We start from the raw sequence: 56,489 nt of genomic DNA on the forward strand, positions 1-56,489 counted from the left end.
GAACTCGGGTACGGCACCGCCCTTCCCGTCCTCGACCACTCCACCGCCGAACTGCGCGACGCCCTCTCGCAGTGGTCGGCCGGCGCCACCGACGAAGACGGGGCCCTCGTCCTGTACTTCAGCGGCCACGGCGACACGGGCACGGACAACCGCCACTACCTCCTGTGCCGCGACAGTCAGTCCGGCCGGCTGCGGGGCACCGCCCTGTCCACCGACGACCTGGTGGGGATCCTCACCGAGTCCGGGCTGCGGCGACTGCTGCTCATCATCGACACCTGTTACGCGGGCCAGGGCGGCGTCGACGCCGTGCGGGCCCTCGCGGCCGACCTGCTCTCCTCCCGCCAGGCGGACGAACGCCGGCTCGCCGCCTTCTCCGTGATCGCCGCCGCCCGCCCGCAGGAGATGGCCCTCGACGGCGCGTTCGCCCGCGCGCTGGCCGACGCGGTCCGCGACCCGACCCTCGGCGGCCAACGCCAGCCGAAGCTCTACATCGAGCAGGTCGTCGACCGTGTCAACGAGGCGCTGGCGGCGATCGGCCCCTTCCAGCACGCCACTTGGGGCACCCTGCCCGGCGGCGAGAGCTACCCCTTCATCCCCAACCCCCGCTATGTCGCGGACGTGCCGGGCGAAGGCGTCCTCGACCTGGCGGAGCAGCGGACGGCGCTCACCCCCGAAGGGCGGCTGCGCCGCGAGGAGTTGCTGAACCACTTCGTGCCGCGCGGACGGGGTGTGGAACGCGCGAGCGACCCCGGCTCCTACTTCACCGGCCGCAGCGCCGCACTCGCGGCACTCGCCGGCTGGGCGTCCGGCGACACCCGGCACTTCGGGCGAGCCGTCGTCGTCACCGGCGGGCCGGGCACGGGCAAGTCCTCCCTCCTGGGGCGCCTCCTCCTGACGGCCGGCGCGGCGGACGGCGTACCCCTGGACCAGGCCCCGCAGGTCACCCCCCGACCCGTGCACGCGGCGATCCACGCCAGGCACAAGTCGCTGGCCGAGGTCGCCTCCGGCATCGCCGCGGCCGCCGAACTGCGCGGCGCCGAACCCGACGAGCTCATCGAGAACTTGGCGCGCCGCACCGAACCGCTGGTGCTCGTCATCGACGCCCTCGACGAGGCCGGTACCTCCGGGTCCGTCGACGAGCCCCGGCGCATCGCGGGCCTGCTCCTCGCGCCCCTCTCCAAACTGCCGTGCGTCCGGCTGGCGGTCGGCACACGACGGCAGGTCGTCGACGACCTGGGGGACGGCTTCGTACCCCTCGACCTCGACGAGTCGCGGTGGACCAATCACGAGGACGTCATCGCGTACGCCACCCAGCTCCTCCAGGCACCGGACGGCCCCGGCAGCGTCGGCCCGTACACCGCCGCCCAGGCCGAACCGGTCGCGCGCGCCATCGCCCTGCAAGCCGGCTACAACTACCTCGTCACCCGGCTCACCGCCCGCACGCTCGCCCGGCGGGAAGAATCACTCGACACCGAACGGCCTGGCTGGGACGTCCAGTTGCCCGACCCCCACTCCTCCCCCTTCCTCTGGGCGCTCGCCGAGGCCACCGGCCGGGACTACGAGCGGGCCCGCGCGCTCCTGCTCCCGCTCGCCCTGGCCGAGGGCGCCGGCATGCCCGCCGGCTCGGTCTGGCCCGCCGTCGCCACCGCACTGTCCGGCACCCAGGTCACCGCCGACGACGTCGCCTGGATCCTCGACGCGGCCGACAACCACGTCGTGGAAGTCCTCGACCGCGACCAGCGATCCGTCTACCGCCTCTACCACGAGTCCTTCGCCGAGGAGCTGCGCGAACGCCCCGACCCGGCCCGGGACCAGCACGCACTGGTCACCGCCCTGACCGGCCTCGTCCCCACAGACCCGGCCACCGGCGTCCGCGACTGGCGCGCCGCCGACCCCTACATCCGCGCCCACCTGGCCACCCACGCCGCGGCCTGCGGCATGCTCGACGACCTCGTCCTCGACCCCGAGTACCTGATGGCCGCCGAACCCACCGTGCTCCTGCCCGCCCTGGCAGCCGTCACCACCCCCGCCGCCCTCGCCGCCGCCGCAACCTTCCAGCGCTGCGCCCCCCTCCTCGCGGACGAGACCGACCCCGCCCGCCAGGCCGCGCAGCTCCGCATGGTCGCCCTCCAGGAAGGCGCCGTCGACCTGGCCGCCGCGGTCCCCCACGACGTACCCGGCCTGCCCTGGGAGACACTCTGGGCGGACACGGCCCCGGGGCAGTACAGCTCCCTCGGCCCGTTCACCCCCGCCCCGCACAGCCTCGCCCTCCTCCACCACGGCGGCCGGCCCGTCGTCGTCACGGCCCAGCGGGGCATCGGGGTCCAGTGGTGGGACGGCAACACGGGAGAACGCCTGGGGAGGCTGTCCGGCCCGCCCGGCGACGTCGTGGCAGTGGCGGCCTGCGAGGGGAGCGGCTCTCCCTGGATCGTCGTCGAGCACGAGGAGGACGGCGAGGCCTTCGTGGCCTTGTGGGACCTGGAAACGGGCTCCGCGCTCGGCCCGCGCGTGTCCGCCGCGATCCCGGCGCACTCGCTGCCGGACGCCTGCGCCAGGGTCGGGGACACCTGTGTCGCCGCCGTACCGGAGGGCGACGAGGTCCGCCTCGTCGACCTGCGCACCGGTCGCGAGCTCGAAAGACTCCAAGGCGCTCCGCCCCCGCGCGTCGGCGGGACGACCTGGACGGCCGTCGGCTTCCGGGGCGACCGTCTCATGGTGGCCGCCGCGAGCGGCGGAAGCCGCTTCGACACCTCGACGCTGCGGCCGCGGATGGCCAGGATGGCCGTGTGGTCCGTCGACCCGACCGGCCGGCGACCCGCGCGGCGCACGCGGTCGAGACGTCTGCGCGGAAACCAGGTGCTTGGCTTGCTGGTCGCGGACGGACGCGCCGAGGTGGCCCTCACCAGCGGGTTCCGCTTCACCAAACTGATCTACGTCGACCGCGTCCGTGACCGTGCCGCCGCGCGCCAGTGGACCTTCGACGAGACCTACCCGCACGTCCGCCTGCTGCACATCGGGCCCGAGGTGGTGGCACTCCGGCTCCATGAGGGGCGCTACGACGTCCTTGGCGCTGACCTCGAACCGCGCTCCATGCGGCTCGCGATGGGGGACCCCCACACGTGGACGGCGGCGTGCGGACCCGACGGGAACGCGGTGCTGGCCTCCGCCGACACCAGTACCTCGGTGAAGCTCTGGCGGATGGGCACCCGTGTCGACGCAGCCGGGTCGGGCGGCGACGTGTTTCCGGGCTCCGGCTGCGCGGTGGCCACCTTCGAGGACCGCACCGTCCTGATCATCGGGAAACGGCGCTCCAAGTACGCGTCCAAGGAATTCCACGCCATCGACCCCGTGCGGGGCGGCCGCAAGCCCGTGCCCCTGCCGACCGACCTGCCCTTCCGCGGCGCGCTGCCGGCGCCCGGTGCCCCGGGGCTCCCCACCGTCCTCTACCAGCACTACCCGGCGAAAGGGACACCCAAGGCCTGGGTCCACCAGCCGTCCGGGTTCCGTTCGCTGCCGCTGGGCGAGGCCGGCACCGGCGGCAGCATCCAGGTCGCACGGCTCCAGGGACGCCCCGTCCTGATCAACTCGGCCGCATCGCCTGTGCACGTGTGGGACCTCGACGGCGTTCTCCTGCACACCCTGCCGAATCTGCACTACGAGGACGTACGGCACGCGGAAACGGAAGACGGGAAGCTCTACGTCCTCGTCCGGGACTTCACGGAACTGCGCGTCACACTCCTCCCCGACGACGTGTCCCGGAAGTGGAGTCCGAACGGCCTGCAGGTCTACAAAGATCCCGCCGACGTGGGCAGTTGGCAGGGCCGCCCGGTCATCGCCTACGTCACCACGCGGCGACAGGCGTACGACCACGCCCCCTTCACGCCCAGCGTCGTGGTCCGCGACCTCGCCGATCCACAGAGCGAGCCCCTCTTCCGCTGGACCATCCCCTACGGCCAGTCCGTCTCGGACCTCCGCCTGCTCCCCGGCACCACCCGCGACGCCCTCCTCCTCGCGGTCTCCGGCCACCGCCTCCTCGTCGTCGAACCGGGCAGCCCCACCCCCACCACCGACATCCCCGTGGGCAGCGCCATCCTCTCCGTCGTCCCCGTCGACGACCGCGTCCTCGCCGTCGTCACCCCCAACGGCGTCATCGCCCTGCGCCTGCCGCCTGCGAGATGAACCTCGGCCGGACGTACAGTGGCGTGTCGGTGACACGCATCTCCGTGCCGCCTCGAAGACCCCCCCCGCATGACGAGGAACCCCGCATGACCCCTGCTCCCGCCGTCGCTCCGACGGTCCGCCGCATCCTCGGCGACCGCCCGTTCGCCGAGATCGGTGAACCCGCCCTCGCCGTTTTCGACGAGCGCTCGCGGACCGTCGCCGTGGGCGGCGACCTGGGGCATGTCCAGTGGCAGGGGAACGGCACCGCGGATGACCGCTGGACGGGGTACCGGATCGGGCTCTACGACCAGGACGGGCTGCGCTGCCGGCGCGTCCTGCGGTCCCGTCACCCCGTCCGGTCCCTCGCCTTTCACCCCGTGCTTCCGTTGCTGGCCGTCGGCACGGGACGGTACGACGGCGGCTACTTCTTCGAAGGCGAGCTGCTGCTCGTACCGCTGGACGCGGCCGACGGCGACGCCGTGTCCGTCCTGCCGTCCACGCGCGAGGTCCTCGATGTCGCATGGCTCAGCGACACGGCACTGCGCCTGGTCCTCGCACCGCACGACGACTGGGAAGAGCCGCGGGCAGGCGAGCAGGGGCACGTGGTTGTCGTGGAGCGCCCGGACTGGACGGCTGTCGGGACGCGTTCGATCCTCGAGAAAGAGCTCGCCGCCCCCGCGACGCCGTACGCACGGCCGGAACACGCTGCGGAGGCCCGCCGGATTCTGACCGAGCTCGCGGCTTCGGCCGGTCGGCAGTGGACGCCACGACGGCGCGTGTGGGCCGTCCACGGCCTGCCGGACGGCCGCGTGCTCGCCGCCGCGGACGGGACGCTGGCCGAGGCGTGGCTGCCGTCGGGGGAACGGCAGTGGGCGATCGAGGACAAGGACGGCGGCCGTGAGCTCCTCCCGGCTTCCGACGGCACATCGGTCTGGGCGAACGCCGGACGCCGTGCTCGCGACGAGGGAAGGCGCTGGGAGACGGCCGCCCCCCTGGTGGCCCGGATCGCCGTCGACACCGGGGAGGTGGTCGAGAACCTGAGTCCCGACTTTCCGGTGGTGCTCGTCGCGGGCGGCCGGCAGCTGATCCTCAGGCCGTCGGAGCGGCGGCGCGCGCGTCCCGAACGCCTGCTGACGCGCGAGCCCGACGGCCTGGCGGAGGGCCCGGACGTCGGCGGCTTCGACCTGTTCAACCACCCCTTCCCCGTCCGGCACGCGACTCGGCCGTACGTCCTCGTCGGTGCCGACCCCCAGGAGCCGTACAAGGACAAGTGGGTCACCACCATCGACGCGGACGGCACCGCGCGGCGGCTCTTCCCGCACTCCTGGGTGCCGCAGGAGCACCACTTCGGCGGCCCCGCCGCCGAGATCGACCACTCCCTCGTCCACGCGGGCGCCGTCCACCACGGACACGGCCTCCAGCCTGGCGGGGCCTACGTCGTACGCCGCTCCCTCGACGGCACCGTCCAGTGGCAACACCGCGCCGACCACCCCGCCACCGCCCTCGACACGGACGGCGACACCGTCTACGTCGCCTTCAACTCCGGCGCCCTGACCGCACTGGACGCCCGCGACGGCTCGGTCCGCTGGCACACCGAAGTCGAGGTCGACGGAGTACCGGCCACGGCACTGTCCCTCTCCGTCGCACCACAGGGACACCTGATCGTGGGGACCGTCGACGGCCGCATCCTCGTGTACGCCGCCTAAGGCCGCTTCGACGGAACGGGCCGGAGCGCGGGCCAGCGCGCGAGCATGCGTGCGCGCAGGGCGACGGTGAGGCCGCTCAGGCCGCCAAGCGCCGCCTCGTCGGCCGTCATCCCGGCGACGACACCGAGCCGGTGCACGAGCCGCTGCCGGGCGGTCGCCGTGCCCCACTTCCAGTCGCGGTGCGGAATCCGGGCCAGGTGCTCGGCGCCCTCGCGGTGCGCCCGCTCGACCAGGGCGTCACCGCGGATCAGCCAGCCGGCGCAGGCGTCGGCCAGCCCGCCGTGGGCTTCGGTGCCGGTCCGGAGCCGCCACTCGTCGCGATACGCGGCCTCCGCCCGTCCGAGCAGCCGCTCCGACGCCGACGTGACACACCAGCAGGTCGGAAAACCGATACGGAGATACGCGAGCTCCATCAGACCGCTGCCCAGCGACGCCTGCTCGAAGTCGACGAACCTGATGCCCGCGGGCGTGTGGAGATCGTTCCCCGGACAGGGGTCCCCGTGCAGCAGCGCATGCCCTGGCGCCTCGGCGAGGCGCCGCACCAACTTTTCCAGTTCCTCGGGCACGCCGACCGCGACGGGAACCTCCAGCGCCTCGGCCAGTCGCAGGAAGGCCTCGACGTCGGCCCGGCTCGGTCCCTGCCACCGGGGGAGCGCCCCCGCGTCCTCCGGGCCCGCGGCCGCGTGCAGGCGAGCCAGCGCGACCGCGTAGTCGACGATCCAGTCGTTTCCCGGGCGCCGGTGCTCCAGATGCTCCAGGACCAGGACACGTCTCGTCGGATCGGTGGCCAGCAGCGCCGGCACCACGGGCGACCCGGCCCGGGCGGCGAGGCGCAGCGCGGTCACCTCGCGGTCGTACCGCGCGTCGGCGTCAGGTCCGTCGACGATCTCCTTGACCACTGCCACGGCCCCGGGCAGCTCGACCCGCCACACGCGCGACCGCGGGCTGCTGCCCAGGGTGCGCCACCGCTTGGGCGATCCCAGCTCGACCCGCAGTTCGTCCCCGAAGGGCGGTCGTGACCACATGGGCTCATCGTGGCAGAGGGCCGAAAGGGGCATCCGGCCAGGGCCGCTGCGCACCTGACGGCGCATCCGCGGGCCCTGCGCCTCGCCGGTCGCACCGGTGCCGGCGGCGGTGAACTCGCCGTGTCGGGCAAGGGGGAGCAGGAGCTCGCCCTCGGCTGGTCTCACCAGCGACACCAGCGACACCAGCGACACCAGCGACACCAGCGACACAGCGACGACGCCGCCCTCCAGCTGCCCGACGGCACCCTGGACGACGGCGCCTACCGCTGGCGCGTCCGCGTGAAGGACGGGCGGTACGGCCTTCGCCTGGACGGCCTGGTGCTCCTTCACGGTCAAGCGCGCCTGACCGGAGCACCACCCTCCCGGTGCCCTGGGGCGTCCACGCGCTCCGGGGCACCGTCGCCTGCCGTCCCCAGGCGCCGCAGCCACCACACCGCGCCCACCACGACCGCCGCCACCCCGTACGGGACGGTCACCCCCGGTGTACCGGTCACCGGAGCGGCGAGATACGCCACCGCACCCGCCAGGGCGACGCCGAGCCACTCGGAGCGGCCGTCCAGAGCGACGAGCGCGACGAGGAGCAGGGCGTACCAGGAGTAGCCGGGCGTGAGGAGCAGGAAGGCCGTGCCGAGGACCGACAGGGCGCCGCGCCAGGGGCGTTCGGGGTCGCCGCGCCACCACACCACCACCGATACCGCGGCGACGCCGAGGACCGCGACGGGCGGTGCCCACGCGTCGGGCAGGACGAGGCGGAGCAGGGCGTAGCGGCCGCCGGTGCCCGCGTCGTCGTATCCCTCCTCCTGGGCGTAGCCGCCGAGGTAGCCGAGGACGGAACCGTCGGAGAGGAGCACGTACGGCAGGTAGGCAAGGGCCACGGTCGCCGCGACCGGCAGGATCACGGCCACGAGCGCGCGGGGCCGCCGGAGGCCGGACAGGGCGCCGGGCAGGAGCACGGCGGGCAGCAGTTTGGCGGCGACCGCGAGGCCAAGCAGCACGCCGCCGGTGACGAGGTGGCGGCGGGCGAGGAGCGCGAGCGCGCCGACGGACAGGAGCACCGCGAGGACGTCGACGTGCGCGTTGTCGACGGCCTCGACGGGGACGGCCGGGCACCACGCCCACAGGGCGGCCTGGCGCGGGTCGCCGCGCCGGCGCAGGACGGCGAGCAGGAGGGCGGTGACGGCCAGGGCGAGCACCGCCGAACCGACCTGGAGCCCCTTGTGCCGTGCCTCGTGCGGAGAGAGGGCGTGGACCAGGAGGAACCAGCCCTCGGCCACCGGTGGGTAGATCGTGTGGACGGTGGGCCGGTTGATCCGCGTGCACCGGCCGTCACCCAGCGGCGAGAGGTCACCGCCGCCCGGCCCGCACGCCTCGGCGGGCGGAAAGAGCCAGGCGTCGCGGAGACCGGCCAGCGCCGGATCCGCCGGCGCGTGATCGTACGGCGACATGCCCGCCGCCTGTACGCGGCCGTCCCAGGCGTACCGGTAGGAGTCGGTGCTCGTCCGCGGGGCCGCCACCAGGCCGGTCGCCGTCACCGCGAGCGCCCCGGCGACGACGAGCGGAACGACGTACAGCCCGGGGACGCGGCGCAGGGCGACCGCGGCCGCCGCGAACAGCACCCACGCGCCCGCGTACCCGCCGAGGAAGCCCGTCCCCCGCGCGCCCGAGCGCAGCAGAACGCTCAGCGAGGCGACCAGGAGGGCGAGGAGGAGCACGGTGACGACGAGGGGCGGCGGGAGACGGCGGGCGCGGGTCATGGGCGCAGACTGGCAGCGCGCACGGCCGGCGAGGAGGAGACCCGGCGGGGCGTTCGGGTTTCGTAAGGTGTCGGACGCCGCGCGCGGGCCGTGACGGCGGTGTCATGGAGGGCATGACGTTCCGCATGCCCCGGCGGCCGCTTTCCTCCTTCCGGCCCGACGCCGTCCGGCCGCCCACCTTCACCGGCCGCCTGCACGATGCCCGGACGGCGACCGCCGTCGGCCGCTGGCTCGGCGCGGCCTTCGCCGTCTGCCTCCTCACGGGCCTGGTCAGCCACTACCTCCAGCAGCCGCCCGACTGGCTGGCCGACCGGCTCCCCACCCGGCCGGTGGCGGGATACGCCTTCACCCAGGGCCTCCACATCGCGACCGGGCTCGCGGCGATCGTGCTGCTCCTGGTCAAACTCTGGGCGGTGTACCCGAGGTTGTTCGTGTGGCCGCCGGTGCGGTCCGTGCGGCACGCCCTGGAGCGGCTGTCCGTCGCCGTACTCGTGGCCTCCGCCCTCTTCGAGGTGCTGACGGGCCTGCTCAACATCGCCGAGTGGTACCCGTGGCCCTTCTCCTTCGTCCCCGTCCACTTCGCCGTCGCCTGGGTGGCGACCGGCTCGATCCTGCTGCACATCGCCGTCAAGGCCCCCGAGATCAGGGACCACTGGAGCCGGCGCTCCACGGGCACCCGCACCCTGCCGGCGGAGGACGCCGTCGACCGCCGGTCCCTGCTGCTCGCCACCGGCGGAGCCGTCGGCGTGGTGACCCTGACGACCGTCGGCCAGTCCTTCACGCCCCTCAAGGCGCTGGACCTGCTCGCGCCACGACACCCCGACCACGGCCCCCAGGGCCTGCCGGTGAACCGGACCGCCGCCGCGGCGGGCGTGACCGCGAGAGAACTGACGGGGTGGCGGCTCGAGGTCGCCGGCCCGAGGCCGTACGCCCTCGGCCTCGACGCCCTGCGCGCCATGCCGCAGACCGGGGCCCGGCTGCCGATCGCCTGCGTCGAAGGCTGGAGCGTGGACGCCGACTGGCGCGGGGTACGGGTCCGTGACCTGGTCGAACGGGCCGGCGGCCGGCAGGGCCGGGACGCGGTGCGGGTGACCTCGCTCGAAGCGAGCGGCGCCTACCGGGTGATGGAGATGGGCGCGGAGTACGCCGACGACCCCCTCACCCTCCTCGCCCTGACCCTCAACGGACAACCGCTCCTGCTCGACCACGGCTTCCCGGCGCGGATCATCGCCCCCAACCGGCCGGGCGTCCTGCAGACCAAATGGGTGCACAAGCTGGAGGTGCTGTGAGGACGGCGAGCGTGCTGCGGTACGGAACCGGGGCCCTGGGAGTCGCCCTCGTGGGACTCGGAGCGTGGCTCGTGGCGGACGAGGCGGATCCGCCCGCCGTCCTCGTGTGGCTGGCGGGCGCGCTCGTCCTGCACGACGCGATCCTCGCCCCGCTGGTCCTCGCGATCGGCCTGCTGCTCGTGGGCCGGCGCCAACGGGGCCTGATCCGTGGGGCGTTGCTCGTCGCGGGGAGCGTCGTGCTGATCACGCTCCCGCTCCTTGTACGGCCGGGCGAGCCGCCCAACCCCTCGGCGCTGCCCCTCCCGTACGGGCGGAACCTCGCCCTCGTCCTGGCGGCGGTGGCCCTCGTGACGGGCGCGCTCGGTGTCGTACGACTCCGGCGACGCCGCCGTCAGGCTCCCGCGGCCCCGGGCGACTGAGGGACGAGCGACAGGAACGTCCGCCCGTCCAGGGTCCACTCCCGCGCCACGCCCCAACCCGCACCGCGTGCGTGCGCGGCCAGGGCGCGGGCGCCGACCCGGGCCCACGGGAAGGGCGCCCCGCGACCGCCCCGGCCGTCGTCGACCCGCACCTCGCAGCGTTCGTCCACGTCCACGGGCACGCACTCCGCGATCAGCCGCCCGGACGGCGACACGACCTGAAGGAGCCGGCGCAGCAAGGCGGCCGGATCGCCGCCGATCCCCGTGTTGCCGTCGATCAGGAGCGCCGTGTCCCAGCGTCCCTCGGCGGGCAGCGGCTCGAACACCGAGCGGCACAGGGCCGGTGCTCCGAGCCGCAGGGTGCGCGCGACGGCCTCGGGACTGATGTCGATGCCGAGCGCGGGCCGGCCCTCGGCGGCCAGAGCGGCGACGAGCCGCCCCGGCCCGCAGCCGACGTCGAGCACCGTGCCACGGCAGCGGTCGAGGACGGAACGGTCGGCCCGGTCCGGGGCCTCGCACCACCGCTCGACCTCCAGCGGCAACAGCCAGCCGTCGTGCCGGCGCAGGAAGAGCGGGCCCCTGCCGCTGCGCAGGGCGAAGTCGTACGGGCCGGCCCGCCACGCCGTGGTCGTCGTCAACGGCCCGCTCCCGTGGTCGTCCCGGTCAGCTCCGTGTACAGGGCGGCGAAACGCGTCCCGGGCGCGGCGGCCGCCACCCGACGCGCGTCCTCGGCCGTGTCCACGTCCCGCAGCGCGGGCAAGGCGCCGACGCGCAGCCCCGCCGCCCGCAGCCGCGCCCGCTGGACGGCGCCGGTGTCCGGACGCGACATGGGCACCCCCAGCAGCAGGGAAGGGTCGGGGCGGGCAAGACCCAGGGCCCAGAAACCCCCGTCGGTGGCCGGCCCGAACCAGGCGTCGCACGCCCCCCAGCACAGGGCGGGCGCCAGGAGGAGCGGTGTGACCTGCGGGGTGTCCATGCCGATCAGCAGCGCCGGACCCCGGCAGGCGTCGAACGCGGCGGCCAGGCGGACGTCGAGCCCCCCGCTCACCTGCGGGACGACCCCGTACCCCGGCGGCAGCCACGGGCCCGGCCGCCCGTCGAGCACGAGGACGTGCCGGTCTGCGGGCACCCGGGCCGCGGCGGCGAGCGTGTCGGCGAGCGCGGCCTCGGCGAGAACCGCCGCCTCCTCGGGCGTGAACGGAGGAGTGAGCCGCGTCTTCACCCGCCCGGGCCGCGGTTCCTTGGCGATGACGAGAAGCGTGGTCACGACCGTCCACCGCCCACCGGCGCCGGCTCGTCGAGCACCTTGCGCATGTCGTGGACCGCCTGCCACGTGCCCCGCCAGGTGCCCGTCACCTTGGACCGGCCCGACCGGGGCAGATACGGGACGTCGACCTCGCCCACCCGCCAGCCCGCGTCGGCCGCCCGCACGACCATCTGCAGCGGATAACCGCTGCGCCGGTCGTCCAGACCGAGACCGAGCAGCGCCTCGCGCCGGGCCGCCCGCATCGGCCCCAGATCGCGCAGCCGCAGCCCGGTGCGCCGGCGAAGCAGCCACGACAGGGCGAGGTTCCCCGCCCGGGCGTGCGCGGGCCACGCACCGCGCACGGTCGGCCGCCGCCGGCCGAGCAGCAGGTCGGCGGAGCCCTCGGCCACCGCGCCGACCAGGCCGGGCAGCAACCCCGGGTCCAGCGAGGCGTCGCAGTCGCAGAAACACACGAACTCCGCGTCGGAGGCGAGCAGCCCGGCATGGCAGGCGGCGCCGAAGCCGCGCCGGGGCTCGTGCACGACGGTCGCGCCGAGGCCGGCGGCGATGGCCGCCGACCCGTCGGTGGAGCCGTTGTCGACGACGATCGCCCGCCATCCGGCCGGCACGCGCGCCAGGACCCAGGGCAGGGCTTCCGCCTCGTCGAGGCAGGGAAGGACGACATCTACGGTCATGAGTGTCACAGCCCTCACCGTAGGAAGCGCCCGGCGGTTCGGGGCCGTTCCGCTCCTTACGAAACGCGGACGTCCCGCTCCGTACGCCCGAGCGGCCGTGACCGCCGGGCCCGGCGGATGCCAGGCTGTGCGGCATGAGCGAGCACAGCGCCCCGCGGCCACCGGCCCGCGTCCTCGTCGTGGACGACGACCCCACCGTGGCCGAAGTGGTGAGCGGATACCTCGAACGCTCCGGATTCACCGTGGAACACTCGGCCGACGGAACCGACGCCCTGCTGCGCGCCGCGCGGTGCCGGCCGGACCTCGTCGTGCTCGACCTCATGCTGCCCGGAACCGACGGCCTGGAAGTCTGCCGCCGCCTGCGCGAGTCCGGACCCGTCGCGGTCATCATGCTCACCGCGCGCGGCGACGAGGAGGACCGGATCACCGGCCTGGAAGTCGGCGCCGACGACTACGTGACCAAGCCCTTCAGCCCCCGCGAACTCGTCCTCCGCGTCGAGTCCGTCCTGCGCCGCGGCCGTGCCGCCACCGCGCCGACCGCGCCCCGGACGGTCCTGGCCCACGCGGGCCTCACCGCGGACCCGGTCACCCGCAAAGCCACCCGCGACGGAAGAGAACTCCCCCTGACCCTACGGGAGTTCGACCTTCTCGTGTACTTCCTGGAACACCCCGGCGCCGCCCACACCCGAGAGGACCTGATGCGACGCGTCTGGGGCTGGGACTTCGGCGACCTCTCCACGGTCACGGTCCACGTCCGGCGCCTGCGCGCCAAGATCGAGAGCGACCCGGCCCACCCCCGGCTCATCCAGACCGTCTGGGGCGTCGGCTACCGCTTCGAGACCGGGCACGGAACGGACGGGGGAGCCGCCGCATGAAGGACGTCCTGCTGATCGCCGCCTTCGCCCTGGCGGGAGCCGTCTGCGCCGGACTCGCCGGAGCCGTCGTCCTGCGCCTCGTACGCCACCGGTCGGTCGCCGTGTCCCTCACCGTCGTCGCCGCCGTTACGGTGACCGCGATGCTCGCCGGCACCCTCGCCGTCGCCCAGGCCATGTTCCTCTCCGCACACGACCTGTGGGTCGTGACCGTCGTCGTCGCCATGGCCTCCCTCGTCTCCCTCGGCACCGCCCTCCTCCTCGGTCGCCGGGTCGTCGCCCACAGCCGCGCCCTCACCCGCGCCACCCGTGACTTCGGAGACGACGGCCGCTTCTCCGCCCCCGACGGCGCCGCCACCGCCGAACTCGCCGCACTCGCCCGCGAACTCGCCGCGACCAGCGCCAAACTCGACGCCTCCCGCAAACGCGAACGATCCCTGGAAGCCTCACGCCGCGAACTCGTCGCCTGGATCTCCCACGACCTGCGCACCCCCCTCGCCGGCCTGCGCGCCATGGCGGAAGCCCTCGAAGACGGCATGGCCGCCGACCCCGCCCGCTACCACCGCCAGATCCGCACCGAGGTCGAACGCCTCACCACCATGGTCACCGACCTCTTCGAGCTCTCCCGCATCCACGCCGGCACCCTGACCCTCAGCCCGAGCCGCATGTCCGTGTACGACCTGGTCGGCGACGCCCTGAGCGGCGCCGACCCGCTCGCCCGCGAGCACGGTGTCCGGCTGGTGGGGGAGGAGGTCGCCGCCATCCCCGTCGAGGTCGACGGCAAGGAGATGACCCGCGTCCTCGCGAACCTCCTCGTCAACGCCATCCGCCACACCCCGGCCGACGGCACGGTCGCGGTGGCCGCCGAACACCGCGACGACGCTGTCGTCCTGTCCGTCACCGACGCCTGCGGCGGCATCCCCGACGACGACCTCCCCCGAGTCTTCGACACCGGCTGGCGCGGCACCCAGGCCCGCACCCCACCCGCCGGCGCCGGCCTTGGCCTCGCCATCGTCCGGGGCATCGTCGAGGCCCACGCGGGCCGCACCGAGGTCCGCAACGTCCCCGGCGGCTGCCGCTTCGAAGTCACCTTGCCGGCGGCGGCGAACTGAACCACGGCCCCCGCGGCCCCACCCCCCCCGCTGCCGACGGGCCGTCCGCGCTCAGCCCAGGCCCGCCGAAGCCCGCTGCTCCGCCCCGGCGAACTCCGCCATGCCCTCCGCGAACCCCACCTTCGGCCGCCAGCCGAGCTCCGCCCGCAGCCGCGAGGAATCGGCGGTCACGTGCCGGACGTCACCGAGCCGGAACTCGCCCGTGACCACCGGCTCGGGACCACCGCAGGCCCGCGCCAGCGCCGTGGCCATCTCGCCGACCGTGCGCACCTCGCCGCTGCCGGCGTTGTACGAGGTGAACGCGCCCGCCGCCATGCCCTCGGCCGACTCCAGAGCCAGGACGTTCGCTGCCGCCACATCCCGTACGTGCACGAAGTCCCGCCGCTGCCCGCCGTCCTCGAACACCCGGGGCGCCTCGCCGGCCGCGAGCGCCGAGCGGAACAGCGAGGCCACGCCCGCGTACGGCGTATCGCGGGGCATCCGGGGCCCGTAGACGTTGTGGTACCGCAGCGAGACCGCCGTACCGCCCACCGCCCGGGCCCACGCCGCCGCCAGATGCTCCTGGGCGAGCTTCGTCGTCGCGTACACATTGCGCGGGTCCACCGGCGCGTCCTCGCCGACGAGACCCGCTACCAACTCCGCGTCGCACGCGGGGCAGCGCGGCTCGAAACGCCCCGCGACCAGGTCCTCCAGCCGCCGCGCGCCGGGCCGTACGACACCGTGCGCGGGGCACTCGTACCGCCCCTCCCCGTACACGACCATCGACCCCGCGAGCACCAGCCGCCCCACCCCCGCCTCCGCCATCGCCGCCAGGAGCACGGCCGTGCCCAGGTCGTTGCAGCTCACGTACTCCGCCGCGTCCCCGAAGTCCTTCCCGAGCCCCACCATCGCGGCCTGATGACACACCGCCCCGACCCCGCGCAGCGCGGCCCTCACCGCCGACGCGTCCCGGACGTCCGCACGCAATACGTCGACGCCCCCCGACTCCGGCGCCACGCGGTGGGCGCTCGGCAGCAGCGCGTCGAGGACCACGGCCTCGTGCCCGGCCTCCGTCAGCGCGGTGACGATGTGCGAGCCGATGAACCCGGCTCCTCCTGTGACAAGTACACGCATGCCCGCGACGCTACAAACCCTCCCCGCCCCCAGCAGCCGCCCGCGCCGTGCCGTAAGACTTCCGTCACCAGGTCGGGGCTGTCCCGCGCCACCCCGATCGCCTTGGATGGCGGGAGAAGCCGAAGAGAAAGAGATGAGAGGGGAACGCGTCGTGGAGCGCACCACGAGGAAGCGGCGCCGCCTGGTCACGGCCGCCGTCACCGGTACGGCGGTGGCACTGGCCGGACTGCTGTGGTTCGAACCCTGGGCCCTCTGGGTCGACCAGACGGTCGACGAGGCACTGCCCACCGCCGGCGCGACCACCACCGCCCCGCCGACGGGCCCGTCCTCCACCGCCCCTGCCGCTCCCGCGCCTCCCGGTCCGGTCACCGTCGCGCGGGGCACCTTCGTCAGCCATGAGCACACCACGACCGGCACGGCGAAGATCCTGCGCCTTCCCGACGGGACGCACACCCTCCGCCTTGAGGGCCTCCGCACGAGCAACGGCCCGGATCTGCGCGTGTGGCTCAGCGACGCCCCCGTGAAGCCGGACAAGACGGGCTGGGACGTCTTCGACCAGGGGAAGTACCTCGACCTCGCGCGCCTCAAGGGCAACAACGGCGACCAGAACTACCCGCTCCCCGCCGACGTGGACTGGGCGGCATACCCGAGCATCAGCATCTGGTGCGACCGCTTCGACGTCTCCTTCGGCGCCGCGGCACTGACGCGGACCACCTGACGGAACACGGCCGCCGAAGCCGACGCCCCGGCGGCGCGCAGCCGTCGGGGCGTCGGGATGCCCGGCCGTCGCCACGCGCCCGGCGCGGCCTCCTCAAGGCCGCGCACGGTCCCCCGACGGCTCCCGCTCCCGCGCCGTGGATTCGACCGGTACGGTTCCGCTCCCGCCGCGACTCCCGACGGCGAGGGCCGTGAGGCCGGCCGCCAGCGATACGACGCCGCCGGCGACGAAACCCCAGCGCACCCCCCAGTGCTCGGAGAGCGGACCCACGAGCAGGGCGCCCAGCGGCGTCGAACCTTGGAGGATCAGCGTGTACAGGGCCAGGACGCGCCCGCGGAGCTCGGGCGGAACGCCCAGTTGGACCCGGTGGTTGGCGGCCTGGGCGAAGAAGATGGCCGCGCCGCCGGTGAGGAAGAGCAGCGTCATGGAGGGCCCGTACGACGAGACCATCCCCACCGCCGCCTCCAGGGCACCGAAGCCGACGGCCGCGCCCGCGACCAGGCCGGCCGACGGACGGCCACGGCGCAGGGTCGTCATCATGGCCGCCGCCAGGGATCCCGCGGCGAAGACGGCGGTCACCACGCCGAACGTGGAGGCGCCGGCGTGATGCACCTGCGCCGCGAGCAGCGGCAGCGTGAGCTGGAAGTTGAGGCCGAAGAGGCCCACCACGGCCACGAGCAGCAGCGGCACCACCAGATCGAAGCGGCCGGCCGCCTTGAGCCCGTCCACCACCCGCACCCGGTCACCCTGCCGCCGGGGGCGTTCGGCGCCGCCCCGCATCAGACGCAGGGCGAGGACGGTGGCCGCGTAGCTCGCCGCGTTCACCACCATCACCCAGCCGACACCGGCCGCCGAGATGAACAGGCCCGCCAGCGCCGGGCCCACGACCCGGGCGACGTTGAAGTAGGCGGCGCTGAGCGCCGAGGCGTTGGGCAGCAGGTCCGATCCCACGAGCTCCCCGACGAAGGCCATCCGCGCCGGAACCTCGACGGAGTTCACCACGCCCAGAACGCACGCGAAGACGTACACATGCCAGAGCCGGACCTCGCCCGCGAGCACGAGCAGCGCGAGGACCAGCGCGAACGCGCTCGACACCCCGTTCGCGACGGTCAGCAGGGCCCGCTTGTCATAGCGGTCCGCGAGCCTTCCCCCGTACAGGGTGAACAGCATCAGGGGCGCGAACTGTAATGCCGTCACCAGGCCCAGGGCGGTCGCCGACCCGTCGGTGAGGCCGAGTACGAGCCAGTCCTGCGCGACGACCATCATCCACGTACCGGCGACCGACACGATCTGCCCGAGGACGAACAGCCGGAAGTCCCTCACCCGCAAGGAACGGAAGACCCCGCCCGAGCCCGCGCTCACGATTCCGGCCCCGTCCGACCGGACCAGTCACCCACCGGCTCCCACTCCCTCTTCGGCATCCCCGCCGCCACGGATCGGCGTACGCGGAACGTGCCGGGAGGCTACCGAGCACGGGTCGGGAGCCGGTCGAGCCGCCGGCCGGACGACGACGTCCCGGCGTCTCAGCCCACCGCCTCCGCGAGCCGGGTCACGGCCGCCCGAGCCCTGACCTTCGGAACGAGCAGCCACTGGCCGAACGCGGCGCCGAGGCACAGCAGGACACAGACCACCCAGAGTCCGGTCGGCCGCCACTGCAGGAGCGACGTGCCCAGGAGGGGAGCGGCGAGCGCGGCCGTGGACCACGTCATGCCGTAGAGACCGTAGTAGCGCCCGCGCAGGGCGGCGGGGGCGAGGGAGGCGATGACGGCCTGGTTCACCGAGCTGACGGCGACTTCGCCCAGCGTCCACACGGCCACGGTGGCCGCGTATCCGACGGGGGTCGAGACGAGTGCCGTGGCACCGTACCCGAGGCCGAGGACGATGATGCCGCCGATGAGCACATGGCTGTGGTCGAGCCGGGAGACCAGCGGGCTCGCCAAGGGCTGGACCGCGATGATGACGACGGCGTTGGTGGCCATCACGTACCCGAAGGTCGAAGCCGGGATGCCGTCCGCCTTCATCGCCAGCGGAAGCGTCGAAAGTCCCTGGCAGAAGACGATTCCGTAGGCGAACCAGGAACCGAGGTACGCCAGCATCAACCGGTCCTTCGCCACGTCCAGGTAGCTGCCGGACGAGGCGGCCGAGTCGGCCGGCCGCTCGGCACCCGCAGCGGACCTGCCCATGAACCACACCAGCAGACCGGCGGCCACGCAGGCGACGGAGTTGACCCAGAACAGCAGGGTGAAGCCGTGGCGGACGAGCGAACCGCCGAAGACCATGGAGAACGCGTAGCCGAGGTTCACCGCCCAGTAGAGCAGGCCGAAGGCCTTCGGCCGGTCGGCCGGGGGATAGTGGGAGGCGATCATCGACGCCGAGGCCGGGCGGTGCATCTCCGCCGCCAGGCCGACGAGGAAGGCGAACAGGGCGATCAACGCCACCTGGTCCACCGCTCCCAGGAGGAAGAGGAAGACGCCCGTGCCGCCCATGCCCAGGGTCATCGTGGCCCGGTACCCGATGCGGTCCACAAGGAGTCCGCCGCACAGCTGAGAGATGATCCCGCCGAAACCGGACGTCGCGAGCACCACACCGACGACGGTGAGCGACACGTTCCGGTCCTGCGTCAGGTAGTAGCTCAGATAGGGGATCACCATCGACCCCAGCTGATTGGTCAGGGTGGCACCCCACACCACCCAGAACTGGCCCGTCAGGCCACCGGACCACTTCCGCCGTACGCCGCCGCCCTTGACGGGGCGAGCGGGGGTCTCCTGGCTGTCAGGCGCGAGCTCGTCTCGCGGATTCGTCATGTGTCACGCTTCCCGCCGGACAACGACTTCCGGCCTGTGCCTTCCGAGAACCGCCTCGCCGGTGACACGGCGGAGAGCCGGGTCACCGGCGTATGAATCACGGGAATCAGTCGGGGACGTAGGTGAAGGCCTTGTCCGAGGCCAGGTACTCCGCCAGGTCGAGGAGCGGCTCCGGGTCCGAGGCGGTCGCGATGAGCCGGGCCAGCTTGCCGCCCGAGGTCCCCCGCGCCCAGTCGGGGCGATCTCCCACCCCGTAGAACAGCTCGGCCTCGACGACCCCGTCGATGGCCGTCAGCTCCTCGACGGTCGGCACCCGGGCGAGCCGGACGTCCCGCGCGGGCGCCTGGGGCACGTACTGACCCGTGCTGCGCAGCCGCGGCCCCAGCGGTGCGATGGGCCGACCGGTGGCGATGTCGGCCATGGCGGTGACGACGTCGTAGTCGAAGCTGAGCTGGAGCATCTCGATGGCGGCCCCGCCGAGCCGGCTGTTGACCTCGATGATCCGCGGTCCGGCCGCCGTGAGCATGACCTCCGTGTGGACCATCGAGTTGGTGATCCCCACGGCCCGGATGGCCTGTGTGGCGGATTCGAGGATCGAGTCGATCCGGTGCTGGGGGAGGCTGGAGGGAAAGATGTTGCCGTTCTCGCGGAAGGGTTCCGAGAGGGGGAACTTGTCGGTGACGGCGCAGTGCGTCACTTCCCCGTTCCGCACCAGCGACTCGACGCTGACGTAGGGCGCGTACCGCGGATCGCCGTGCCACCCCTCGCCGATCAGCATCTCCTCGAGGACGAAGTGCACCGAGCCGTCCCCGCGGGGATCCGCCGTGTAGCGGGCCGTCGCCATGTCCCACAGGCCGGGCAGGTCGACGCCCTCCGTCACGTGGTACGTGGCCATGCTGCCGACACCGGCCGACGGCTTGAGCACCGCGGGCAGTCCCACCTCGTCCACCGCCCGCACCAGATCGGACAGCGAGAGCACGGACGTGAACCGCGGCACCGGCACTCCGCCCTTCGCCAGCGCGGTCCGCTGCTCCTCCTTGCTCCTCAACGCGGGCAGGGATTCGGGCGTGTTCGCCGGCAGCCCCAGCTCCAGCGCCGCCGCGTGGGTCTCCGTCACGACCAGCTCGCTGAACCCGAGGATTCCCTCCGCACGCCACTTCCGGGCGAACTCGACCACGGCGCCCACGGCGTCGTCGCCGCCGAGGAGAGGCGAGTGGGCGCAGAACCTGTCGAGCGTCCGGGCGTGTGACGCGTCCTTCTCGGCGTCCCCCGTCGGGGCCCACAGGACGTGGACCTCGAAGTTCGCCGTGAGCTTCGGCAGGTACCACTCCGGCGGAGGCGGGCCCGGGCCGTCCAGGAAGACGAGCCTGGGCAGATTCTTCTCACTGGGCACGCGTAACTCCTCCGGCGCAAACGGGCGTTGTGGGTACCGCCCAGCAACCTACGAGCGTTCCGCACGCACAGTCAACATCGGAGTCACATCCTCGGCCTCGGTTGTCAACTATGAGTCAAATGAGGGGCACATTCATTGACTCGCTCCGTCGCGGCTACCTAGCTTGAGGGCCGCAGCTCCTGAAGGACTCTCTTCCCCCCTTCGATACCGAGGTGTTTCGTGTCCTTGAACATCACACTCCTTGTCGGCGGTCGGAGCACCGAACATGATGCGTCCCTCCACGGCTACCACCATGTACTGCGCGAGTTACTCAAAGAGCCCCACCGCGTCGAGGTCGGCGCCGTCTGCTACGTGGACCGCAACGGCGCCATCCGCTTCTTCGACCGCGGACCGTGGCCGGAACACGAGAAGGAGCTCCTGGCCGGCGAGGCCCTGACCCTGGGCGCGGCCATCGAACGCCTCAGGTCGGACGACTCGTTCGTCTTCTCCCTGCTCCACGGCAACGAAGGCGAGGACGGCGGCTGGCAGGGCCTCGCCGAAGTCGCGGGAATCCGCGGCAACTTCGGCCCCGTACTCGCCTCCGCCCTCGGCATGGACAAATACCTCCAGGCCGCCGTCGCGGCGGCCCTGGCGCCCGGACTGCGCGTACCCCGCTCCGTCCTGGTCCGCGCGGACTCCTTCGACCCGCAGCGCGTCCTGCGGGAGATCGGGCCCGGCTCCGTCGTGGTCAAGCCCAACCGCATGGGCGCCTCCCTGCTCACCACGTGCCTGCACGATCCGGACGAGGAGGAACTCGCGAAGGCGGTCGCGGCGGCAGCGCCGTACGACAACCAGGTCCTGGTGCAGGAGTTCGTCAGCGGCCGCGAGTACTCCTGCAGCGTCTACCGGGAGAACGGCATCTATGTCGACCTTCCCGTGGCGGAAGTCGTGGCCCAGGGCTTCTTCGGGCACGAGGAGAAGCACGTCAAGGGGAGGGCACGGATCGAACTGTGCGCCGAGGACCCCACCACCAAGGCCCTCCGCGACTATGCGCAATCCGTCTTCGAGGCCACCGAGGTGGCGACCTTCGCGCGCTGCGACTTCCTGGTCCGCGACGGCGAAACGTACTTCCTCGAAATCAACACCCTGCCCGGTCTGATGTCCGGCAGCATCTTCCCGAGGGCGCTGGCGGCAAGCGGCCGCACCATCACCGACCTCGTCATCGCGGCCTCGGGCGAGTACGACTCCCGCCCCGCACGCGACAAGGTCAAGGAATACGACATCAGTCACTGACCGGACCGTCGGGCACACGAACATTCGGTCACGACTCTGATGGGATAGCCATGTCCGTACCCATGTCCGTACAAGAGAAGGAACGACTCCACCCGATCCGCACCCGCCTCGTCCGGCTCCAGCCGCACGGCTGGCGGGGAATCCTCGTCAAAGACGAGACCCGCCAGATATCCGGGGCATTCAAGTACCGCGGCAACGCCCACAAAGTGGCCGGACTGCCGGCCGGAAGCACCCTCGTCACGGCCTCCACCGGAAACCACGCCTCCGGCCTGGCGCAAGCGGCCTCGTCCCGCGGCCTGCCCCTCCGGGTGTTCGTCCCGCGAACCACCCCGCTGGCCAAACGCCAGAGGATCACCGGAGCCGGCGCCGACGTCGTCCTCGTCGACGGCGGCTACGACGACTGCGAGGTCCTGGCACGCGCCCACGCGGCCGAGAGCACCGCCGTCTTCGTGCACAGCTTCGACGACCCCGACATCATCGAGGGCCACCGGAGCCTCTACCGCGAGGTGCGCGAGGAAGCCGGCCTGCCCGACACCGCCTTCGTGCCGGTGGGCGGGGGAGGCCTGGTGGCGGCGGGCATCGCCGAATGGGGCGACACCCCCACCACGATCGTCGGCGTCGAATACCAGGACGCCCCGGCGATGCGGTTGTCCCTGCGGGCCGGACGCCGGATCACGCTCGACTCCGCCCGAGGCCTGCCGGAAGGCCTGCTGGTACGGCGGATCGGCGCCCGCTCCTTCCAGGCCTGCCGGGACTACGGTCTCGACGTGCGCACCGTCGACGACGACGAACTCCACCGCGCGATGCGCATCCTGTGGGCCGAGGCCGGCATCAGGGCCGAAGGCGCGGGGGCGGCGGCGTTCGCGGCCGCCCTGCGCGACCCGGACCCCCGGAAGGTGGCGCTCTGCGTGGTCTCCGGCGGCAACATCGACGACCAGACGTGGAGCGACTGCATCCTCGGCTGAGACGGACGCCCCGCCTCGTGGCCTGGCACCGGCTCGGCCGCCGCCCCCCCCCGGCAATGGCCTTCGCGCGCGGCTCGGCGTCCCGGTCCTGGCCTTCGCGCGCGGTCCGGCGTCCCGGTCTTGGCCTCCGCGCGCGGCACGGCGTCCCGGTCCTGGCCTTCGCACGCGGTCCGGCCGCCTACAGACCGTCGATCCCCAAGGTGACGCCCCGCTGGGCGAAGAACCGAGGCAAGGCCTCCCACGGCACCTCGGCGAAGCGCTGTGAGACGCCGGGCATGCCGGACGGGTTGTGGATCTGCAGGTGGCCGGGCGTGCAGCCGACGGCCAGGACCAGGTGGCCACCGCGGCTGGACGGAGTGCTGTCCGGCTCGCGGATCGAGGGGTGGACGGAGAGCATGACCAGCTTGCCGGAGTCCAGGTGGCCCGGAATGTCCTCGACCGCCAGCGATCCGTGGACCTCGGCCTCGATGTTCCACCGCTGGGCGGCGTGCTTCGCGAAGGGGGCGTAGATGAGTCCGTCCACGCCGTCCTCGCGGCGTACGTACGCTCCGGCCTCCAGGAACTCGTGAGCCAGCGTCACGAGCTTCGGCGACTCCAGGTCCCAGTATTCGAGGGCCATGCGCAGGCAGGCCATCCCGCAGATGCGCCAGGACCAGAAGGCGTATTCCTCCGCGGTCTCGGCGCCCGAGAGGCGCCACAAAGGATCGTCTTCGGCCTTGAGCCGGCCGGAAAGCAGCTCGGGGACGAGTTCCGCGGATTCCCATTGCGAGTAATACGGCACATCATGCCGGACCGAAATGTTCCTCATATTCCTTCCATCTGCCGGTCGCGCGCTTGGAATTCGCAGGGCGAGCGGAGTGGTTCTGGACGATAGCATGGCGTCCGGCGGCCGCTGTCGACCCGGTCCGATGACGGCACTCCAGTCCGTCGACGATTTTCGGCCACTTTCCTGTCTTTCTGCTGCCCGCCCGCGCACCAACGCAAAGGAACAACCATGAGGGTTTACATCAGCGCGGACATGGAGGGCATTACCGGCCTCGTGGACGCGGAGGACGTGCAGCCGAAGGGCAGGGATTACGAGCGCGGTCGCCTGATGATGACCGAGGACGTCAACGCCGCCATTTCCGGCGCCCTCTCCGCGGGCGCGACGGACGTCCTCGTGAACGACGCGCACGGCCCGATGCGCAACCTGCTCCTGGAGGAGCTGCACCCGCGTGCCCGTCTGATCAAGGGACGCCCGAAACCGATGAGCATGCTGGAAGGCCTGGAGCCCGCCTTCGACGCCGTGCTCTGCGTCGGCTTCCACGCACGGGCCGGATCGCCGGGCGTCATGAGCCACAGCTTCATGGGCCACGAGATCGAGGACATGTGGCTGGACGGCAGCCCGGTGGGCGAGATCGGCCTTCTCCACGCCACGGCTGTGTCCATCGGCGTGCCCGTCGTCCTCCTGACCGGCGACGACGCCGCCTGCGCCGAGATGAAGGAGTGGGACAGCGGCGTCACGACGGTCGCGGTCAAGACGGCCCGGGACCGGTTCGCCGCCGAACTGCGGCCCCCGGCCGAGTCCCGGGCCGCCATCCAGGCCGGCGCCCACAGCGCCGTCACCGGCCTGCCGGCCACCTCGCCGGATCCCGCCCTCGCGCAGCGGTCGAGGACACTCGCGGTTCGCTGGCAGTCCGCGGCGGTGGCGAGTCACCTGCTCGGCATCCCCGGAGTGACACGGAGCGACGACAGGACGGTCGAGGTGACGGCGCGGATGCCCGACCTCTACCGGCTGGCGGGCATCTTCCTGCGCGTCGCCACGACCCTGACCAACCAGGCCCCCTACTGCTGAGAGCACGCCGCGGACACCCCGTACGAAATGAGAAAGGGAGCGGCATTTCGCCCGATCCTCCACTCGGAGCGGACGGGGCAAGTCCGTACGAGTCATGGACGAGGCATGATCTTTCCTCGTAATATGTCTGACCTTGACGCATTCGGAGAGTCAAGACCCGTCGCACCACGTTCACCGGCACATCGACCGCCCCGGTTCCGCCCACAAGGCGACCACCGGGGTGAGATCAGGAGTCATCGAGCACACGCATTCCGCTAAGGCCACTCGATCTCGGCAGGCACCCGGGACATCCTTTCGGTATCGCCGGCAGCGCCGCTGCCACTGGTCGTCGCGAGAGCGGCGAGCCGCCTGCGTGTGGACGGTCGAACACTGCGGGGCATGTGACTCTCCTACCGGATCAGAGGACGTTGCATGGACATCAAGCAGCCAGCCTTCGGGCGGCGGCTGAGAAGACTTCGTCTCGAAAGCGGACTGACGCAAGGGGACCTGGCCGGTGGCCCGGTCTCCACGAGTTACATCTCGCGCATCGAGAGCGGCAGTCGCCTGCCGTCCGAGGAGACCCTGCGCCACCTGGCCGGAAAACTCGGACTCGACGTGACCGAACTCGTGTCGAGCGAAGGCTTCCAGGACCCCTGGGGCACGACCATGGCCGAGGTCTCCACGGCCCTGGCGGACAACGACCTCTCCCAGGTCATCGACCTCCTCGAGTCGCACTCCGAACTTTCGGCACGACTTCCGGAGGACTGGGCCTGGCAGGCACTTTGGGCCCGCTCACGTGCCCGCCGCGAACTCAAGGACCCCGTCGGCCAGCGCGAAGATCTGCGTCAGTTGGTGGTTCTTACCAGGAAATGGGACTCTCCCCGTCTACTCGCCAGACTTCTCGTCGAGCTCTCCAGGACGGAACGCAAGCTAGGCGGCATCACCGAAGCCCTGACCGCCGCCCAGGAGGCACTCTGCCTCGTCGACGGATCCAGCTCCTGCAATCACGCCCTCAAGGCGAGCGCCCACCTCGCGCTCATCGTCGCGGAAACCGAGGCCGGCCTGCTGGCGCAGGCCGCCGCCCGCATCCCCGACGCCCTGCACATGGCCGCGGACGCACCCGCGGAACTCACCGTCCAGGCGTACTGGACGTGTTCCGGCGTGAGAATCCGCCAGGGACTCTTCGCCGACGGCCGGCAGCTGATCGACCAGGCCCTGTCCGCGATGGACAGCCGCCGCGACCTGCTCGGCTGGGCCCGCCTGAGACTGGCCGCCGTCTCCCTCGAACTCCGATGTCCCGACCCTTCCTCCGCACGGATCCAGACCTGGCTCGAGGAAGCGGCCGACGCCCTTCGCTATGTGGGAGACCCCGTCCATCATGCCGAACTCACGGCGGTCACAGCCCGCGTGCACCTGACGGAAGGCCGGCTCGACGACGCCCGCACCGCGGCGGCGGCCGCCGAGGACACGGGTCTCCTCGCCTTCCACGACCGGCTGCGCACAAGACTCCTGCGCGCCGAGGCCACCATGCGACTCGGCCTGACCGCGCAGGGAGTCCCGCTCGCACAGAGCGTCGCCGAGGAAGCCGAAGCCGCCGGGTACCTCGATCTGGCGGCGGAAGCGTGGAAGGCGGTGGCGGTGTCCAGGGAACTCCCACCGGCTGTGTGAAGCACCCGACCCCCCTTCGTATGCAACCGGTCTCTCGGACACAGCACTGACAACATCGGGTCACACAAGCTTCAACATATTGACTGCCATGTGAACTGAAAACAGTGAATCCAGTCAGTGAATCATGGCGAGAACCGTCCGCGGCCACCCCCGCGAACGCCACCCCATCCGGGCCGTACCCGCCACAACCTGGGCCCCTGGGGGCGTTTGCGCCCCATGCCTCATGTCTCAAACCCGCCACCCCGAGGCCCTTGCCTCTGCCTAAAACCGTACGCAATCGGCACCCCGCACCCCATGAGGCAGCCCACAGGGAGACCCCGAACCGAACGCGCCCGAACAACCCGACGCCATGGCCGATTTGGGGGGTGATTCGGTGAATACGCGATGGACGCCTGCCGCCCGGCGCCACGATGGGTCCATGAGCGAAGAGAGCGCGGGACCGGAGAACCGACCGGTCGTGGTGAGGGTTCCGGTGGAGCCCGTGGAGGCCGCGATGGAGGCCGACGCCCGTGACGCGGCGGCGCGCAGCACAGCTCTGGCCGTACGAGGCCCGCTGTTCGGAGTGGCCGCGCAGACCCACGAGGACGGACCGCGCTGGCGCGTCGTCATCGAGGTCACTCACGGCTGCCCGCAGCAGGCCCGCGACAGCCTCAACTCACACTTCTGGTTCCGGGCGAAGGACGAGGCGAAGACCCCCGCCGAACGCCGGGCCCTCCTCGCGGCCGTCCGCCGCCTGGAGACCGAGACCGTCGACGAACTCACCGTCCTCGGCACCCGCTACCGCGTCGTGCGCGCCGAGGAGTACACGGCCCTCGACGAACACGGCGACATCGAATCACCACGACCCACCGATCCCGAGCCCCTCACCCCCGACTGGCACCCCGGCTCCGGCGGCCACGGCCCCAAGGTCGACGACGACCTCGTCCTCGACCCGGACGCCCCCCTCACCCCGCTCCAAGCGGCCGAGCGACTGTCCCTCCGCTCCCTCGTCTACAGCGGCGGCCGCTTCCCCGCCTCCGTACGCCAGGACTCCACCCACGCCCTGGACACCCACCCCGACGTCCTCCTCATGCCGGCGGCCTTCCTGATCGTCGAACGGCAGGGCCACGGCCCCTGGTCCCCGGGCAGCGGCCTCCACGCCACCCCCCACGACGCCCGCCGTACCCTCGCCTTCGCCCTCACCTGGCTCCAACCCCGCATGCGCGGCCTGATCCCCTACGAAGCCGAGCGCGAGGTCGACGCCCACACCCTCACCACCGAGAACCCCGGCTCCGCCGCCCCGGAACTGGCCGCCTACGCCGCGGCCGCCACCCGCCTCCGCACCGGCCGCTGCAACCAGGTCGAAGCCCTCGGCACCACCTCCCGCATCGGCCGCGCCCGCCGCCTCCTCCGCTGGGGCCCCGACGGCCCGGAAGGCCCCCGCCCCTCCGACATCAACACCCACGCCCCCGAAGCCCTCCACCCCCACCTCGACGAAAACGGCACCGTCCACTTCGAACCCCACACCGAAGACGACGCCACCGAAGACGACGCCACCGAGGAGGACGCCACCGAAGGGGACCGTGCCGAAGGCGACGCCACCGAGTGACCCGCGAGTGGGCCGCGCCGCTTCAGACGGCCACCGACAGCAGGTCCACCACGAACACCAACGTCGACCCCGCCGGAATCAACGGCGACGGCGACTGCTTCCCGTACCCGAGCCGCGGCGGAATGACGATCTCCCGCCGCCCACCGACCTTCATCCCCCTGATCCCCCGGTCCCAGCCTTTGATCACCCTTCCACCGCCCACCGCGAACTTGAACGGCTCCCCCCGGTCCCACGAAGCATCGAACTCCTTCCCCGACTCGAAGTTCACCCCCACGTAATGCACCCGCACCACATTCCCCGGCTTCGCCTCCGGCCCGTCCCCGACCACGAGATCCCGCACGCTCAGCTCCGCCGGCGCCTCCCCCTGGGGCCGCTCCACCACGGGCTTCGTCAGTTCACTCACCACAACCTCCACACTCACTTCACCGCACGTTGCGGCTGATCACGCTACCGAGCCCGATGCTCTCGTCGGGCGCACGAAACCGGGGGAGCGGAGTGGTCGATCGGCGGGACTTGGGGACAGCGACGCCGTAGGGTCGCCAGCTATGACACCACCACCGGGCCACATACGCACCGAGACGTTGGGCAGCACGGGCCAGCGGCTGGCTCTCATCGGGATGGGGAGCGTTTTCGCGCTGGCCAGCGTGTTGAGCTTGGGCGATGAGGCAGATCCCCTCGGCGTCGCGATCTACTCGCTGGCTCTCGCCAACGGCATCTGGTTCGCCTTCCGCGGCTGCTTCCTCGGGCTGAGGATCGACGCGGAGGGCCTGACGCAGCGCGGCCTCGGACGCTCGCGGACCATGCCGTGGTGCACGATCCGCGAGATCACCACCAGCGTGCGAGGCCTTGGCCCGGCCGCGACCGCGACGCCGGAGGTCGTTCTCGACGGAGGAGAGCACGTTCCCCTGACGGCCATCGCTTCGTACTCCGGTCAGACCACCGAGGCTCAGCTCGACCAGCTGAAGGCCGTGCACGCGGTCCACCTCGCCGACTGCCCCCGGTGTGCGACGGCCCGCCCGCCCGCTGGCGACACGCGTCGAGCGTAGGCCGAGTACGCAGCGACGCCCTCGCCCCGGAGCGGGCCGGCGGGCGCGGTGGCAGGTGCGTCAGCCGTACATCGCCACGTGGTGGAAGGCCGCGAGGGCCTCGTCGATGGGGTGGGGCTGGGGGCGGCCCGAGGGGTCGAGGGTGTTCCAGCGCTGGAGGTTCACGGCGAGGGCCAGCTGGCGTTGGCCGTCGGCGCGGATGAGGGCCTGGGCCCCGCCGCCCCAGACGGTGCCGGCGTGGCCCCAGAAGGTGGGCCGGCCGGGGGCTTCGGTCGGGTAGAGGCCGAGGCCGTAGGTGCCGGCTTTGCCTTCCTGCGTGATGATCGGGACGGTCGTCTGCATCTGGGCCAGGGACGACGGGCTGACGATCCGGCCGCCGAGGAGTGCGGCGTAGAAGCGGTTGAGGTCGGCGACGGTCGATATGAGGGAGGCCGCGGGGCCCACCCAGGACATGTCGTAGACGCTGTAGTCGCGGGGTGGGTCGATCATGGTGAACCAGGCCTCGTAATGACGGGAGTGCGGCCCGTCGATGGTCGGTTCGGTGGGGAAGCCGGTGTGCTGGAGCCCGGCGCGTTCGATGACGTCGCGGGTGATGCACCGCTCGGCGGTGGTGCCGGTGACCTGTTCCAGGAGCCGGGTGAGGAGCAGGTAGTTGGTGTTGGAGTAGACACCCGGTGAGCCGCCCGGGGGACAGACCGGGGGCGCGGTGACGCCCATCGCGATCAGGTCGGCCGGGTCGAAGCGCGTGAAGCGGAGGTCGTCCAGGCTCTGGGGGCTGGTCTCCGCGAGGGCGGGGAACGCCTTCATCGAGGGGTAGGCGTACGGGAAGTACTCGGCGAGGCCGCTGGTGTGGTTGACGAGCATGCGGACGGTGATCGCCTCGCCGCGCTCTCCGGGAACCAGCTCCGGGAGGTAGCGGCCGATCGGGGTGTCGAGACCGATCCGCCCGGCCTCGGCCTGCTGGAGGACCGCGGCGGCGGTGAAGGTCTTGGTGACGCTGCCGACCCGGTGCCGCATGCCGGTGGTGACCGGGCGGCGGGTGGTGACGTCGGCGAATCCGGCGGCGCCGCGCCAGACCTGGTCGCCGGCACGGACCTCGGCGAACAGGCCCGGCATTCCGGCGCGATGGACGTTCTCGAGGGCGGCGTCGAGCGCCGCGCAATCCAGTGAGTTCCTCACGACATGCGTCCTTTCGCAGTGCCTCGGGGAGAGCCCCACACCTGACCCCCGAGCCGGGGGCCAGGGCACGCGTGACACGTCGGCCCGCTTGCTGCCGGGTCGCTCGGCACGCTTGTGCACCCATTATGCACGCGGTGCGTGCAACACCAAGTGCATACGTTACGATGCGTCCGACGAGAGGGGCGAAATGGCAGGTCGCAGGCGCTGGACGACCGACGAGATCCTGGACGCGGCAGCCGAGTTGCTGCGCACGAGCGACGCCGAGTCGTTCAGCGTGCGCAAACTCGCCGCGACCCTGGGGACCGATTCCTCCAGCCTCTACCGGCACTTCCGCAGCAAGACGGAACTCCTGCGCGCCGTCGCCGACCGGATCCTCCTCGCCTCCATGGACGGCTACCGCCCCGAAGGTGACTGGAAGCAGCGCCTCACCGCCCTCGCCCTCCGCGTGCGCGAGGCCTTCGGTGAGCAGCCCCAACTCGCCTCGGTCTGGGGCCGATACGCCTCCGGTGGCGCCGGTTCCCGCATCGTCATGGAAGAGGTTCTGCAAGCCCTGCGCGCCTCCGGACTGCCCGACGAGGAGATCCCGGCGCGCTACCACCGGCTCGCCGTCCTCATCTCCGCTCTGATCGCCTCCGAGGCCGGAGTCAGCAGCATCACCTCGGAGGAGTACGAGCAGGGCATGGAGCTCTTCCGCGTCGCCGTACTCGGCGCCGACCCCGAACGCTTCCCCGCCCTGGCCCACTTCGCCCGCGACGTCCGCCCCCTGGGGGTGGACCGCCTGGCGGCCTTCGAGGAGATCGTCGCCGCCCAACTCGCCCAGATCGAGGTCGAGATCGGCTCCAGGGAGGCGGGGGAGACGGAGTAGGGGGAGGTTCCGAGGGGGCTGAGGGGGTGCCCTGACGCTCAGGTCGCGGCCGGCGATGAGGTCGTGGTCGGGGCGCGGTGGTACCTGCCAGCTGGTGTCCACAACTGACAGATTCCTAATCGCGAACGCGCAGATCGGTATTGCCTGTTGACGAGCTTTGACTGGTCAAGGCCGTGTGTTCATGTCCCGGACGTCCGGAGTCATGTCCCGGACGTCCGTAGTCGGCAAAATCGTTTGAGCTTGGGTGGCGGCACCGACAGGATCGGGGGACACCGATGAGTTCTTCCCGACGCCGCGGTCTTTCGGTGTGACCGCCAAGCGCGGAGGACACTCACATGACGGAAGGCGCCATGCAAGCACCACAGGTAACACCCGCCCGCGTCACTGCTGTGCTGCGGATTCTCGTGCTGTCCACGTTCGTCGTGCTGCTCAACGAGACGATCATGGTCAACGCGATTCCGCGACTCATGCGCGAGTTCGAGGTCACCGCGGCAGCCGCAGGATGGCTGTCCACGGCCTTCATGCTGACCATGGCCGTCGTCATCCCGGTGACGGGGTGGTTCCTCCAGCGTGTGACGACCCGGACCGCCTACGGCCTCGCCATGGCGCTCTTCCTCGCCGGTACGGCCCTGGCCGCCGCCGCGCCCGCCTTCTCCGTACTGCTGGTCGCCCGTGTCATCCAGGCCAGCGGCACCGCCGTGATGATGCCGCTGCTCATGACGACACTCATGACCCTCGTGCCCCCGCAGGAACGCGGCCGGGTCATGGGCAACATCACCCTCGTCATCTCCGTCGCTCCCGCCCTCGGCCCCGCGGCCTCCGGCGTCCTGCTGCAGCTGGGAACCTGGCGCCTGCTCTTCCTTGCCGTCCTGCCCATCGCGGGCGCCATGGCCCTCTTCGGTCACCGCAAGCTCGTCAACATCGGCGAGCCGCAGGCCGGCCCGATCGACTGGCTCTCCGTGCCCCTGGCGGCCGCGGGCTTCGGCGCCCTCGTCTACGGCCTCAGCGGCCTCGGCGCCGAGAACTCCTCCGACGCCCCCATACCGCCCGCCGCCACGACCGCGGTCGGCGCGGTGCTGGTGGCCCTGTTCGTCTGGCGGCAGCTGGCGCTGCAGCGCACGTCCACCCCGCTCCTCGACCTGCGCGCCCTGACGTTCCGTCACTTCTCGGTATCGCTCGGCCTGATGTGCCTCTCCTTCATGGCCCTGATGGGCGCCTTCATCCTGCTGCCGATCTACCTGCAGGAAGTCTGTGACCTGTCCTCGCTGCAGACCGGACTGCTCCTCATCCCCGGCGGCCTCACCATGGGCCTGCTCGGACCCCAGGTCGGCAAGCTCTACGACCGCTTCGGCGCACCTCTCCTCGTCGTGCCCGGAGCCGTCCTCACCGCGCTGTGCCTCGCGCTGTTCGCCTTCACCGGCGAGCAGACCTCGCCGTGGCTCATCCTCGTACTCCACGTGGCGCTGAGCGCCGGCATGGCCTTCGTCTTCACCCCCGTCTTCACTTCCGGCCTCTCCGTCCTCCCGCCGCACCTCTACCCGCACGGCTCCGCCATCCTCGGCTCCCTCCAGCAGGTCGCCGCCGCCGCGGGCACCGCCCTCGTCATCAGCGTCATGTCGGGACACGCCGCCACCGCCGCGGCCGAGGGCGCCGACGCCACCGGCGCCCTCTCCACCGGCATCCGCTGGGGCTTCGGCACCGGCGCCGTACTCGGCACCCTCGCCGTACTCGTCGCCCTCCTCGTCCGCACCCCGCCCACCCCTCAGCCGCCCGCCGCGCCTGAGCCCCAGGACGAGGACGGCACCCCGACGAACAAGCCCGCCCCCACCCCCAGCTGACCCTCCGCCCCACCGGCGCGGCGGACTCGCCGCGCCGGAAGCGGTCAGGGGGCAGGGGGTATGGGGTATGGCGTATGGGCGAGGGGGCATGGGAGCGTCGGTAGGCGCGGCCGGTCCCGAACCCGCCCCCGATCACAGCGAGACGAACGGCTCCGTCAGATGTGGCGTCGCCAGGTGCAGCCTCGCGGCGGTCCCGCGGTCGAGCATCCGCTCTCGTGACTGCCTGGCCGCCTCGGTGTCGACCTCGTGCGCGTAAGCGATCTCCGGGTGCAGCAGCTGCAAGGCGTGCACGAGGAGGTCACCGGTGATGAGCGCCTGCTCACGGCCATCGCCGACCACCACGCTCTGGTGACCGGGCGTGTGACCCGGTGTGGCGACGGCCCGCCCGGTGCGCAGTGGCGTGTTCCCGTCGAGCAGGCGGAGCTGCCCGGCAGCCGCGAGCGGGTCGGTGAGCTCTTCGCGCAGCTGAGGGTTGAGCGCGTCGATGGCGTCGAACTCGGCACGCTGCAGCATGTATTGGGCGTTGGGGAAGTAGGGCCGTAGGGCGTTCATGTCGCCGGCGGCTGCGCCGCCGTCCCTGCCGCGGCCGTCGCCGCCCGCCGACGGGACGGCCGCCTCCGTCACCACCGCCCACCCCACGTGATCAGTGTGCAGATGCGTGAGCACCACGGTGTCGACCTCAGCCGGATCGATGCCCGCGGCCGCGAGCGACTCGGGCAACACCCCGGGCACCGGCGCCCACGCGCGAGCCGGGCCGTCCGCCGGTCCGATCCCGGCGTCCACCACCGTGACGCCCCTGTCACCACGAATCGCATACGCCCGGAACTGAAGCCGCCAACGCCCCTCCGCGTCCACCGCCCCAGGGTCGTAACGGTCGGCGTCCGCCCACTGCGCGGCCGTCGCCTCGGGAAAGACCCCGGCACGCGACGAGAAGAACGGTCCCTCGCCGTCAGCGAGGGCGGTGATCTCGATCGATCCGATCCGGAGGCGAGGAAGGTGGAGAGGCATGATCGCGATCCTGCCATGCTTTCCCCGCGGTCGGAGGCTCAGCCGCATGCCGCGATGACTTCGATTCCGGGTGGGGCGTTCTCACCCTGAACTGCACTGGCTGTGGCGGTCGTTGATGCCCGCTGCGCGACCGGCTGGGTACCTACCGAGGCTTCTCCGTACTGGAGCACAAGGCGCCCGACTGGGAAACGGCGCCCGAGTCCGCGCCCCGCGCATCCCGCGCGGTCCGTGCACCCCTCGCACCCTGCGCACCCCTCGCACCCCGTGCAGTCCCACGGGCCTGCAGCTCGCCCCGTACCCTCGTGCCCCGTCCCGCCCTCGCTCCCAGCGCCGTCGCCGCGACCGATGCGAGCGCGACCGTGCCGATGCCGAGCCACTGGGGCCAGGCGAGGTGCTGGCCCAGGAGGAGGAGGCCGAAGAGCGCGCCGGCGGCTGGTTCGAGGCTGGTGAGGATGCTGAAGACGCGGGGTGGGATGTGGCGTAGCGCTTCCAGGTTCAGGGAGTAGGGCAGGACGCTGGAGGCGACGGCGACCACGGCGGCGATAGCGAGGACGCGGGGGTCGAGGAGGGCGGTGCCGGCGTGGGTGATGCCGTAGGGGGCGGTCAGGAGCGCGGCCCAGGCGACGGCGAGCGCCAGGCCCTGGCCGCCGCTGACGCGTCGGGCCATGCGGGCGGAGACGAGGATGTACCCGCCCCAGCAGCAGGCCGCGACGGCGGCGAGGGCCAGGCCGGCCGGAGCGAGCGGCACACCGCCGCCACCACTGAGGAGTACGACGCCGGCCGCGGCGAGCAGCGCGGGCAACAGGTCGGCCGCTCGCCGCGAGCCGGCCAACGCGATGGCGAACGGGCCGAGGAACTCGATCGTGGCCACCGCCCCCAGCGGGATGTGGTCCACCGCCGCGTAGAACGCCAAGTGGTGTCCGGCCAGCAACGCCCCCGCGGCGATCACCGTCCCCCACGCCCCCTCGACCGCCCGCAACGTCTGCCGCCTCGGCCGCCACACCAGGCACAGCAGCACACCGGCGATGAGCAGCCGCAGAAAGACGACCCCGGCCGCGCCCACCTGCGGGTAGACCTGAGGAGCGAGAGCCGCGCCGAACTGGATACCGCACACCCCGCCGAGGACGAGAGCGGGGGCGGGGACCCGGGATATGGGCCCGGCGGATCGGGATACCGGTCCTGATGCCGGTGCCGTTGTCGGTGCCGTTGCCGGTGTCGATGGTGTTGTCGATGCGGCGGTGGACACATGCGAGGTCACTGGGCAACTCGCAGCAGCAGCTTGCCCGTCGAAGCCCGGCCACCCATCAGTCGGTGGGCTTCCGCCGCGTCCGAGAGTGCGAACTCCGCGGTGACGGGCAGGGTGACGAGGCCGTCCGTGACCGTGCGGAACGCGCGCTCGGCGATCTCGCGCAGTACGTCCGGTGCCGTCTGGGCCAGCCCCAGGATGCTGAAGGCGGCGACCGACCGGCCTCGCGGGGCGAGCTCCTCCTGACCGAGTAGCCAGGGCTCCGCGCCGCTCGCATTACCGAAGGACACCAGCCGCCCGAAGACGGTCAGCGCGTCCAGGCTGTGGCGCAGGTTCTCGCCGCCGACCGGGTCGAGGACGAGGTCGACGCCCCGGCCGCCGGTCGTGCGGAGGGCGTCGGCGGCGAAGTTCTCGGACGGAAACACCTCGTCGTACCCGTACTTCAACGCGGCCTCGGCCTTGGCCGCACGGGACACCACGCCGTAGACGGCCCCGGCACCCGCCGCCCTTGCCAACTGCCCGGCCGCGGTGCCGATCCCACCCGCCGCGCCATGCACCAGCACGCTCTCGCCCGCCCGCAGCCGACCCACCTCGTGGATCAGCGCGTGCGCGGTCGGCAGCACGGTGGGCAGGGTGGCCGCGGTCCGCAGGTCAAGCCCCTGCGGTACGGGGAACACGGAGGCGCTCTCGGCCCGTACGACCTCGGCGTACGCGCCACCGCCCACCAGCGCGGCCACCGCCTGCCCCACCTCGACCCCCTCCACGCCGGGCCCGACGGCCCGTACGTGCCCTGACACCTCAAGACCGGGTACGAAGGGCAGCGCGGCGACCCGATACCCGTCGGCGCGCGCCTTGAGGTCGGCGAAGTTCACGCCCACGTAGGCGGCGTCGATGGTGACCTGACCGGGCCCCGGTTCGGGTGCCTCGACCTGGACGACCCGCAGGACCTCGGGACCGCCGTACTCGTCGAACCGGACCGCACGCACGCGGACCACCTCCCCAAAGTGTTCAACGGAAAGCGAACACCCGGACTGTATGATGCAGATCGAACACTCGGCAAGGGTCGACCGCACTGGGCGCGTCCGGCCCACCGCGACGTGAAGGGGGTGTCACATGGCAGACCAGGCCGAAACCGGCGGCCACCGTCCCGCGCCGGTCCACGTGAACCCAGAGGAAGTCCCCCTCCTCACCGCCCTGTCCGCCCTCGCGGACCCCGTCCGCATCCAGCTCGTCCGCGACCTCGCGTCCTCCCCCGACTGGACCCGCAGCTGCGGCAGCTTCGACGTCCCCGTCGGCAAAGCCGCCCTCAGCCACCACTTCTCCGTCCTCCGCAGCGCCGGCCTCGTCGAACAGCGCGACCAAGGCGCCAAACGCGTCAACCGCCTCCGCCAAGAAGAATTCGACGCCCGCTTCCCCGGCCTCCTGGACCTCCTGCTCCGCGAGGACGACGTCACGGGCGACTGAGGGACGTCGGCGTCAGCCCGCTCCCCGTCCACGCGGAAGCCGCCGGCTCGGCCCCGCCGTCAGTCGCCTCTGTGACAATGGCTCGATGCCAGACGAAATATCGGAACACTCGGCAGAACTCACTGACCGTCAGGGCCGTCCCGTCGTACTCGAGGACATCACCGACGACAACTGGCGCAGCGTCGCCGACGTGGCCCCCACCGACGACCAGCGCCGTTTCGTGGCCGCCCTCGGCGCGCGCTACCTGCTGCTCTCCCTGCGCGGGGGCCTGTGGAACTCCCTCGCGGTCCGAGCTGGTGACGAGGTCGTGGGGCACGTCATGTGGGCGTACGACGACGAGGAAGGCACCCACTGGATCGGCGGCATGATCGTCAACGCCGAAGAGCAGGGCAAGGGCATCGGCCGCGCTGCAGTGCGGGCCCTCGCGCGCCGCCTCGCGGCCCTGCCCCAGTGCCGCGAGATCCGCCTCTCGTACCACCCCGACAACACGCCCGCTGTCGCCCTCTACAAGTCGCTGGGCTTCGAACCCACCGGCGACTTCGAGGACGACGAGATCGTCGCCGCCCTGCCCGCCACCGCTGCCGCAACCGCCTGACCCACACCGGGAGCGATACGACCCCGCTGGGGGCCGGTGAAGGTGGCGGTTACATCGCCGGCCTCCCTCCCTGCATGCCCGCATTCCCTCACGCCCGCAGGCTCAAGGACTGCCGACGAGGTCAGGAGGGCTCGCGGTCCATCAGGGCACGATCTTCAGCGACCGGTAGTCATAACCGTCCTGCTTGAAGTCGAGTGCCTCCCAAACGAGGTCGACCCGCTGCCCGGGCGTGAGCGTCCGCCGTCCTTCCATCTGAATGTGGAAGTAGTTCCCCCAGCACCCACCGGGCGTCTCCGGCGAGTCGAGCACGCCCCACCCTTCCTCGTCGTGCCACTCGCGGACCGTCGCCTTCACCATGGCTGTCACTATATGGACGCGCGGCTCCGGTGCGGGAGCAATCGGCAAGCGGCCCTCAGAGCAGGCCCTCCAGGAACTCCCGGACCTCGACGGCGGTCAAGGGTCCCGTACCGCGCGCCACCTCCGCGCCCTGCTTCAGCAGGACGTAGGTCAGGGCGCCGGTGACCGCGTATCGCCGCGTCGCGGCCGGGCAGCGCGTGATGTCGGTACGGACGATGGCGAGGCGGTCCTTGTACTCCTCCGCTACGGCGTCCATGACCTCGTCCATGGCTCGGCACGGCTCGATCGCCTTGGGCCACGTACCGGTGAAGTAGGCGAGGACCGGAACCTTGCTCATCCCGAGGATGAAATCGAATTCCGCGTCCTCGCGGGCCTGATGCACCCGCTTCGCCATGGAGGCTCCTGTCTTCGTGCGTGGTCTCTCCGGCCCCATCATCCCCGAGTGGATCGACCCGTGGCCTGGCGGCCCGCGCTGGCCGGGCGGCCGGAGGCCTGGGGGTACGCAGCGACCAGACAACCGGCGGCCTGGGGGGTACGCACTGGCCGGGCGACCAGCGGTCCGCAGGCCCGCATTAGGCCGGGCGACCGGCGGCCCCGACGTCAGACGCGGGGGAGGGGGGAGGGAAGGCGCCTACGCCTCCTCGGCCGCCGTGTCACCGGCCGGCACGCCCGCCTTCCTCTTCCGGCTCCGGAGGACTACGACCCCGCACACCGCCAGGACAACAAGGGCGACCACGGCGCCGACCCCGAGCGCACTCTGCTCGGCGAAGAGCCTGCCCAGCACTTCGAGGACGCCGAGCCCCGCGGTCGCGTAGATCAGGGCCCAGGCCGCTCCGCCGAGGAAGAGGGCGGGGAGGTAGCGCGGCAGAGGCATGCGCATGCTGCCCGCGAGGAAGTTGGCGGCGCTCTGGAAACCGACGGTCAGGAACGAGACGGCGACGACTGGCGCGCCCCACCGCTGGATCGCCTTCTCGGCGCGCTGGAACTTCGCCGAGGAGATCCGCCCGGCGAACCGGCTACGCCTGGCACCGGCCGCGGCGAGCCATCCGACGGCGAAGGTTCCTCCGGCGCGGAGCAGAATGATGGCGTACAGGGCTCCGGCTGTGAGCGCGATCTTATCCACGGCCCCTCGTCCCTACTTCCGGGCCGCAACGCGTGACGCCTGTCACTCGCATGGCCATCCCGCCCTGGCGGGCGCACGGCGCGCACGAGGCGGTTCACCGTCTCTCACCTGCGCCCTGCCTTCACGTGTTCTGTCCTTCGGGTCGCCGCCTGTGGCACCGGAACCCGAACCCGTACGCCGGCACGCCCGGCAAGGCCAGCCTAACCTAATGCGCTAGGGGTGGATGTAGGGCGTCGGACTGCCGGAGGGACGACGAGCGAAGGCACGGGCGGCCGGGGACGGAAATCGAGTGGTGGCGGCCACCAGCGGCATGGAATGCTGGCCACACACCGAAGGGGTGTAGCTCAGATGGCCAGAGCGCCGGTCTCCAAAACCGGATGTCGCAGGTTCGACTCCTGTCACCCCTGCTCCTGACTCGTTTAGTGCTCACGGCTCACGGCGGTCGTCTCACCGCGCCATCGCCCCCCCGGCCACCGTCGCCAAGGCACCCGCCAGCGCGTACCGAGCGTGAGCACGACCGCGACCCGGCACGCAACCGTCGCCCCCCCCCGAGACACCAGCCCCACAGCGGGGAACCGCCGCCCCCACCCGGACGTCGAACCGTCATGGCTGCTGACAGAGCTGGACGCATCATCACCACCGCCACGGTCATCCTGATCGCCGCGGTACTCACGGGCTGCACCACGGCCGCCGACGACACCGCACGGCCCGCACAGGCGACACCGCCCGTCAAAGGGACGACGCCCACTCAGGGGACACCGCCCACCCAGTCGGCAACGCCCACCCAGGGGACACCGGTCGCCCCGCCCTCGCCGCGGACGATTCCCTTCGAGCTCTACACACACTGCGGCATCGACGAGGCCCGTGTCGGCTCGACGTACTTCGAGGCGGACGTGCCGCTCTCCGGCGGTTCGGGGAACCCGCCCGACGGGTGGGACAACCCGACGCAACAAGGCACGATGACCCTCACGTCGGCGACGGAGGCCGTGTTCACCGACGACGCCGGACATGTGGTGAAGTTCCATGCCCGGCCGGGTGCGAAGGAATTCAAACGCATCTGTGGCTAGGGCCGTGGCCTTCGACGTACCCGCTCACAGGCCTCACCGAGACCCCGCTGCTCCGTGCTCGGTAGGGCCTGCCCCACCCCGCTCCAGGGGGGTGGTCGGAGTGCTGCGGGCTACCGCTCCATGATCGGCTGTCCGTAAGGGATTTCCGTGACGGAAGGGGTGGGCGGATGAGAGTCCGGATCGGGTACTGGGCGTGGATCGTAGGCATCGTGCAGTTCTTCGTCGTTCAAGTGACTGTCGGGGCGGCTTGGGCGAAGCCGTACAGCTGGGCGCGGAACAACATGAGCGACCTGGGCAACGTCCACTGCGCCCTGCAGGTGGAACCGGAGCCGCGGTTCATATGCTCTCCCGAGCACGGTCTGATGAATGTTTCGTTCGTGACTCTGGGTGCTCTGCTGGTTGTCGGCGTCGCGCTGACCGGTGGCGCCCTATGGCGCGGCAGTCGGGGCACCGGGGCCGCTCGCTTGCTGCTCGCCGGCGCAGGAGTGGGGTACGCGCTGGCCGGGCTGGCTCCTGCGGACGTCGACGAGAATCTGCATGTGTTGGGTGCCCTCCTTGTCATGGCTGCGGGCAACGTCGGGCTCGTCGTGGCGGGCTTCGCCCTTGCGGAACGGCTGCCGGTCCTCTTGCGGTGGGGCGCTGGATTGCTGGGGGTCGTGGCGATCACTGCCTTTGGTCTGTTCCTCTCCCACCACTACCTCGGTCTCGGCATGGGAGGCATGGAACGCGTCGCCGCATTCCCCCTGCTGCTGTGGGTACTGGCTGTCGGTGTTCGTGGCGTCATTCCTCCGGCCGGACGTACGTATGAGGGGGTGCAGACAGCACGACTCAGCCGCGCAGGTTGAGAGTGTCGCGACTCCCGGGTGCGGCGGGATCGACCATCCCGCCGCACCCGGGAGACGCGGCCTCGCGCCGCCGGGAACTCGGGAGCGACGCGAGCCGGGATGAGGAACACTTCACCGGTGATCGTCATGCAGCCCGTCCTGGAGATCTACGCCCCTGATGGCTTCGACCTGTGGCCTGTCGCGGAGGTCGAGCCGTTCGGCTTCCTGCCCCTCAACGGCGCCTTGTCGTCCTCCGAGGTCGGCACGGCGATGATGCGCATCGCCGGCTGCAACGACGTCGACCCCGACGGCGACCGCCCGCCGTGTCCGTCCGACGCCCTCGGCTCGTTCCTCCACGGACTGCTGACGTTCGATGACCTCTTCGCGGCCGGCGGCCTACGAGTATCGGACGATGCCACCGGCGTCGTATTCCTCCCCGGCTGCTGCGACGGACTCGAAGAGTGGCGCGACTGGCACCAGCTCCTCCAAGACCGCAGCCTCCTCGGCTTCGGCCACGACCCCGTGTCACCCATCGCCGAACGCATCGGCGACACCGTCCGGCTCACCGTCAACGCCGACGAGACCGACAGCCCGTGCATCGCGCTCCCACTCGCCGACCTGCCAAGCCTTCTCACCGCCGTCGAGCGCGACCTGACAGCCTTCCTGACGCTGGCAACCGACTGGGCGTCCGAGTACCTGCCCGACCACTCCGCCTCCGTCTCAGCCGCCCTCGCCCGCCTTCTCGACGTCTCCGCGCCACCCACACCGCCCACGCGGCCGATGCCGTGACAGGTGTGGGTCGGGATGGGCCGGTCGGGTTGGGGGGCGGGCCGGGCTGGAGGGCCCGTCACACCGCGGTCAGGCGAAGATCCCCTGCCCAGCTGTCACAACGGACCCGACCGGTAGGAAACGAGAGCTCCAGAACGATGCGCCCGGTGTTCGGTTCGTGTTCCTCCCGCACCGAGAGAACGCTCTCCCCGACGTGGCCCGCGAACGGCGTCTCGCTGGCGATGTCTCTCACGGCGATGACTCCTGCTTCGCCCATGTCGCAGCCGGCGTGCGGCTCCGACTCCTCGACGATCAGACACCAATCCGATCCGGTCGTGATGTGTACAGCGGCAGTCTGGTCGCTTATCAGCCACACATCGAGCGGGCCTGCCGGTGCATCACTGCCGTACAGGTGCCACGACCCGACGACGCCTGTGAGCGGACGCCCGACCAGGCCCTGCGTACTCATCCCAGCACCATGCAGCGGGCAAGCGTTCGAGTTCTCGAAATCCATCGGCGGACGATACCCGCCGCCCAGTCCATGCAGTGCCAGGGGGTCTTGATCGCGACCTTGAGGCCGGTCCTCGGTCAGGGGTGGAGCAACGAGGCGTGGATGCGGCTGATCGCGCGCAACACTTCGTCGCGGTTCTTCGCTCGCTGCATCCAGGCGGGAAGACGGGCCACCACCGTCATTCTCCGTCCGGGCGTGTGCCAGGGAATCCCTTCGCGCAGGGGCGCCTGTACGAAGCTTTTGATCAGGTCCAGGTGCTCCAGGTTGTAGGCCCACACCCACCCGTGCCGCGTCTCGACCTGAAGCCACAGACGCGCGTCGAAGTACGGGTCCGTGGCGGGGAGTCGCCGATCGCGGTGCAGCGTGCGGTATCCGCGGCGCCAGGCCTTCGCCGTCCCACAGCTCCGGCAGACGAGTCGCCTGGGGGCGAAGGCTTCAGGCTCGTGCTCATCGGCCGGCTCCGGGCTCGCCACGACGTGGGCGACGTTGTCGCAACCGGGGCAGTGCACGAGGACGGATTCGAGGAAGTCGTACGTCGCGCTGCGCGGGTCCCGGAACCGGTGGTGTGCGGGCATACGACTCATCGGATCAGTATGTGGGCTGAGCACCGACATGGGCAGCGGGCGGCGAAGGCCGCTGCCCGGCGCTGATGCCCCTGCCTGGCACCGATGCCGCTGCCCGGCACTGATACCGCTGCCCGGCACTGATGTCGTCAGGCGATGCGGAGGATGCTCTTGCCATGGGTGGCACCCTCGGCGAGGCGCTGCACGGCCGTGGCCAGGTCCCCGAGGCCGTACTCCGCGGTGATGTCCATGCGGACCCGGCCGTCGGCGACGAGGCCGAGTGCACGGCGGGCACTGTCGGCGAGTCGCTCGGGGTGCGTCTGGCTGAGCAGGTTGCTGTTGTAGGTCAGGAGCGATTTGCCCTGCGTGAGCAGGTCGTTGGCGTTGGCCAGGACAGGTTCGTACGTGGCGAGGTTGCCGTACGCCACGAGTCGGCCGTGCGCTGCGAGCTGCTCGACGAGGCCGGAGTGCCGGGTCGCGCCGCCGACGGGGTCGAGGATGACATCGAACGTGTCGTCGCCGAGCTTGGCCGGGAAGTCCTCGCGCAGCAGGACCTGGTCGTACCCGAACTGGGCGGCGTAATCGGCCCTGTCGGCGCTGCCGACCACGCCGACGATCCGGTCGGCCCCGGCCAGCCGGGCGAACTGGGCGGCGAGCGTGCCGACCGAGCCGGCGGCGGCATGGATCAGCACGCGCTCGCCCGGCCGCACATGTGCGGCGGTGTTGATCAGGTCGTACGCGGTCGGCGCGCCCCATCCGAGACCTGCGGCCGTCCGCAGCGGCAGGTCGCCGACGTTCAACGTGAGCACGGCGGGCGCCAGGACCACCTCGGCGTAGGCCCCTGCCATGGTCAGTGCGGTGACCGGCTCACCGACACGGCTCGCGTCGACGCCCTCACCGACCGCGGCGATGTGTCCGGACGCCTCGAAGCCGGGAACGAACGGGCGCGGCACGGGGAAGTGGCCGTCGCGGACCATGGTGTCACCCCACTGGATCCCGGCGTAGGCGACCCGGATCGCCACCTGGCCGGGGGCGGGGGCGGGCTCATCAAGTTCGGTGATCCGGTAGCGGTCATCGGTGTCGAGAACAACAGCCTTCACGGTTACAACCCCCTGTGTTGACTCAGTATCCTTACACTCGGGAACCTATGTATATAAGGCTCCTTAGTCAACCCATGAATCTGTGACGTGAAGGAGCGCGCCGTGGAAGCCCCGATCGAGAACGACCTCTGCATCCGCATCAGGCGATCGGAACAGGCGTTGATGGCACACCACGAGGCAGTACTGCGCGCCTACGGGCTGACCATGACGCAGTACACCGTCCTCCTGTTCCTCTCCCGCGAAGGCGGCCTGTCTGGCGCCCAGCTGGCCCGCTCCTGCGGGGTGACCCAACAGACCATGAGCAGCGTGCTGACCAACATGGAGACCAAGGCACTCATCCGGCGCGAAACGTCCCCGGTCCACGCCAAGGTCCAGATCGCCACCCTCACCCATGAGGGCCAGACACTGCTGGACCGCGCCTACCAGGAGGTGATCATCCTCGAACGCGCCCTCACCGAAGCGTTCACGCCCTCCGAACACGCCTCTCTCTGTGAACTCCTGGAACGCGCCACCAACGTTCTGATCCAACAGACCCGCCCTGCGGCAACCCCGCCCGCCACCTGAGACCTTGAGGCCTGGTGGCCTTGGCCTTGAGGCCTTTGGGCACTGCAAGCGCCGCCGCCCCCATCAACGTGACGCCGGTCCGGAGCCGCCCCCGTGGTTGACCAGGAGCCCCCCGCTGGAGCACTCCGCCAGGGGGCCGCATCACGTGCTATATCCTCCTATGCCGTGTCGAACTGGTGGCTGATTCTGAAGGATGCGTTCTGGGCCTGTGACCGGGCCCTGGGCGGGCAGCGGCATCCCACGCGGCTTCAGAAGCGGCTGGCGCGACACCCGGTCGGCACCGGTCTGTGGATGACGGCCCCCTTCACGCTCTTCTTCTGGTCGTTGTCGAGCGAGGAAGAGCTGTCCGGTGACCTGCTGCTCGCGGTGCTGTTCGGGCTGGTCATGGGGCTTTTCTTCGCTCTCGTCGCCTTCGCGGAGCGGCTTCGGCAGCGGCGGCTCAAGCGTCTGGGCGTATGGGACGGATCTTGAGGGGGCAGGGCAGGGCAGGGCGGGGCGGGGCGGGGCTGACGGTACGGCTTCCAGTCCCGCGCTCGACTCGGTGCGCGGCGCTTTCCCGCCCCGAGGGAGGCTCCCTGGCGTGAGCGCCTCGATGGCCTGCGGGGGCGGGTTGCGGGACCGTCGGCGCCGACGGCACGCGGACGTGGGGGACGGGGGACGGGGGACGGCCGCTCTGAGCTTCGCCGCTGAGAATCAGCTGTTGAGGTCGAACACGTACCACGTCATGAACGGCTCGGCCTGGACGTAGATCCTGCTTCCTCGGCTGACCACCCGGCGCCGGCCGGGAGTGGAGCCGTCGGGGAGAGTGAGCAGACCGACGCCACTCGGCTCGACGGATGCTTCGGCGATCTCCCCGTGGGCGAGTCGGTCACGATCGTCACCGGAACCGCCATAGAAAGCGACTCGATCGCCGTGAACGGCCACGGCTTCGGCGCCCCGTACACGGTTCGCCCACACCCTCACGGGTCGGCCAGGGCGCGAGGGGCGAACCTCGACGAGCGGGAACTGCGTGTAGGGGCACGCCCAGGCGGTGGTGCCCGAGACGTTCAGGGCGTAACAGTCGAAGAGACCGGGGATGTGGGCACCGTCGGATGTCCAGGTAAGCCGGCCTGTGGCGCTCCAGCGGCGGATTCCGACCGGGTTCTCGTCGAAGTGCCCGACCCAGATATGACCCGCCTCGTCCACGAGCAGGTGCTCGATGGCGTCTCCGACCGAGAAGGACGAGGTCTCGCGGCCGAGACCGTCGAAGACCTGGACCTGGTTCGCGTCCTCGTCTCGGCGGGCGCGCGACGCGGCGACGACGAACCGGCCGTCCGGCTGGCGGTCCAGACGCAGCCACCGGTCTCGCACGGCGCTCAGCTCGGTGACTTCGACTTCGCCACCCGGAAGGACGGAGACGACCAGGGCATCGAAGGGCGCGACATCGCCACCGCGTTGCGGAACGTGCTCGGCAAGCAGCCAGTGCGCCGCGCCGAAGACGTCGACGGTACTGGTCAGGACGTGGCGGTCGTGCTGCGCTCGGGGAAGGCGGGCATAGGGAGTGAGGGCAGTCGTCTGCACGGGCGGGCTCTCCTTGGTGGGTGGTGGTCACGGCCGTCGGCAGCTGCGGTGAGCAGCGGTCGGCGGCGCGCGAGCCGTGGAGAGCGGGGCGGGGCGCCTAGACGGCATGACCCTTTCTGGTCGTCATGCGGTGATCATCGTCGAGATCCGATCACATGGCCAACCATTTCGGCGCACCAAGACCCATAGTTCTCTTCCGCTCCTTCGCGGCCACCGCTGGACCGTCGAGCGCACGGCGGCCGGGCCCGCCGGCTGTCGATGCCTCCACGACGCCACGAAGGCAACGCCGATCACTTCCCTGTCATCACCAGCGTCGCCCGCCTCCCCATCTCCTACCGCAGGCTCACTTCACGATTCACCGGGGCGCTACAGGGCGAACGGATTCGACTTACGAACCCTCGACAGGCAGCCCCGCGACGAACTCTGCGAGATCGGATACTCGGGGCGGTACCTGCCCATGCAGGAAGCGCTGGTAGTGGTCGGCTACGAGACGGCGCAGGTCTGCCTCGGCCGGGTCATCGCCACTGAGCTCGAGGGTGACCTGATGGGGCTCACCCGTCATATGCAACGGCCTGGCCAGGGCATCGAACCCGCAGACGTACTCGTCAGGCATCTCCCACCAGGCCTTGGCAGACGCTTGGTCCTGGAGGACGTACATGTGGTGGTCGTCATCGAAAAGGATCACGGGACCTATCGGCGCAGTCATTTGCGGAGTATGACGCAACGCAACCTGCAGCTCAGATGCACAGCGGGCCGGCTCTGCTCGCGAGAACGAACGGAAGTCGTTTGTCGATGAGCTCAGAAGGCGTCCTGTTGGCGGCCAGGCCGATGTTCACGAGTTCAGGAGGCACCCGCTGAGATTGATCTTGCTAGGGTCCGCCCAAGAGCTGGGGAGTTCAGCGCACGGGAGGTGGTCAGGCGATGACGCCTGAGGAGCGGGACCTGGTCGAGGGCCTGGTATTCGTACCGGGTAAGGGTCGGAGGCGAACGCTCGATGAGGTGCTTGCCCACTTCGGCGAGTCCGACGGCGGGGCCTTGGCGCTCTGTCTGCTCCGGGACGCCATGGAGCGCCGGGATGCCGACGACGTCGCGATGGCGTTGATCGTGAAGGCCTCCGCCGACGCCTCGGGCGAAGAGTTCCTGGAGCCGTTGATCGAGCTGTCCCGTGCCGACTGGCACACGCGCCACGAGGACGTCGTGCGAATGCTGGGCAAGCTCCGCTCGCCCAGGACGGTGCCCGCGTTGGTCGAGGCGACGCGCTGGGTTCCCGAGTACTTGGACTGGGACGAGAACCGGGCGCTCGCAGTGAAGGCCATCTGGGCTCTCGGCGCCGTTCCCGGCGCGGAGGCCCGGGAAGCCCTCGAGGGGTTCCGCGACGACGAGAACGAGATCATCCGCGACAACGTGCTGAAGCAGCTCGCACGCCGCGGCGAGCTCTGACCGCGGAGCTGTTGCCGTTCATCCGGAACGCCCGGCCGAGTTTCCTCGGCCAGTCATTCCGACCAAGATCAATCTCGCCAGGATCTCCCGTACCCCAACTACTCACGGGATGTCGCACAAACCACCCGCCGGGCCGCGAGTGACTCCCGAACTCATCGACACCGATCAAGGAAACCGGCGCACGCGATGACTCCCGAAGCCGTCGCCAAACGACGTCAGTTCTCGGGCTCTGGCTCAGGTCCTGGGGTGCGGCCACGTTGAGTGAGCGGATCACCTCGTGGTTGACCGTCCTGATAGCGACAACGAACCCCCGGGTTCGTCTCCCGCCTCGGCTACAGACCTCTTGCTGAGGAACTGCTTCGCTGCCTCAACCGCTTCTCCATTGAGTTCCTCGACGGAGACCCCCCAGCTCTCCTCCCAGCCGTCCAGGTTGTGCGCGCAGTACACAAGGGGTTTCAGTTCTTCGGGGTAGCCGAGGTCATAGGCGACGTCTGCCCAGATGAGGTGAGTGCCGGCGGCGGGATCCAGGGACCCGTCGGCGATCTGACCGGCGATCCAGTAGGCCAGTGCCCACTTTGCCGCCCGGGGGTCTGCGGGCGGGTGGAAGAGCAGTCCCAGCTCCTCCAGTACTTGGTCGAAGAGCTCTGGCGCTTCGGGCTCTTCGCTCCGGAGAAGTCCAGTCAGCACGGCCAGGGACGGGCTTTCGACCCCAGTTATCAGCGCGTCCAGACCTGCCTGTATGAGCCGGTCCGACCCGACATGCCTGCCAAATGCCCGCTCACGCGCGATGTGTCTGAGCTGATCGAGGGCGTCGTCGCTGGTCATCAAGGTCTTTCTCCGTCGGCATCTGGGATGGGAAGGCTTGCACATCCGCTGGTGCCGCTGCCATCGCGGTCCTCCCGTCGGCGGTGATCAGGACTTGAGGACGCGCTTCCGCAGGAGGGCGCAGCCTGCCCGACCGAACATCTGGCGCTTGAGCAATCTTGATCCGGTTGACGTGTCCTTCCACGACGCCTGAGCTCCGGGGCAGGGTCAGTCCGGCGACGACGGCGACGGCGACGACGGCATCGACGGCGACGCGGTCGCGGTCGATGCCTGCGGCAAGAGTGTGGAGGCTGGGAAGGGCGTCCTGCCGGACGGCGTCGAGCCAGTCGGGCAGGCGCTCCAGCGCGCGGACGTAGCGCGCGGGCGGGGGCGCCCACCAGGAGCAGTAGCACGTGTTGCGTGGGCAAGCTGTTGAGATACGCGCGGGCCGCTGTCCGGCACAGCAGGTGGGTCCAGTCTCTGGAGCCGTAGCTCAGCACACCCGGGCGGATGATGGCGGACTGGGCACAGCGAGCTCAGAACGGCAGCGCCGGTCTGCCGCCGTGCCCAGCTGATCCCTGTGGGGTGTCGGCGCTTCTCGGTCTTGGGTGTGAATCGCCGCTCGACGGGGGACTGGAGGCCGGGGGAGGTGGGGTGTGTGGGCGGAGGAGGCCGCAGCGTTGGGGAGTTGCTCAGGGATGAAGCGGTAAGGGAGAGGCGTGGTGCGTTGTGTGGGCGGATCAGTGCCGCGGGGGTCGTCGTCGAGGACATTCTGTGCTGTGAGGACAGCTTGGGGTTTGTGGGGCCTGGGCGGGCGGAGGCGTACACGGTGGTGCTGGCGCGGTCCGGCGGGTATCTCAGGAGGATTGCGGGGGAGGAGTTCTTTGTCGATGCGAGTGGGGGGTACTTCACGAGGCCGGGTGACGAGTACCGGGTCGCGCATCCGGTCGGGCCGGGTGACCGGTGTACGGAGATTCGTTTTGGCGCCGAGCTGTTCGCGGACCGGTTCGACGGTCCGGCGATTTCGCGTCGCTTCACGGTGAGGGGGGCCACCGACGTACATCACCGTGCTCTGTTGGCGGCGGCGCGGAGAGGGGCCGACGAGTTCGAGCTGGAGGAGCGGCTGCATCGGTTGCTGGATGAAGTGGCCGGATGTGCGGGGCATTGGCGGCTGGACACCGGGAGCCGGCCCGCGGCTGCCCGCGCGCATGCCCGGCTGGTACGGGATGTCTGTGCCGTCATGGCCGGTGGAATATCGGGCCTGCGCCTGTCGCTGGAGGAGCTGGCACGGGTGGTAGGGGGATCCCCGCACCATGTGAGTCGCGTGTTCCGCGCGGTGACCGGTACGACGCTCACGCACCATCGGAACGAGTTGCGGGTACGGGGTGTGCTGCACGCGCTGGAGGAGGGTGAGGAGAGCCTGCGGACCCTCGCGTACGCCTATGGGTTCGCCGACCAGGCGCATCTGACACGTGTGTGCCGGAGCCATACGGGGCGGGTGCCCAGTGTCTTGAGGGGTGTTCTCGCGGATCGCGCATGAATGTCCAACGCCCTGGTGGTGGGTGCGCCGCACACTGGCGGCGGCCGGAGACCCGGCCGGTGCCGTGCCCCTGGTGGGTGTTGCACGGCACTCCGTCTTCCTCATGGGGGAACGTGACGATGACGACCTTCTTGACCAGAGCCGGTGTCACGGCGGCGGCCGCCCTGACAGCCGTCGCGTGCGTGAGTTCGGCGCCGGGCGCGGCCTCGGCCCCGTACTCCTCGGGGGCGGGAATCTCGTCGGCCCCACTGGGCTCACTGGCCCCACCGGCCTCCCCGGTCCTCCCGGCCCCCTCGGCCCCCTCCGTCTCTTCCGTTGCCTCAGGCGCCTTCGCCGCGACGTCGGGGCTCACGGATCCTCGCCCCTGTCCCGGCCAAGCGGACGTGACCTGCGCCGATCTGGCGGTGCCCCTTGACCGTACGGGCGCGGTGCAGGGCACTCTGCGGCTGAGGGCCGCGGTCTTCGGTTCCGCCGATGCGCCTCGGGGGACGTTGCTGTTCCTCACTGGTGGGCCTGGGCAGCCGGGCGTCCCGTTCGTGCAGCGGATTCGGCAGCGGCTGCCCAAGGCTTTGGCTCAGTATCGGCTGGTGATGGTCGACCAGCGCGGTACGGGCGAGGCGGCTGTCGACTGCCCGCGGCTTCAGCGGGAAGTGGGGAGCAGTGACACCGTCGCTCCTACGCGTGGCGCCGTCACGGCGTGCGCCGAGAGCCTGGGTGAGAAGCGGAACTTCTACACGACGGCGGACACGGTGGCGGACCTGGAGGACCTGCGGCGCGCCCTCGGGGTGGCGTCGTGGACGGTCGATGGGGTGTCGTACGGCACGTTCACGGCAGGCCGGTATGCCCTGACGCATCCGAAGCGGGTGCGGAAGCTTGTCCTCGACTCCGTTGTGCCGCTCGATGGCGCGGGTGTGCTGTACGAGGATGCGATGGGGCACTCCGCGCGGGTGCTCCGTACCGCCTGCCGTGAGCAGGGGTGTGGGTACGATCCGGCTCGGGACCTCGCGGCGGTGGTACGGCGGGACGGTAACGGGGTGGGTGTGTTCAACCTGCTCGTCATCGCGAGCATCATCGATCCGAAGCTCGACAACCCCCAGTTCGGCATCCTCGAAGCCATCCACGCCTCGGCCTCGGGTGACCGTGCCCGGCTCGACGGTCTGGTCGCCGGGTTCTCGGCGCCCTCCGACGAACCGGCGTCGGAGTTCAGCTCCGGTCTGCACGCCGCGACGCTCTGCGCCGACTCCCGCTGGCCCTGGGGCGATGCGTCGGCGCCCGTCGAAGGCCGGGAACGAGCCCTGGATCGGGCCGTTCAGCAGCTCAGCCCGGCGGCCGTCTGGCCCTTCGAGCGTCGGACAGCGGGCGCTCAGGGCATTCCGCAGACCTGCCTGCCCTGGCCCTCCTCGCGCCCCAACCCGGCGGCGCCCCGCCGCACCCTCACGATGCCGGTGCTCATCCTCGCCGGCGACCGTGACCTCTCGACTCCTGTGCGCTGGGCCCGAGACCTGGCCGCCAGGACTCCACGGGCCGAACTCGTCGTACTGCCTGGGGCCGGCCACTCCACTCAGAGCCGTAGCGAAGGCGGGGCGCGAGCGGCCGAGGGGTTCTTGCTCCGGTAGGGGTGGGCTGGTGCCTTGTCCCTCGGTGACCTCGGTGACCTCGGCGAGTTCGGGGGCGGACCTCAGAGCCGGGGCCGGTCCTCCGGCTTCAGCAGGCGTACGTGACACGGTGTTGCCCGTCAGTTGCCGCCGACGTCGTCCTCGCCTTCCTTGTTCACCGCGGGGCACCGCCCCCTGATCGCCCCAGCGTGGCCCGCTTCCGGACTCCCGGAGGCGGGCCATGCCCGGTCAGGAGGGGTTGTCCCCGTGGGTGAGGGTCTCCCAGGCGACGAAGAGGTTGTTGCTGCCGGCGGGGCGGTTGCGGAGGGTCAGGGCTTCGGTGTTGGTCATGCCGAAGCCGAGGCGGTTGTGCATGGCGTTGTAGCCGACTTCGGTGACCGGGCCGAGGCCGAGGTGCAGGGAGCCGCCGCAGAGCCAGCTCGGGGCGGCGGTGCCGAGTTCGTACTTGGACTGGAAGCCGAGGGCCTGGCGCAGTCGTTCGCCGACGTCGGTGCCGTAGAGGTCTTGGCCCTGGATTCGGCTGGTCTCCGCGACGTGTGCGATGGCGGAGATGCCGTAGCCGGTGTGGGTGAAGTCGCGGCAGGTCTCCTGGGTGAGTCCGGTGACGAAGGTCGACTGCCCCTGCCAGTAGTTGACGATCTTGTCGCGCGTGTCGAGGTTCTGGCTCGGCACGGTCTTCGGCAGCGTGCCGTCGGAGGCGAGGTAGACGTAGGCGGCGGTGCGCGTGCGGAACTTCGCCATGGCCTTGTCGTACGACGTCCTGTCCTCCAGGAAGACGGAGATGCCGACGGCGGCCTCCATCATCGAGAGCTCCCAGTTCCCGTTGGAGTTGGAGCCGTTGATGATCTCCGGCAGGTAGACGTTGCGCAGCATCGTCGCGAACCGGCCGGAGTTGGGCCAGCCACCCGTGTACGTGTACTTGATGATCTCGGCGGCCTTGGGCCAGGAGGAGCCGGCCCAGCCGGTCTGCAGAGGCGCGTTGCTGTTCGTGTGGTCCGTGATGACCGCGGACCAGGCGTCCATCAGCTGGATCGACTTCTGCGCATAGCGCGCGTCACGGGTGACGTACCACGCGAGCGCGTTGGTGTACGCGGCTATCGCGTCCTCGCGCTCGTCCGTGCAGCCGTAGTTGGGGTTGGAGTACGAACCGCACTCCACGACCGCACGGGGCTTCGGCGTGCGGTTCAGGTCGGCGTACTTGCTCGCCATCATCTGGTCGTACGCGCCCTTCCAGGGCTGAGCGCCCGCCAGGACCTTGGAACGCGCGAAGTCCAACTGGCCTTGCGAGACGCTCACTCCGGGATGTGCGAAGACGGCGGGAGCCGCTTCGGCGTCCGGTGCTGACGGCCAGACGAGGGCACCGGCGACGAGGGCGGCGACAGCCGCGAGTAGTCCTGTTCTGCGCATGAGTGGGGGGCCTTCCGTTCGTGTGTGTGAACGTGAAGCGCATGGGTGAATGCGTGCGCTGAGCGGAGACCATAGGTCTGTACCACCCTTCCGTCAATACGTGGGGGAAGGGGTGATGCGTGAGGGGAGATCGTCGCGAACTCACGGCGGGGTAGGCGTGGTTGCTCGTGCAGGGCGCTGCTGTGGGGCTATGCCCAAACGATTGCGCCAAACGTTTGGGCATGCCACTGTGTTTGTGCCCAAGGAGCCTTCGGTGTCGTGTAGTTGACCGAGGTGATGAGGGGTTGCGGCGGGGGTTGTGGTCGGGGGTTGTGGTCGGGGGTTTGTGGTCGGGGAGTGGGGTCGGGAGTTGGGGACGCGGGTTGGGGACGGGGGTTGGGGTGGGTAATGACGGCGGCTGAGGGGTCGCGCCGCGAGGCCGGCGGTGCAGGTGAGGTGTCGGGAGTGGACCGCGTGACGGACCCGAGGCACCTGCTCGCGCAGACCGCGCGAGGCGTATTTCAGGTCCCGAGCGCGCCGCCCACACTGGCCGTACCGCCAGCACCGCCCGTCCCGCCCGTCCCGCCCGTGCAGTCGGCGTCCCGCGCCAGCCAGCAGTTCGGGCCCTTCCGTGTCGTCCATCGCCTGGGTGTGGGCGGAATGGGCGAGGTCCACCTCTGTGTAGGCGCCGACGGGGTGCTCGCGGCGGTCAAGACCGTTCGTCCCGAGCTGTTGGGGGAGGAGAGGATGCGCCGCCGGTTCCTGCGCGAGGTGCAGGCGGCGCGGCGTGTGCGTGGGCCGTTCGTCGTGCCGGTGATTGCCGCCGATCCTGAAGGGCGGGTGCCTTGGCTTGCGCAGGCGTTCGTACCCGCGCCCGCCCTCGATCACGTCGTCCGGCATCTCGGTCCGCTCTCCGAGGATCAGGTCCGGGCCCTGGGCGCGGCCGTCGCCCTGGCTCTGGAGGGTATCCACCGGTCCGGCGTCATTCACCGTGACCTGAAGCCGGGGAACGTACTGCTCTCCGCCGACGGTCCGCACGTGATCGAGTTCGGGATCGCACGGACCGAGGGTGGCACCCTCACGGTCGGGGAGATCTGGGGGACGCCCGGGTTCATGTCTCCGGAGCAGCTCACCGATCCCGACCGAGTGACGGGAGCGAGTGACGTCTTCTCCCTCGGGGTTCTGCTGGTCTACGCGGCGACGGGCCGGCTGCCATGGCCAGGTAGCGGCGCGGTCGAGCTTCGGGTGCAGACGGTGGAGTGCCGCCCCGACCTGTCCGGGCTGCCGTCCGCGCTCCGGGAAACGGTTGCCGCGTGCCTCGTGCCCGTACCGTCGGATCGGCCGACCCCTCCCGAGCTGGCATCCCTGCTGTGGCCGGACCGTGGCCCCTTTCCGCTGGACGACAGGCTGCGCGCGGCGGTCGACTCCTACGCCCAGGCGGTCCTGGAGGCCGTGCCGGACGCGCGCGCCCTCGGCGCGGTACTCGACCGGGCGGGGGACCGGCGGCTACGGGCTCGCATCGCAGGACTTGAGGCGCGGGCCCTTGAACTGGCGGGTGCCGGGCAGGCCGTACGGGTGCGCCACATACCTCAAGGCGAGGCGCGGGTCCTGCAGGAGGCGTTCGAGGAACTCGCTGACGAGGCAGGCGCGTTCTATGGTGCCGAGCACCCCGACGTCCTCGCCCTGCGCGGGGAGGCGGCACGTTGGGGCGGGGAGGCCGGCGACGCGGCCGGCGCCGTGTTCGCGCTGGGGCAGCTGGTGGAGGCGGCTGCCGTGGCGCTCGGCCCCGACTGCCCCGAGGTGCTGGCCCTGCGGAGGCTGCGCGCTTCCTGGCTCGCGCGGGCCGGAAGCCAGGCCGAGGCGCTACTCCTGCAAGGAGACGTCGTCCGGCGGCTGGTGGAGATGGCCGGCCAGGGTCAGATGGATGGATCACAACGCGCAGCTATCGAGGCCGAGTTGCACGCTGCCCGCGCGGAACTGGCCGAGCTGTACGGCCTATCCGGGCGGGTGGAATCCGCGGCCGCCGGGTACGCGCAGGTCCTGCTGGCGGCGGACTCTCCACGGACGGCCGAGGAGTTCGAGAGGCTCGGCGAGTGGCGCAACCAACAGGCCTACTGGGCACACCGGTTCGCACCGGGGGAGGCCGTCGGGCTATTCCGTTCGCTGTACGAGGAGTGCGGGCGGCGACTGGCCCCCGAGCATGACCTGACCCTGGCGGCCCTTGAGGGCATGGGTTACGCGCTCGGCGCCTCGGGCGACGCCGTCGCGGCGCGGAACGTGTACGCCGAACTGGTGCCCCGCGCAAGCGCCCACCACGGGACGGACAGCCTGGAAGCGCTGGAGGCGCAGGCCAGCCTTGCCGGCTGGACCGGCGACGCTGGTGACGCCGCGGCCGCGGCAGCGCTGTACGGCGAGGTGGTCGCGGCAGCGGCTGCCCGTTGGGGAGAGACGCATCCGCGGATCGCTCCGTGGATCAGGCAGGCGAAGGTGTGGCGGCGGCGCGCGGCCGAGCGGGACGCGGGCGCCGGAGAGGAGCGTACGGCGACGGGCGAGGGTTCGGCGCCGCCGGGATCGGCCGTACGGGAGACGAGGACGAGGACGAGGAGGGGCATCATGCGGTGGTGGCCAGGGCGGGGGCGTACGCGTACGCATCGGTCAACGGGCGCTGAGGAGGCGTCCGCGACGGCGGAATCCGTGAGCACGCCATCCGTGAAGGGGTCATCCGCGAGCCCGCCATCCGCGAACGGGGAATCCGCGGGCACGCCATCCGCGCGCACGCCACCTGTGAAGGGGGCATCCGCGCACACGCCCTCCTCGACCGCGGCGCCCCTGAAGCAGAGATCCGCCCCTTCCGACCGGAGCGCGCTGGGCGTGGCGGATCTCGTTCACCCGATGTTCCTGCCGCCCGACCGCTTTCCGCCCGCTCTGGAACGGGGGCACCGGGCGATGCTGCCCGGCCTGATGAGTGCTTTGGCGATACGGCGCGGGGATGACGTCTCGTTCGTCGACCCGAGTCAGTTCGGGCTGAACGAGCTGGAGAGTCTGTGGCGGAGCGCGGTGGGTAACGTGTCGCAGCTGGAGGGCGTACGGGTGACCCGTACCGAGACGGAGGACGGGGACGTGATCGCGGAACTGTGGCACCCGGACGATGTCTTCGTCGCTTCCCGTGCCGCGGCGCTCGACTGGCTGCCGGGCGCGCTCTTCGGCGACCCGGCGCCGGAGGCGATCCTGCTGTGCGTCCCGCAGATGCGCAGCCTGATGGCGGCGCCCGTGCGTCCGGAGACGGTCAGGGGCCTCGCCGAGGTCCTGACGCGCACCGCAAGCGACGTACACGCCTCCGTGGCCAACCCCCATCTGGCGGTCTCGCCCGACGTGTACCTCGTGACCCGGAGCCTCCAGGCACAGCGCGTCGGCAGGATGGTCGACGGCCGACCGGTCGTGGGTAGGGCCTTGTTGGACGCGCGGAGCCGGCGCTGAGTACGCGGGCCGATCACGACACCGGACGGCCGGGCTGCGATGATCCGAACCGTGCACGGCGGGCGCCGCCGCGTACGTCCGTGAGGTGAGGTGAGGGAGGGGGCCGCCATGGGGGACGCCGTGACGCTGCAGGGGATCGCGGACCGGCTAGGGCTGCACGTGTCCACCGTTTCCCGGGTCCTGCACGGGTCACCGGACGCCCGAGGGCGTGCGGCGTCGGCGCGTACCGCGGAGCGGATCCGGGCCATGGCGGAGGAACTCGACTACCGGCCCAACCCACACGCCGCCAGCCTGCGAACCCGCCGGAGCAACCTCATCGGGGTCCTCTTCCCCCGCCTTTCCGAAGTCGTGGTCGCCACGATCTACGAGGGCATCGAGGAAGAAGCGACCGCCCGCGGTTTCTCCACCTTCGTTACCAACACCCACGACAGCCCGGACACCCAGCGCCGACGGATCGCCATGGTGCTCGCCCGCCGCGTCGACGGCCTCATCATCGGCGACGCGCACCTGGACAGCGCGGACCTGACCCCCGCCCTCCGGAACACCCCGTTCGTTCTCGTCAACCGCCGCACCGAACAAGGCCATCCAGCCGTGACCTGTGACGACTACCTGGGCGGCCGGCTCGTCGCCGAACACTTCCTCGACCTCGGACACCGAAACGTCGCGGTCATCGCAGGCGAGCCCTTCGCCAGCACGGGAACCGACCGCACCGCCGGTTTCACCGACCGCTACCGCGAGGCCGGCCTCCCCCTCCCGCCGTCCGCCGTACGGCACTGCGCCTTCGACACCACCGGCGGACGCGCCGCCACCACCGCCCTCCTCACCTCACCCCAACTCCCCACCGCCCTCTTCGCGGTGAACGACATGGCCGCCATCGGCGCCATGGGCACCGCCCGCGACTTCGGCCTCCGCGTCGGCCAGGACCTCGCCATCGC

At 71.2% G+C, this 56,489-nt stretch carries 52 protein-coding genes, 1 tRNA gene and 1 pseudogene (2 of these 54 cut by a window edge); 28 read left to right on the forward strand and 26 right to left on the reverse strand.

What is annotated here, in order from left to right; all coding sequences use genetic code 11:
- Together ACZ7G1_RS03435 and ACZ7G1_RS03440 are read left to right on the forward strand one after the other, a co-directional pair.
- Positions 1-4,179, forward strand: partial view of an NACHT domain-containing protein gene (locus ACZ7G1_RS03435; protein WP_470877997.1) — the 3' portion only. 114 nt of this gene lie to the left of the window's left edge; only the last 4,179 of its 4,293 coding nucleotides appear in the window; the start codon falls outside the window, past its left edge; the stop codon is at positions 4,177-4,179.
- 86 nt (positions 4,180-4,265) lie between these two features.
- Positions 4,266-5,867: an outer membrane protein assembly factor BamB family protein gene (locus ACZ7G1_RS03440; protein WP_470877998.1), complete on the forward strand. Its 1,602-nt coding sequence runs from the start codon at positions 4,266-4,268 to the stop codon at positions 5,865-5,867.
- On the opposite strand, the gene ACZ7G1_RS03445 is transcribed toward ACZ7G1_RS03440, so the two are convergent.
- Together ACZ7G1_RS03445 and ACZ7G1_RS03450 are read right to left on the reverse strand one after the other, a co-directional pair.
- Positions 5,864-6,892, reverse strand: coding sequence for an aminoglycoside phosphotransferase family protein (locus tag ACZ7G1_RS03445; RefSeq protein WP_470878055.1), 1,029 nt, complete (start codon positions 6,890-6,892; stop codon positions 5,864-5,866). The genes ACZ7G1_RS03440 and ACZ7G1_RS03445 overlap by 4 nt on opposite strands.
- A gap of 332 nt (positions 6,893-7,224) precedes the next feature.
- Entirely contained in the window at positions 7,225-8,646 is a 1,422-nt protein-coding gene (locus tag ACZ7G1_RS03450; protein WP_470877999.1) for a glycosyltransferase 87 family protein, read from the reverse strand.
- Between the two features lie 113 nt (positions 8,647-8,759).
- Between ACZ7G1_RS03450 and ACZ7G1_RS03455 the strand changes: the two genes are divergently transcribed.
- Positions 8,760-9,935: a molybdopterin-dependent oxidoreductase gene (locus tag ACZ7G1_RS03455; protein ID WP_470878000.1), complete on the forward strand. Its 1,176-nt coding sequence runs from the start codon at positions 8,760-8,762 to the stop codon at positions 9,933-9,935.
- An 11-nt stretch (positions 9,936-9,946) separates the two neighbouring features.
- On the forward strand, positions 9,947-10,354 hold the full coding sequence (locus ACZ7G1_RS03460) for a hypothetical protein (RefSeq protein WP_470878001.1): 408 nt from the start codon (positions 9,947-9,949) through the stop codon (positions 10,352-10,354).
- On the opposite strand, the gene ACZ7G1_RS03465 is transcribed toward ACZ7G1_RS03460, so the two are convergent.
- From ACZ7G1_RS03465 to ACZ7G1_RS03475, 3 genes are read right to left on the reverse strand one after another with little or no spacing between them, the layout of a single operon-like run.
- Complete coding sequence (locus tag ACZ7G1_RS03465) at positions 10,327-10,992, reverse strand: class I SAM-dependent methyltransferase (RefSeq protein WP_470878002.1); 666 nt, start codon at positions 10,990-10,992, stop codon at positions 10,327-10,329. The two genes, ACZ7G1_RS03460 and ACZ7G1_RS03465, sit on opposite strands and share 28 nt — an antisense overlap.
- Positions 10,989-11,621 carry a TIGR04282 family arsenosugar biosynthesis glycosyltransferase gene (locus ACZ7G1_RS03470; protein ID WP_470878003.1) on the reverse strand — a complete coding sequence of 211 codons (633 nt, stop codon included), beginning with the start codon at positions 11,619-11,621 and terminating at the stop codon, positions 10,989-10,991. The genes ACZ7G1_RS03465 and ACZ7G1_RS03470 overlap by 4 nt, the downstream gene beginning before the upstream one ends.
- Entirely contained in the window at positions 11,618-12,295 is a 678-nt protein-coding gene (locus ACZ7G1_RS03475; RefSeq protein WP_470878056.1) for a glycosyltransferase family 2 protein, read from the reverse strand. The genes ACZ7G1_RS03470 and ACZ7G1_RS03475 overlap by 4 nt, the downstream gene beginning before the upstream one ends.
- Positions 12,296-12,429: 134 nt before the next feature.
- Between ACZ7G1_RS03475 and ACZ7G1_RS03480 the strand changes: the two genes are divergently transcribed.
- Positions 12,430-13,170 (forward strand): response regulator transcription factor, encoded by a 741-nt coding sequence (locus tag ACZ7G1_RS03480; RefSeq protein ID WP_470878004.1) that lies wholly within the window; start codon positions 12,430-12,432, stop codon positions 13,168-13,170.
- Positions 13,167-14,279, forward strand: coding sequence for a sensor histidine kinase (locus ACZ7G1_RS03485; protein WP_470878005.1), 1,113 nt, complete (start codon positions 13,167-13,169; stop codon positions 14,277-14,279). Before ACZ7G1_RS03480 ends, ACZ7G1_RS03485 begins: the two co-directional genes overlap by 4 nt.
- A 51-nt stretch (positions 14,280-14,330) precedes the next feature.
- On the opposite strand, the gene ACZ7G1_RS03490 is transcribed toward ACZ7G1_RS03485, so the two are convergent.
- A complete protein-coding gene (locus ACZ7G1_RS03490) occupies positions 14,331-15,392 on the reverse strand; it encodes an NAD-dependent epimerase/dehydratase family protein (RefSeq protein ID WP_470878006.1) in 1,062 nt (353 codons plus the stop codon).
- 151 nt (positions 15,393-15,543) lie between these two features.
- Between ACZ7G1_RS03490 and ACZ7G1_RS03495 the strand changes: the two genes are divergently transcribed.
- The gene (locus tag ACZ7G1_RS03495) at positions 15,544-16,110 is read left to right on the forward strand and encodes a DM13 domain-containing protein (protein ID WP_471203945.1); all 567 of its coding nucleotides are present in this window, start codon (positions 15,544-15,546) and stop codon (positions 16,108-16,110) included.
- Positions 16,111-16,203: 93 nt separating this feature from the next.
- Here ACZ7G1_RS03495 and ACZ7G1_RS03500 read toward each other — a convergent pair whose 3' ends face one another.
- The 3 genes from ACZ7G1_RS03500 to ACZ7G1_RS03510 form a co-directional block, all read right to left on the reverse strand.
- Positions 16,204-17,472 (reverse strand): MFS transporter, encoded by a 1,269-nt coding sequence (locus ACZ7G1_RS03500; RefSeq protein WP_470878008.1) that lies wholly within the window; start codon positions 17,470-17,472, stop codon positions 16,204-16,206.
- A 161-nt stretch (positions 17,473-17,633) separates the two neighbouring features.
- Positions 17,634-18,914 (reverse strand): MDR family MFS transporter, encoded by a 1,281-nt coding sequence (locus tag ACZ7G1_RS03505; protein WP_470878009.1) that lies wholly within the window; start codon positions 18,912-18,914, stop codon positions 17,634-17,636.
- 106 nt (positions 18,915-19,020) lie between these two features.
- On the reverse strand, positions 19,021-20,307 hold the full coding sequence (locus ACZ7G1_RS03510) for an ATP-grasp domain-containing protein (protein ID WP_470878010.1): 1,287 nt from the start codon (positions 20,305-20,307) through the stop codon (positions 19,021-19,023).
- A gap of 225 nt (positions 20,308-20,532) precedes the next feature.
- On the opposite strand from ACZ7G1_RS03510, the gene ACZ7G1_RS03515 reads away from it, so the two are divergent.
- Entirely contained in the window at positions 20,533-21,579 is a 1,047-nt protein-coding gene (locus ACZ7G1_RS03515) for a D-alanine--D-alanine ligase family protein (protein WP_470878011.1), read from the forward strand.
- Positions 21,580-21,641: 62 nt separating this feature from the next.
- Positions 21,642-22,544, forward strand: coding sequence for a threonine ammonia-lyase (locus tag ACZ7G1_RS03520; protein ID WP_471203948.1), 903 nt, complete (start codon positions 21,642-21,644; stop codon positions 22,542-22,544).
- Between the two features lie 178 nt (positions 22,545-22,722).
- Here ACZ7G1_RS03520 and ACZ7G1_RS03525 read toward each other — a convergent pair whose 3' ends face one another.
- Complete coding sequence (locus tag ACZ7G1_RS03525; RefSeq protein WP_470878013.1) at positions 22,723-23,352, reverse strand: C39 family peptidase; 630 nt, start codon at positions 23,350-23,352, stop codon at positions 22,723-22,725.
- 186 nt (positions 23,353-23,538) lie between these two features.
- Between ACZ7G1_RS03525 and ACZ7G1_RS03530 the strand changes: the two genes are divergently transcribed.
- From ACZ7G1_RS03530 to ACZ7G1_RS03540, 3 genes are all read left to right on the forward strand, one after another.
- A complete protein-coding gene (locus tag ACZ7G1_RS03530; RefSeq protein ID WP_470878014.1) occupies positions 23,539-24,378 on the forward strand; it encodes a M55 family metallopeptidase in 840 nt (279 codons plus the stop codon).
- Between the two features lie 411 nt (positions 24,379-24,789).
- Positions 24,790-26,025 (forward strand): helix-turn-helix domain-containing protein, encoded by a 1,236-nt coding sequence (locus ACZ7G1_RS03535; protein ID WP_470878015.1) that lies wholly within the window; start codon positions 24,790-24,792, stop codon positions 26,023-26,025.
- A 418-nt stretch (positions 26,026-26,443) separates the two neighbouring features.
- The gene (locus ACZ7G1_RS03540) at positions 26,444-27,613 is read left to right on the forward strand and encodes a DUF5954 family protein (RefSeq protein WP_470878016.1); all 1,170 of its coding nucleotides are present in this window, start codon (positions 26,444-26,446) and stop codon (positions 27,611-27,613) included.
- Positions 27,614-27,635: 22 nt separating this feature from the next.
- Here the strand turns inward: ACZ7G1_RS03540 and ACZ7G1_RS03545 are convergent, their stop codons facing one another.
- Positions 27,636-28,016 carry an FKBP-type peptidyl-prolyl cis-trans isomerase gene (locus tag ACZ7G1_RS03545; RefSeq protein ID WP_470878017.1) on the reverse strand — a complete coding sequence of 127 codons (381 nt, stop codon included), beginning with the start codon at positions 28,014-28,016 and terminating at the stop codon, positions 27,636-27,638.
- 250 nt (positions 28,017-28,266) lie between these two features.
- Between ACZ7G1_RS03545 and ACZ7G1_RS03550 the strand changes: the two genes are divergently transcribed.
- Positions 28,267-28,659, forward strand: coding sequence for a PH domain-containing protein (locus tag ACZ7G1_RS03550; protein WP_470878018.1), 393 nt, complete (start codon positions 28,267-28,269; stop codon positions 28,657-28,659).
- Positions 28,660-28,719: 60 nt separating this feature from the next.
- Here ACZ7G1_RS03550 and ACZ7G1_RS03555 read toward each other — a convergent pair whose 3' ends face one another.
- The gene (locus tag ACZ7G1_RS03555) at positions 28,720-29,838 is read right to left on the reverse strand and encodes a serine hydrolase domain-containing protein (protein WP_470878019.1); all 1,119 of its coding nucleotides are present in this window, start codon (positions 29,836-29,838) and stop codon (positions 28,720-28,722) included.
- A gap of 187 nt (positions 29,839-30,025) precedes the next feature.
- On the opposite strand from ACZ7G1_RS03555, the gene ACZ7G1_RS03560 reads away from it, so the two are divergent.
- Together ACZ7G1_RS03560 and ACZ7G1_RS03565 are read left to right on the forward strand one after the other, a co-directional pair.
- Complete coding sequence (locus ACZ7G1_RS03560) at positions 30,026-30,703, forward strand: TetR/AcrR family transcriptional regulator (protein ID WP_470878020.1); 678 nt, start codon at positions 30,026-30,028, stop codon at positions 30,701-30,703.
- Between the two features lie 350 nt (positions 30,704-31,053).
- A complete protein-coding gene (locus ACZ7G1_RS03565; protein WP_470878021.1) occupies positions 31,054-32,541 on the forward strand; it encodes a DHA2 family efflux MFS transporter permease subunit in 1,488 nt (495 codons plus the stop codon).
- 132 nt (positions 32,542-32,673) lie between these two features.
- Here ACZ7G1_RS03565 and ACZ7G1_RS03570 read toward each other — a convergent pair whose 3' ends face one another.
- The 3 genes from ACZ7G1_RS03570 to ACZ7G1_RS03580 all read right to left on the reverse strand — a co-directional run bounded on the left by ACZ7G1_RS03570 (position 32,674) and on the right by ACZ7G1_RS03580 (position 35,781).
- On the reverse strand, positions 32,674-33,549 hold the full coding sequence (locus ACZ7G1_RS03570) for an MBL fold metallo-hydrolase (protein WP_470878022.1): 876 nt from the start codon (positions 33,547-33,549) through the stop codon (positions 32,674-32,676).
- Positions 33,550-33,691: 142 nt separating this feature from the next.
- A complete protein-coding gene (locus tag ACZ7G1_RS03575; RefSeq protein ID WP_470878023.1) occupies positions 33,692-34,663 on the reverse strand; it encodes an EamA family transporter in 972 nt (323 codons plus the stop codon).
- Positions 34,664-34,803: 140 nt separating this feature from the next.
- A complete protein-coding gene (locus ACZ7G1_RS03580; RefSeq protein WP_470878024.1) occupies positions 34,804-35,781 on the reverse strand; it encodes a quinone oxidoreductase family protein in 978 nt (325 codons plus the stop codon).
- 127 nt (positions 35,782-35,908) lie between these two features.
- Between ACZ7G1_RS03580 and ACZ7G1_RS03585 the strand changes: the two genes are divergently transcribed.
- Positions 35,909-36,259, forward strand: coding sequence for an ArsR/SmtB family transcription factor (locus tag ACZ7G1_RS03585; protein ID WP_470878025.1), 351 nt, complete (start codon positions 35,909-35,911; stop codon positions 36,257-36,259).
- A gap of 85 nt (positions 36,260-36,344) precedes the next feature.
- Positions 36,345-36,854, forward strand: coding sequence for a GNAT family N-acetyltransferase (locus ACZ7G1_RS03590; protein ID WP_470878026.1), 510 nt, complete (start codon positions 36,345-36,347; stop codon positions 36,852-36,854).
- Between the two features lie 141 nt (positions 36,855-36,995).
- Here ACZ7G1_RS03590 and ACZ7G1_RS03595 read toward each other — a convergent pair whose 3' ends face one another.
- From ACZ7G1_RS03595 to ACZ7G1_RS03605, 3 genes are all read right to left on the reverse strand, one after another.
- Entirely contained in the window at positions 36,996-37,211 is a 216-nt protein-coding gene (locus ACZ7G1_RS03595) for a S1 domain-containing protein (protein ID WP_470878027.1), read from the reverse strand.
- 55 nt (positions 37,212-37,266) lie between these two features.
- A complete protein-coding gene (locus ACZ7G1_RS03600) occupies positions 37,267-37,605 on the reverse strand; it encodes a thioredoxin family protein (RefSeq protein ID WP_470878028.1) in 339 nt (112 codons plus the stop codon).
- A 237-nt stretch (positions 37,606-37,842) separates the two neighbouring features.
- Positions 37,843-38,334, reverse strand: a complete 492-nt coding sequence (locus ACZ7G1_RS03605) for a DedA family protein (protein ID WP_470878029.1) — start codon at positions 38,332-38,334, stop codon at positions 37,843-37,845.
- A gap of 333 nt (positions 38,335-38,667) precedes the next feature.
- On the opposite strand from ACZ7G1_RS03605, the gene ACZ7G1_RS03610 reads away from it, so the two are divergent.
- The 4 genes from ACZ7G1_RS03610 to ACZ7G1_RS03625 all read left to right on the forward strand — a co-directional run bounded on the left by ACZ7G1_RS03610 (position 38,668) and on the right by ACZ7G1_RS03625 (position 41,014).
- Positions 38,668-38,741: transfer RNA gene (locus ACZ7G1_RS03610), tRNA-Trp, on the forward strand.
- 198 nt (positions 38,742-38,939) lie between these two features.
- Entirely contained in the window at positions 38,940-39,401 is a 462-nt protein-coding gene (locus ACZ7G1_RS03615) for a hypothetical protein (protein ID WP_470878030.1), read from the forward strand.
- A gap of 209 nt (positions 39,402-39,610) precedes the next feature.
- Positions 39,611-40,246: a DUF998 domain-containing protein gene (locus ACZ7G1_RS03620; protein WP_470878031.1), complete on the forward strand. Its 636-nt coding sequence runs from the start codon at positions 39,611-39,613 to the stop codon at positions 40,244-40,246.
- Positions 40,247-40,372: 126 nt separating this feature from the next.
- Positions 40,373-41,014 carry a hypothetical protein gene (locus ACZ7G1_RS03625; protein ID WP_470878057.1) on the forward strand — a complete coding sequence of 214 codons (642 nt, stop codon included), beginning with the start codon at positions 40,373-40,375 and terminating at the stop codon, positions 41,012-41,014.
- Positions 41,015-41,072: 58 nt separating this feature from the next.
- On the opposite strand, the gene ACZ7G1_RS03630 is transcribed toward ACZ7G1_RS03625, so the two are convergent.
- The 3 genes from ACZ7G1_RS03630 to ACZ7G1_RS03640 form a co-directional block, all read right to left on the reverse strand.
- On the reverse strand, positions 41,073-41,507 hold the full coding sequence (locus tag ACZ7G1_RS03630; protein WP_470878032.1) for a hypothetical protein: 435 nt from the start codon (positions 41,505-41,507) through the stop codon (positions 41,073-41,075).
- 74 nt (positions 41,508-41,581) lie between these two features.
- Complete coding sequence (locus ACZ7G1_RS03635; protein WP_470878033.1) at positions 41,582-42,088, reverse strand: hypothetical protein; 507 nt, start codon at positions 42,086-42,088, stop codon at positions 41,582-41,584.
- A 128-nt stretch (positions 42,089-42,216) separates the two neighbouring features.
- A complete protein-coding gene (locus ACZ7G1_RS03640; RefSeq protein WP_470878034.1) occupies positions 42,217-43,167 on the reverse strand; it encodes a quinone oxidoreductase family protein in 951 nt (316 codons plus the stop codon).
- Positions 43,168-43,269: 102 nt separating this feature from the next.
- Between ACZ7G1_RS03640 and ACZ7G1_RS03645 the strand changes: the two genes are divergently transcribed.
- Both ACZ7G1_RS03645 and ACZ7G1_RS03650 read left to right on the forward strand, forming a co-directional pair.
- On the forward strand, positions 43,270-43,731 hold the full coding sequence (locus tag ACZ7G1_RS03645) for a MarR family winged helix-turn-helix transcriptional regulator (RefSeq protein ID WP_470878035.1): 462 nt from the start codon (positions 43,270-43,272) through the stop codon (positions 43,729-43,731).
- Between the two features lie 165 nt (positions 43,732-43,896).
- Entirely contained in the window at positions 43,897-44,202 is a 306-nt protein-coding gene (locus tag ACZ7G1_RS03650) for a hypothetical protein (RefSeq protein WP_470878036.1), read from the forward strand.
- Between the two features lie 222 nt (positions 44,203-44,424).
- Here ACZ7G1_RS03650 and ACZ7G1_RS03655 read toward each other — a convergent pair whose 3' ends face one another.
- Positions 44,425-45,291, reverse strand: a complete 867-nt coding sequence (locus ACZ7G1_RS03655; protein ID WP_470878037.1) for a hypothetical protein — start codon at positions 45,289-45,291, stop codon at positions 44,425-44,427.
- Between the two features lie 388 nt (positions 45,292-45,679).
- Positions 45,680-45,997, reverse strand: coding sequence for a hypothetical protein (locus ACZ7G1_RS03660; RefSeq protein ID WP_470878038.1), 318 nt, complete (start codon positions 45,995-45,997; stop codon positions 45,680-45,682).
- Between the two features lie 215 nt (positions 45,998-46,212).
- Between ACZ7G1_RS03660 and ACZ7G1_RS03665 the strand changes: the two genes are divergently transcribed.
- Positions 46,213-46,731, forward strand: a complete 519-nt coding sequence (locus tag ACZ7G1_RS03665; protein ID WP_470878039.1) for a HEAT repeat domain-containing protein — start codon at positions 46,213-46,215, stop codon at positions 46,729-46,731.
- Between the two features lie 270 nt (positions 46,732-47,001).
- On the opposite strand, the gene ACZ7G1_RS03670 is transcribed toward ACZ7G1_RS03665, so the two are convergent.
- Complete coding sequence (locus tag ACZ7G1_RS03670) at positions 47,002-47,556, reverse strand: hypothetical protein (RefSeq protein WP_470878040.1); 555 nt, start codon at positions 47,554-47,556, stop codon at positions 47,002-47,004.
- 87 nt (positions 47,557-47,643) lie between these two features.
- Positions 47,644-47,896, reverse strand: a pseudogene (locus ACZ7G1_RS03675) (hypothetical protein); the annotation flags it as partial.
- A 327-nt stretch (positions 47,897-48,223) separates the two neighbouring features.
- Between ACZ7G1_RS03675 and ACZ7G1_RS03680 the strand changes: the two are divergent.
- Positions 48,224-49,075 carry a helix-turn-helix transcriptional regulator gene (locus ACZ7G1_RS03680; RefSeq protein WP_470878041.1) on the forward strand — a complete coding sequence of 284 codons (852 nt, stop codon included), beginning with the start codon at positions 48,224-48,226 and terminating at the stop codon, positions 49,073-49,075.
- A gap of 119 nt (positions 49,076-49,194) precedes the next feature.
- Positions 49,195-50,691 (forward strand): alpha/beta fold hydrolase, encoded by a 1,497-nt coding sequence (locus ACZ7G1_RS03685; RefSeq protein WP_470878042.1) that lies wholly within the window; start codon positions 49,195-49,197, stop codon positions 50,689-50,691.
- A 228-nt stretch (positions 50,692-50,919) separates the two neighbouring features.
- Here ACZ7G1_RS03685 and ACZ7G1_RS03690 read toward each other — a convergent pair whose 3' ends face one another.
- Positions 50,920-52,098: an alginate lyase family protein gene (locus tag ACZ7G1_RS03690; RefSeq protein ID WP_470878043.1), complete on the reverse strand. Its 1,179-nt coding sequence runs from the start codon at positions 52,096-52,098 to the stop codon at positions 50,920-50,922.
- A gap of 444 nt (positions 52,099-52,542) precedes the next feature.
- Between ACZ7G1_RS03690 and ACZ7G1_RS03695 the strand changes: the two genes are divergently transcribed.
- Entirely contained in the window at positions 52,543-55,554 is a 3,012-nt protein-coding gene (locus ACZ7G1_RS03695; RefSeq protein ID WP_470878044.1) for a protein kinase domain-containing protein, read from the forward strand.
- Between the two features lie 108 nt (positions 55,555-55,662).
- On the forward strand, positions 55,663-56,489 hold the 5' portion of the coding sequence (locus ACZ7G1_RS03700) for a LacI family DNA-binding transcriptional regulator (RefSeq protein WP_470878045.1). Its footprint extends 199 nt past the window's final position; the window shows 827 of its 1,026 coding nt (coding positions 1-827); it begins with the start codon at positions 55,663-55,665; its stop codon lies off the right edge, out of view.

The organism is Streptomyces sp. NPDC037273 (assembly GCF_055603625.1).

Bases quoted from the DNA above. Each gene is read 5' to 3' on its own strand.
- ACZ7G1_RS03440 (WP_470877998.1), top strand. From the start codon at position 4,266: ATGACCCCTGCTCCCGCCGTCGCTCCGACGGTCCGCCGCATCCTCGGC.
- ACZ7G1_RS03445 (WP_470878055.1), bottom strand. From the start codon at position 6,892: ATGTGGTCACGACCGCCCTTCGGGGACGAACTGCGGGTCGAGCTGGGA.
- ACZ7G1_RS03450 (WP_470877999.1), bottom strand. From the start codon at position 8,646: ATGACCCGCGCCCGCCGTCTCCCGCCGCCCCTCGTCGTCACCGTGCTC.
- ACZ7G1_RS03455 (WP_470878000.1), top strand. From the start codon at position 8,760: ATGACGTTCCGCATGCCCCGGCGGCCGCTTTCCTCCTTCCGGCCCGAC.
- ACZ7G1_RS03475 (WP_470878056.1), bottom strand. From the start codon at position 12,295: ATGACCGTAGATGTCGTCCTTCCCTGCCTCGACGAGGCGGAAGCCCTG.
- ACZ7G1_RS03480 (WP_470878004.1), top strand. From the start codon at position 12,430: ATGAGCGAGCACAGCGCCCCGCGGCCACCGGCCCGCGTCCTCGTCGTG.
- ACZ7G1_RS03485 (WP_470878005.1), top strand. From the start codon at position 13,167: ATGAAGGACGTCCTGCTGATCGCCGCCTTCGCCCTGGCGGGAGCCGTC.
- ACZ7G1_RS03490 (WP_470878006.1), bottom strand. From the start codon at position 15,392: ATGCGTGTACTTGTCACAGGAGGAGCCGGGTTCATCGGCTCGCACATC.
- ACZ7G1_RS03505 (WP_470878009.1), bottom strand. From the start codon at position 18,914: ATGACGAATCCGCGAGACGAGCTCGCGCCTGACAGCCAGGAGACCCCC.
- ACZ7G1_RS03520 (WP_471203948.1), top strand. From the start codon at position 21,642: ATGTCCGTACAAGAGAAGGAACGACTCCACCCGATCCGCACCCGCCTC.
- ACZ7G1_RS03525 (WP_470878013.1), bottom strand. From the start codon at position 23,352: ATGAGGAACATTTCGGTCCGGCATGATGTGCCGTATTACTCGCAATGG.
- ACZ7G1_RS03530 (WP_470878014.1), top strand. From the start codon at position 23,539: ATGAGGGTTTACATCAGCGCGGACATGGAGGGCATTACCGGCCTCGTG.
- ACZ7G1_RS03535 (WP_470878015.1), top strand. From the start codon at position 24,790: ATGGACATCAAGCAGCCAGCCTTCGGGCGGCGGCTGAGAAGACTTCGT.
- ACZ7G1_RS03540 (WP_470878016.1), top strand. From the start codon at position 26,444: ATGAGCGAAGAGAGCGCGGGACCGGAGAACCGACCGGTCGTGGTGAGG.
- ACZ7G1_RS03560 (WP_470878020.1), top strand. From the start codon at position 30,026: ATGGCAGGTCGCAGGCGCTGGACGACCGACGAGATCCTGGACGCGGCA.
- ACZ7G1_RS03565 (WP_470878021.1), top strand. From the start codon at position 31,054: ATGCAAGCACCACAGGTAACACCCGCCCGCGTCACTGCTGTGCTGCGG.
- ACZ7G1_RS03570 (WP_470878022.1), bottom strand. From the start codon at position 33,549: ATGCCTCTCCACCTTCCTCGCCTCCGGATCGGATCGATCGAGATCACC.
- ACZ7G1_RS03585 (WP_470878025.1), top strand. From the start codon at position 35,909: ATGGCAGACCAGGCCGAAACCGGCGGCCACCGTCCCGCGCCGGTCCAC.
- ACZ7G1_RS03590 (WP_470878026.1), top strand. From the start codon at position 36,345: ATGCCAGACGAAATATCGGAACACTCGGCAGAACTCACTGACCGTCAG.
- ACZ7G1_RS03595 (WP_470878027.1), bottom strand. From the start codon at position 37,211: ATGGTGAAGGCGACGGTCCGCGAGTGGCACGACGAGGAAGGGTGGGGC.
- ACZ7G1_RS03600 (WP_470878028.1), bottom strand. From the start codon at position 37,605: ATGGCGAAGCGGGTGCATCAGGCCCGCGAGGACGCGGAATTCGATTTC.
- ACZ7G1_RS03615 (WP_470878030.1), top strand. From the start codon at position 38,940: ATGGCTGCTGACAGAGCTGGACGCATCATCACCACCGCCACGGTCATC.
- ACZ7G1_RS03625 (WP_470878057.1), top strand. From the start codon at position 40,373: ATGCAGCCCGTCCTGGAGATCTACGCCCCTGATGGCTTCGACCTGTGG.
- ACZ7G1_RS03630 (WP_470878032.1), bottom strand. From the start codon at position 41,507: ATGGATTTCGAGAACTCGAACGCTTGCCCGCTGCATGGTGCTGGGATG.
- ACZ7G1_RS03635 (WP_470878033.1), bottom strand. From the start codon at position 42,088: ATGAGTCGTATGCCCGCACACCACCGGTTCCGGGACCCGCGCAGCGCG.
- ACZ7G1_RS03660 (WP_470878038.1), bottom strand. From the start codon at position 45,997: ATGACTGCGCCGATAGGTCCCGTGATCCTTTTCGATGACGACCACCAC.
- ACZ7G1_RS03665 (WP_470878039.1), top strand. From the start codon at position 46,213: ATGACGCCTGAGGAGCGGGACCTGGTCGAGGGCCTGGTATTCGTACCG.
- ACZ7G1_RS03670 (WP_470878040.1), bottom strand. From the start codon at position 47,556: ATGACCAGCGACGACGCCCTCGATCAGCTCAGACACATCGCGCGTGAG.
- ACZ7G1_RS03685 (WP_470878042.1), top strand. From the start codon at position 49,195: ATGACGACCTTCTTGACCAGAGCCGGTGTCACGGCGGCGGCCGCCCTG.
- ACZ7G1_RS03690 (WP_470878043.1), bottom strand. From the start codon at position 52,098: ATGCGCAGAACAGGACTACTCGCGGCTGTCGCCGCCCTCGTCGCCGGT.